This window comes from Streptomyces sp. NRRL S-1022, from assembly GCF_000720135.1.
Lineage (GTDB): Bacteria > Actinomycetota > Actinomycetes > Streptomycetales > Streptomycetaceae > Streptomyces.
In genome coordinates this window covers 230,687-288,357 of sequence record NZ_JOIU01000019.1, presented here as the reverse complement: position 1 = coordinate 288,357, position 57,671 = coordinate 230,687, and the positions used below count along the sequence as shown (strand labels likewise).

The following is a 57,671-nucleotide window of genomic DNA, read 5'->3' as shown; positions in this document are numbered from 1 at the left end:
ATCGAGGAGCACCGCTTCCGGTACTACGTGAAGGACGCTCCCGTCATCAGCGACGCGGAATTCGACCAGCTCCTGAAGTCCCTGGAGGCACTGGAGGAGCGGTATCCGGAGCTGCGCTCCCCGGACTCGCCCACCCAGAAGGTCGCGGGGTCGTACGAGACGGAGTTCACCGCGGTCGAGCACCGCCAGCGGATGCTCTCGCTCGACAACACGTTCAACGACGACGAGCTGGCCGCCTGGGCCGAGCGCATCGCACGGGAACTGGGCGACCAGACGTACCACTTCCTGTGCGAGCTGAAGGTCGACGGTCTCGCCGTCAACCTCACGTACGAGAAGGGCCGGCTCACGCGCGCGGCCACCCGCGGCGACGGCCGCACCGGCGAGGACATCACGCCGAACGTCCGGACGATCACGGACATCCCGGACCGTCTCGGGGGCGACAAGGTGCCCGACCTGGTGGAGATCCGCGGTGAGGTCTACTTCCCGATGGAGAAGTTCCTCGAACTCAACGAACGCCTGGTCGCGGCCGGTGACAAGCCCTTCGCCAACCCCCGCAACGCCGCCGCCGGTTCGCTGCGCCAGAAGGACCCGCGCGTCACCGCCGGCCGGCCGCTGCACATGGTCGTCCACGGCATCGGCGCCCTGGAGGGCTACTCGGGGATGAACCGGCTCTCCCAGGCCTACGACCTGCTGAAGACCTGGGGCCTGCCCACCTCCCCGCACAACCGGGTGGTCGACGACCTCGACGGCGTACGGGAGTTCATCGCCCACTACGGCGAGAACCGCCACTCCGTCGCGCACGAGATCGACGGTGTCGTGGTCAAGCTGGACGAGATCCGCCTCCAGGGACGGCTCGGCTCCACCGCGCGTGCCCCGCGCTGGGCGATCGCGTACAAGTACGCGCCGGAGGAGGTCAACACCAAGCTGATCGACATCAAGGTGGGCGTCGGCCGCACCGGCCGTGTCACGCCGTACGCCCAGGTGGAGCCGGTCACGGTGGCCGGCAGCGAGGTCGAGTTCGCCACGCTGCACAACCAGGAGGTCGTCAAGGCCAAGGGCGTCCTCATCGGCGACACGGTCGTGCTCCGCAAGGCCGGTGACGTCATCCCGGAGATCCTCGGTCCGGTGGTCGACCTCAGGGACGGCACCGAGCGGGAGTTCGTGATGCCGGGCGAGTGCCCCGAGTGCGGCACGGCGCTGCGCCCCATGAAGGAGGGCGACATCGACCTCCGCTGCCCCAACGCCCGTACCTGCCCCGCGCAGTTGAGGGGCCGCGTCGGGTATCTGGCGGGCCGGGAGTGCCTGGACATCGAACACTTCGGTGACGTGGCCGCCGCCGCGCTCACCCAGCCGCTGGAGCCGGCCGACCCGCCGCTGGTGGACGAGGGCGACCTGTTCGACCTGACGGTGGAGAAGCTGCTGCCCATCAAGGCGTACGTGCTCGACCCGGACAGCGGTCTGCCCAGGCGGGACCCCAAGACGGGTGAGGAGAAGGTCGTCACGGTCTTCGCCAACCAGAAGGGCGAGCCGAAGAAGAACACCCTCGCCCTGCTGGCGAACATCGAGGCGGCCAAGTCCCGTCCGCTCGCCCGCTTCCTGAACGGGCTGTCGATCCGGCACGTCGGCCCGGTCGCCGCGCAGGCCCTCGCGCGCGAGTTCCGGTCCATCGACCGCATCGAACAGGCGACCGAGGAGGAGCTGGCCGCCGCCGACGGCGTCGGCCCCATCATCGCCGCCGCCCTCAAGCAGTGGTTCGCCGAGGACTGGCACCGCGAGATCGTCCGCAAGTGGAAGGCCGCGGGCGTCCCGCTGGAGGAGCAGTCCACCGGCGAGGACGAGGGACCGCGTCCGCTGGAGGGGCTCACGGTCGTCGTCACCGGCACGCTGGAGAACTTCACCCGGGACGGCGCCAAGGAGGCGCTCCAGGGCCAGGGCGCGAAGGTGACCGGTTCGGTGTCGAAGAAGACCTCGTTCGTCGTAGTGGGTGACAACCCCGGATCGAAGTACGACAAGGCGATGCAGTTGAAGGTTCCCGTCCTGAACGAGGACGGTTTCACCGTCCTCTTGGAACAGGGCCCCGAAGCGGCGGCCGAAGTCGCGCTTCCGACCGGGGAGTAGCGGTTGAAGGCCACCCGATCGGCGCATATCAGATGCATACGGGTGGCCCGGGCGCATTCGGGCAACCGTCGGAGACAGCTGCCCGTGGAAGCCTTCCGCGGCCTACTGTTGAGGTGTGCGCCGGCCGCGCCCGGCCTCGGCCGGGACGTCACCGTGCCCTCCAGGGGTGCGGGGAAGGTTTCTTCGGCGCGGAGCTGCTGATGGTTGTCGGGCATCGGGCCGCGTGGCGTGGGCACCGCCGGCTGTGAGAGGGACGGGAATGGAACCGACCGAGAGCGCCGCCCCGGACTCACGGCTGCGTCTGCGCCGCCGCGCGGTCGCATGGCGTGGGTACCGGTGGACCGGCCGGACCGACGGGCGTACCGGCGGACAGCCGCGCCCGGCCGGACCGGGTGCCGCCGCCGAAGCCCACGCGCCCCTGCCGGCCCTCGAACCCGCCCCGGGCCTGCCGGGCGCCGACACGGAACGGCACCCGTCCTGGCCCGCGCTGCCCGCGGCCCTCGTGGCCGCCGCGGGCTTCGCCCTGGGCGCCGGCTTCTACCGCGCCTACGTCGGCCACCGCGCCCTCTTCCCCTGCGGCACGGTCGGCTGGTCGCTGGCCCTGCTGACCGGCGTCATCGTCGGCCACCTCGTCATGCTGGGCCGCGCCCGCTGGTGGGGCGGCACCGGATCGGGCGCCGCCCTCACCCTCGCCGTGCTGCTGCTGTACGGCTGGGTGCCGGCCGGCCTGGTCAGCCTCACCGTCGTCATGCTGGTCGGCATCGCCCGGCGGCACCGCTGGCGGCAGGGCGTGCTGCACGGCGCGGTGGACGTCCTCGGCATCGGCGCCGGCGCCCTGGTGCTGGGCGCGTTCGGCCGGATCCCCAGCGTCGAGGCGCCCTGGCGGCCCGGCACCTGGAGCATCGCCACCGCCCCGCAGGTCGCCCTGGTCGCCGTCGCCTACCTCGCCGTCAGCCGCGGCCTGCTGTGGTACCTGAACGCCCCGCGCGGCGGCGGCGTGCCCACCGTCGCCCGTACCGCCCTGGTCAGACAGGGCCTGGTCGCCGTGGCGCTGCTCGGTATCGCGCCCCTGCTGTGCGTCGTCGCCGACGCCCAGCCGATCCTGCTCCCGCTCTTCGCGATCCCGCTCATCGCCCTGGACTCCACGCTGTGGATGGCCCGCGCCCGCGCCGAGGAGCAGCTGCGCGACCCGCTGACCGGGCTGCCCAACCGGCAGTGGCTGCTGGAGCGGATCTGGACGGCCCTGGACGACGCCGAGCGCATCGGCGCCCGCGCCGCGCTCATGCTGATCGACCTCGACCGTTTCCGCTCGGTCAACGACACGCTCGGTCATCTGGCCGGCGACCGGCTGCTGCTCCAGATCGCCGACCGGCTGCGGCTCGCCCTGCCGCGCGGCGCCGAGGCCGCCCGGCTCGGCGGTGACGAGTTCGCCGTCTTACTGCCCGTCGCCGACTCCACCACGTCGGCGACCCGGGTCGCCCGCGGTCTGGTCACCGCCCTCAGCTCCCCGCTCGACCTCGACGGCCTCACCCTCGTCCTGGAGGCCAGCGCCGGCGTCGCCGTCTTCCCCGACCACGCCCTGGACGCCGAGGGACTGCTGCGCCGCGCCGACGTCGCGATGTACCAGGCGAAACGGGACCGCACGGGCGTCGAGGTCTACGAGTCCAAGCGCGACTCCAACACCCCGGACCGCCTCGGCCTGCTGGGCGACCTGCGCCGGGCACTGGACGCACAGGAGGTACAGCTCCACTACCAGCCCAAGGTCCGCTTCGACGGACAGGTCGCCGGTCTGGAGGCACTGGTCCGCTGGGTGCACCCCGAGCGCGGCAAGGTGCCGCCGGACGAGTTCATAGCGATAGCCGAGTCCTCCGGGCTGATGCCCCACCTCACCGAGTACGTGCTGGAGACCGCGCTCGGCCAGGTCGCCCGGTGGCGCGCCCAGGGCCTGCGGGTGCCCGTCGCCGTCAACGTCTCCCCGCGCGACGTGCACACCCCGGGATTCGCCGGATCGGTCGCCGCGCGCCTCGCCCGGCACGGGGTTCCCGCCGGAGCGCTCCAGCTGGAGATAACGGAGCACGTCCTGCTGGAGGACCCGCAGCGGGCCGCCGACACCCTCGCCGGACTCACCGGACACGGCGTGAAGATGTCCCTGGACGACTTCGGCACCGGCTACTCCTCCCTGGTGCACCTGCGGCGGCTCCCGGTCAGCGAGCTGAAGATCGACCGCTCCTTCGTCGCCCGGCTGGCCGTCGACGCCCAGGACGCCGAGATCGTGCGCTGCACCGTCGACCTCGCCCACTCGCTGGGCCTCCTCGTGGTCGCCGAGGGCGTGGAGGACGACGAGACCTGGGAGCGGCTGCGCGATCTGGGGTGCGACGCGGTGCAGGGCTGGCTGGTCGCCGCCGCGATGCCTCCGGAGGAGGCGACCGCGTGGCTGCTGGCCCGCGGCTCCCGGGGCTGGCAGCGGCCGCCCGCCGCGCTGCCGGCCGCCGAGTAGTCTCCTGCCGCCGGCAGCGCACGCGGAAGGCGCCGGCGGCGGTGGCGCAGCCGTGCACGGGGGCACTCGTCCCGTTCCCGGACACGCGGACGGGCCTGCGCCGCGGCGGCGCGCAGCCGTCGCCCTCGGGATCCGCTCCGCCGCCGCGAGGGTCGTACCGACCGGTGCCGGACCGCTGGTCGCGGTCCGACCGCCCCGTCGCGGGCGTCACACAAGGGGGAAACCGCCATGTCGCTGTTCGTGCCCAGGTTCGACGAGACCGTGCTGGTCCGGGACGCCGAGGCCGAGGTCCTCGGCGGTGCCCCCGTCGGCGTGCGGCTGCTGGCCGACAGCAGCGCCAGCGGCGGCGCGCTGTCCACCGTGCGCGTCACCCTCGCCGAGGGTGCCGACGGCGCCCGCCCGCATGTGCACCACAACTCGGCCGAGATGTTCTACCTGCTCGGCGGCGAGGCCGAGGTCCTCTCCGGCGACGACGTGGTGACCGCCGGGCGCGGCGATCTGATCATCGTCCCGCCGGACCGCCCCCACGCCTTCGCCGCCGCCCCCGGCAGCACCGCCGACCTGCTCATCGTCATCACCCCCGGCGTCGAGCGCTTCGAGTACTTCCGCCACCTCCAGCGCATCCGCCTCGGCGAGGCCACCCCGCAGAGCCTGCTGGAGGTCCAGGAGCTGTACGACAACCACTTCCTGAGGAGCCCCGCATGGGACGGCCGGCACCGGTGAGGCCGCCGCCGGGCCAAACCGTTTCACGGGCACCCGCCCCCGCCCCCTAGGATTGGGCCAAACCACACACACTCACCCCAGAGGATCGCTGCATGCCTGGCATCACGCGCGAGGAGGTCGCCCACCTCGCCCGGCTGGCGCGTCTGGAGCTGAAGCCCGAAGAGCTTGAACACTTCGCCGGCCAGCTGGACGACATCATCGGCGCGGTGGCCCGCGTCAGCGAGGTCGCCGACCAAGACGTACCGCCGACCTCGCACCCGCTCCCGCTGACGAACGTCATGCGGCCGGACGAGGTCCGTCCCTCGCTCACCCCCGAGCAGGCGCTCTCCGGCGCCCCGGCCCAGGAGCAGCAGCGTTTCAAGGTGCCGCAGATCCTGGGGGAGGAGTGACCACCATGACGGAGCACGCCATCATCAAGCTCACCGCGGCCGAGACCGCCGCGAAGATCGCCTCCGGCGAACTGACGGCGGTCGAGGTCACCGAGGCCCATCTCGCGCGGATCGAGGCGGTGGACGAGAAGGTGCACGCCTTCCTCCACGTCGACCGCGAGGGCGCCCTCGCCCAGGCCCGTGCCGTGGACGAGAAGCGGGCGCGCGGCGAGAAGCTCGGCCCGCTGGCCGGCGTCCCGCTCGCGCTCAAGGACATCTTCACCACCGAGGGCGTGCCCACGACCGTCGGCTCGAAGATCCTGGAGGGCTGGATCCCGCCGTACGACGCGACGCTCACCAAGCGACTGAAGGCCGCCGACGTGGTCATCCTCGGCAAGACCAACATGGACGAGTTCGCCATGGGGTCCTCCACCGAGAACAGCGCCTACGGCCCGACCGGCAACCCCTGGGACCTCACCAGGATCCCCGGCGGCTCCGGCGGCGGCTCCTCCGCCGCGCTCGCCTCCTTCCAGGCGCCCCTCGCCATCGGTACCGACACCGGCGGCTCCATCCGCCAGCCCGCCGCCGTCACCGGCACGGTCGGGGTGAAGCCGACGTACGGCGCGGTCTCCCGCTACGGCATGGTCGCCTTCTCCAGCTCCCTCGACCAGGGCGGCCCCTGCGCCCGCACGGTCCTGGACGCGGCCCTGCTGCACGAGGTCATCGCCGGGCACGACCCGCTCGACTCCACGTCCATCGACGCCCCGGTCCCGCCGGTCGTCGAGGCCGCCCGCAACGGCAGCGTCGAGGGCATGCGCGTCGGCGTGGTCAAGCAGTTCCGCGGCGAGGGCTACCAGGCCGGCGTCATCCAGCGCTTCGACGAGTCCGTCGAGCTGCTGAAGGGGCTGGGCGCCGAGATCGTCGAGCTGGACTGCCCGTCCTTCGACCTCGCCCTGTCGGCGTACTACCTGATCGCCCCGTCCGAGTGCTCCTCCAACCTCGCCCGCTTCGACGGCCTGCGCTACGGCCTGCGGACCGGCGACGACGGCACGCACTCCGCCGAGGAGGTCACCTCCCTCACCCGCGAGGCCGGCTTCGGCCCCGAGGTCAAGCGCCGCATCATGCTCGGCACGTACGCCCTGTCGAGCGGCTACTACGACGCCTACTACGGCAGCGCCCAGAAGGTCCGCACGCTGATCAAGCAGGACTTCGACAAGGCCTTCGCGCAGGTCGACGTGATCGTCTCCCCGACGACCCCGACCACCGCCTTCGCGATCGGCGAGCGCGCCGACGACCCGATGGCGATGTACCTCGCGGACCTGTGCACCATCCCGACCAACCTGGCGGGCAACGCGGCCATGTCCCTGCCCTGCGGTCTCGCCCCGGAGGACAACCTCCCGGTGGGCCTGCAGATCATCGCCCCGGTGATGAAGGACGACCGGCTGTACAAGGTGGGCGCCGCCGTCGAGGCCGCCTTCGTGGAAAAGTGGGGTCACCCGCTGCTGGAGGAGGCACCGTCGCTGTGAGCGCACTGACCAAGGCCAAGGGCTTCAAGAAGTCCAGGTCCGGTACGTACCTGTCCATGGCCGCCACCGCGTTCGGCGCGGTCGGCGCCGCCAAGCAGATCAAGAAGGCGCGGGCCGAGAACGACACGCTGCGGCTCGTCGACGCCGTCGTCACCGCGGCCGGCATCGTCACCGGCCTCGCCATCCTCTACCGCGAGCTGAAGCGGCTGGGCGACGACGACGTCCTGCTGGGCTGAGAGGGAAGTTTCACCGTGACCACCACGACCGACCTGGTGTCGTACGAGGACGCGCTGGCGTCGTACGACCCCGTCATGGGCCTTGAGGTCCATGTCGAACTCGGCACCAAGACGAAGATGTTCTGCGGCTGCTCGACAGCCCTCGGTGCCGACCCGAACAGCCAGACCTGCCCGGTCTGCCTCGGCCTGCCCGGCGCGCTCCCGGTCGTCAACGCGACCGGCGTCGAGTCCGCGATCAAGATCGGCCTCTCGCTGAACTGCGAGATCGCCGAGTGGTGCCGCTTCGCCCGGAAGAACTACTTCTATCCGGACATGCCGAAGAACTTCCAGACCTCCCAGTACGACGAGCCGATCGCCTTCAACGGCTACCTCGACGTGCAGCTGGAGGACGGCGAGGTCTTCCGCGTGGAGATCGAGCGCGCCCACATGGAGGAGGACACCGGCAAGTCGACGCACGTCGGCGGTGCCACCGGCCGTATCCACGGCGCGTCCCACTCCCTGCTGGACTACAACCGCGCCGGCATCCCGCTGATCGAGATCGTCACCAAGCCGATCGTGGGCGCCGGCGAGCGCGCCCCCGAGGTGGCGAAGGCGTACGTCCGTGAGCTGCGCGAGCTGATCCGTGCGCTCGGCGTGTCCGAGGCCCGCATGGAGATGGGCCAGATGCGCTGTGACGTGAACCTGTCGCTGATGCCCAAGGGCGCCGACAAGTTCGGTACGCGCTCGGAGACGAAGAACGTCAACTCCCTGCGCTCGGTGGAGCGTGCGGCCCGCTTCGAGATCCAGCGGCACGCGGCCGTCCTCTCCGGCGGCGGCACGATCGTCCAGGAGACCCGCCACTTCCACGAGGACACCGGGTCCACGACCTCGGGCCGCGTGAAGGAGGAGGCCGAGGACTACCGGTACTTCCCGGAGCCCGACCTGGTGCCGGTCGCGCCCGCGCGCGAGTGGGTCGAGGAGATCCGCGCGGCGCTGCCCGAGCTGCCGCTGGCCCGCCGCACCCGGCTGCTGGCCGAGTGGGGCATCTCCGCCACCGACATGCAGGCGATCCTCAACGCCGGTGCCCTGGAGCCGATCGTCGCCACGATCGACGCCGGTGCCGACGCGGCCTCCGCCCGCAAGTGGTGGATGGGCGAACTGGCCCGCAGCGCCAACGAGTCCGGCAAGACGCTGGACGAGCTGGCGATCACCCCGCAGCAGGTGGCCCGGGTCACCGAGCTGGTCGCCAAGGGTGACCTGAACGACAAGCTGGCCCGTCAGGTCATCGAGGGCGTCCTCGCGGGCGAGGGCACCCCGGACGAGGTCGTCGACAAGCGCGGCCTGAAGGTCGTCTCCGACGAGGGCGCGCTGACCGCCGCCGTCGAGGAGGCCATCGCCGGCAACCCGGGTGTCGCGGACAAGATCCGCGGTGGCAAGGTGGCCGCGGCCGGTGCCCTGGTCGGCGCGGTCATGAAGGCCACCCGCGGCCAGGCCGACGCGGCCCGCGTCAAGGAGCTGATCCTGGAGAAGCTGGGCGTCAGCGAGGGCTGAGCCCCGAGCACGGCCGTACGGCCCCGGAGGGTATCCCTCCGGGGCCGTACCGCTATCTGCGGCCCACCACCCGGGTGAACCCGAGCAGCCGCCCGCGGTCGGCGTTCAGCAGGTCCACCGAGTCGCGGGCCAGCCCGGCCATGAACTCGCTCGGGCTCTCCTCGGCGCACACCTCGCTCCACAGCAGCCAGTCCCGCCAGCCGTCCGGGAGCCAGTCGGCGGCCTCGACGGTCACGGCACCCGTGCGGGTCCAGTTCCGGTGCCACCAGCCGGGGGAGTGGAACGCCCAGAACCCCGGATCCCAGTGGTCCGCGAGGTGCGCCGGCGGTTCGGCCCCCTCGATCTCCTCCCGCACCGACGGCACCACCACCCCGATCCGGCCGCCGGGCTTCAGCAGCCGGGTCAGCGTGGGCAGGTAGAGGTCGGTGGTGCCGAAGTACTGGTAGGCGTCGACGGACACGATGGCGTCGAACGAGCCTTCGGCGAACGGCAGCTCGTGCGCCTCCGCGAGGACGGGCAGCACCCGGTCGGCCACGCCCGCCTCGGCGATGCGCACGGCGTTCTCCCCGGGCTTCACCCACAGGTCGGCGGCAACGACCTGGGCGCCGTACTCCCTGGCCAGGAAGACGGAGGTCATCGCGCGTCCGCAGCCGAGGTCGAGCACCCGCGCCCCGGGCGGCAGCCGGTCCAGGCCGAGCGCGGGCGCCAGCCATTCCAGCAGCCACAGCGCGTGCGGGCCCATCTGGTTCTCGATGGTCCAGCGGACGTCATAGGTGTTGCTGCGCGGGTAGCGCGGGTGGGTGAGGCGGCGGGCGAGGGCCTCGGAAGTGGCGGAGTCGGTCACGAAGGCCCTGCCTAGCAGGCGAAGGCACCGCCCCGCACCAGGTTTTCCCTCCCGGGGGCGGTACGCTCGCCCGCCATGAGTGGACGCACCGATTCCGACACCGAGCCCGTGATAGCCGAGGACACCCACGACACCGAAGGCACCGAGGGCGCTGAAGACACCGAGGCCGGCGAGGCTGCCGAGGAGTACGCCGGGGACGCCCGGCGGGCCCGGTGGGTCGCCGGCGGCACCGGAGCGCTCCTGTGCCTCGCGGGGCTCGCCGCCGCCCTGCTGCGGCTCACCGGTTCCGCGCCGGCCGGCGTCCCCGCCGCCTACGCCCTCGGTGCCGTCGTCTGCGCCCTCGCGGCGGTGCTCGGCTCCCGGGGCCGCACCCGCAGGGCCCTGTGGCTGCTGATCGCCGGGACGATGGTCATGGCGCTCGGAGACCAGTTCGACTGACGTCCCGCCCGCCCCCCGGGTCCCGGGCCGCGCGTGAGAGGCTCGGCCGGGTCCCGGAGGACGAACCGGACGGACTGCGGAAGGAAGAACGGCACGATGTACGCGACATCGCTCGGTGAGGACGGAGCCGAACTGCGGCCCCTGGAGGTCTGGCACGCCGCCGAACTGCTGGCGAACATAGACCGGGGCCGGGAGTTCATCGGCCGGCACATCGGCCTGGCGGACGTGGTCCGCGACCTCGACGGCGCCCGCGGCTGGCTGAGGTCGTACGCCGACAAGCGCGGTGCCGACGCCGGCAGCGTGCACGGCATCTGGCTGGACGGCCGGCTCGTCGGCGGACTGCTGTTCCGCGTCTGGGACACCCCGAGCGGGGTCTGCGAGGCCGGCTGCTGGCTGGAGCCGGCCGCGGCCGGGCGCGGACTGGTCACGCGCGGCATGCGGGTGCTGCTCGACTGGGCCTTCGAGGAGCGCGGCATGCACCGGGTGGAGTGGTACGCCTCCGCGGCCAACGAGCCGAGCCTCAATGTGGCCCGGCGGCTCGGCATGACCCGCGAGGGCGTCCTCCGGGAGAACTACCCGCACCGGGGGGTGCGCGCCAGCACCGAGATCTGGGCCCTGCTGCGGCCCGAGTGGCGCGCGGACCGCGCGCGGACCGCGCACGACGATCATTAAGAGACCTCTCAGACAGCGTCCGTACGGTGCCGGGCATGGCAACGAAGACAACGGAAGGCGCCGGCACCGAGGCGCGCGAGGACGACGAGACGACGGCGGCGGTCGACGCCCGGGACGGCCGTGCCGGGCGGGAGACCGCCGAGGAGCAGGCCCCGGACCTCGACGAGGCCCCCGCGGCGCACGGCGAGGCCCCCGCGGAAGCCGCGGGCGACGGGCACGGCGAGGACGGCGATGCGACGGAAGCCGCCGGCGGGAAGGTGTCCTCCGGGGTCGGCCAGGGTGCCGGTGCCGTCGTCTCCGCCGCGCTGGGCCTGGTCTCGCTCAGCGGCGGCTGGATCGGCACCGTCGCCTCCGCGCGCGAGCAGCTCGTCGGCCAGCTCCGGACGTCCTCCACGGCGAGCGTCGCCCGGCAGATCAAGGAGGTGTACGGCGACGCCTGGCACACCACCGCCCTGTGGGCCGGCCTGTTCGCGCTGGCCGCGCTGGTCACCGGCGTGGTCGTGCTGGCCAGGCCCGCGTTCGGCGCCCCGGGCCGCCCGCAGGCCCCCTGGATCAGGTCGGTGGCCTGGGCGGGTGTCTCGCTCGGTGTCATCGGGCTGCTCCTGGCCGTCCTGAAGTACTCCGACGCCCTGCTCGGCCTGCCCTCGGCCGGCTGAGAAACCCGCAGGCCGGCAGGGGCCTTAGGGAGTCCGCACGCACCTTACGGACCTCCTGAGGCCCCTTACGCGCGCGTGCGGCCCGCCGGCCGCGCGAAGATGCGGAACTCTCCCGATGTGGCGGACCCCCCTGGGAGACGAAGGTGGAGGCATCGCAGAAAGCGAGCACCACCCCGACTCTCCGAAGGATCCGCCGTGTACCAGCTCGAACTCCACCAGATCCGCTCCGCCGAACTGCGCCGCACGGCCCAGCAGGAGCGCCTGGCCCGCGAGGCCGTCCGCGTCCGTCGCGCCGCCCGCCGGGCCGCGTCCGCCGGCCACGGGACACCGGCCGCCGAGTCGCATACCGACCGGCCCCGCCGGCACCGGCTGCCGCGCACCGCGTGACGGCGGGGGCGCGCAGCGGCCGGACGGGGGTCGGCCGCTCGCGGTCCCAGGGTCGTACGGCTCTCCCGAGGAGCCGTACGGCCCTTCCGGCCGAGGGCACCTCGCTCCCGGTGCCCCTCCCGGCCACCGGTACGACCATCACACGGGGACTGTGGAAAACCGGTGCCGGGCCGTCCCGGCCTCGTGCGATGCTCGGGCCCGTGGAGACCAGGTCCGTCAGTCCCGTGTTCGTCGGCCGCACCGACGAGCTGGACACGCTGAACGACGCGCTCGCCCGTGCCGCCGCGGCCGAGCCGCAGGCGCTGCTGCTCGGCGGCGAGGCGGGCGTCGGCAAGACCCGCCTCGTGGAGGAGTTCGCCACGGCCGCGACCGGGCGCACGGCCGTCGTCGCCGTCGGCGGCTGCGTGGAGATCGGCGCCGACGGCCTGCCGTTCGCCCCCTTCTCCACCGCGCTGCGCGCCCTGCGTGACGCCCTGCCCGAGGAGTTCGCCGCCGCCGCGGCCGGCCAGGAGGAGGAACTCGCCCGGCTGCTGCCCGACCTCGGCGAGGCCGGCGCCGGCCGCCACGACGAACAGGGCATGGCCCGCCTGTTCGAACTCACCGCCCGGCTGCTGGAGCGGGTCGCCGCCGAACACACCGTCGTGCTCGTCCTGGAGGACCTGCACTGGTCCGACGCCTCCACCCGCCACCTCCTCGCCTACCTCTTCCGCACCCTGCGCGCCGGCCGTCTCCTGGTCCTGGCCACCTACCGCTCCGACGACATCCACCGCCGCCACCCGCTGCGTCCCCTGCTCGCCGAACTGGACCGGCTGCGCACCGTCCGCCGCCTCGAACTCGCCCGCTTCACCCGCGACGAGGCCTGCCGCCAGATCGCGGGCATCCTCGCGGCCGAACCGGACCCCGCCCAGGTGGACGAGATCTACGAACGCTCGGACGGCAACGCCTTCTTCATCGAGGAACTCGCCGTCGCCGCCGCCGAGGGCAACCACACCGGGCTCACCGACTCCCTGCGCGACCTGCTGCTGGTCCGGGTCGAGGCACTGCCCGAGAGCGCCCAGCGGGTCGCCCGCATCGTCGCCGAGGGCGGCTCCACCGTGGAGTACCGGCTCATCGCCGCCGTGGCCCGGTTCACCGAGGACGACCTCATCGAGGCGCTGCGGGCCGCCGTCGGCGCCAACCTCCTCACCGTCACCCGGGCCGGCGACGGCTACCGGTTCCGGCACTCCCTGGTCCGCGAGGCCGTCGCCGACGACCTGCTGCCCGGCGAACGCTCCCGGCTCAACCGCCGCTACGCCGAGGCCCTGGAGGCCGACCCGGCCCTCGTCCCCGCCGACGCCCGCGTGATGCGCCTGGCCAGCTACTGGTACCACGCCCACGACGCCGCCAAGGCTCTGCCCGCCGTCCTGGCCGCCGCGGTCGCCGCCCGCCGCCGGCACGCCTACACCGAGCAACTCGGCCTGCTGGAGCGGGCGATGGAGCTGTGGGACGACGCCCCGCACGAGGTGCGCTCCGCGCTGCGCCCGGTCGACTACACCGAGGTCTACCCGCCGTGCGGCTGCGACCCGGCCACCACCCCGCTGCGCTACCTCGACCTGATGGCCGAGGCCGCCGTGGCCGGCCGCTTCGGCGGCGAACGCGAACGCGCCCTGAAGATCACCAAGCGCGCCCTGCGCCTCCTGGAGGAGGATCCGGACCCCCTGCGCGCCGCCTGGTTCTGGGTGCAGCGCTCCCGGCTCGTCCAGGCCCTGGCCCGCGGCGACGGCTGGCCGGAGCTGAGCACCGCCCAGGACCTGGTGCGCGGCCTGCCGCCGTCCGAGGTGCACGCCGAGGTGCTGGCGGTCGCCGCCAACTGGTCCATGCAGCGCCGGCCGGGACCCGAGGCGCTCGCCGCCGCCGAGCGGGCGGTGGAGTACGCGCGGATGGTGGGCGCCCGCGAGACCGAACAGCACGCCCGCCTCACGCTGGGCGGCCTGATCGTGGAGTCCGGCGACCCGGAGGCCGGACTCGCGCAGATGCACCAGGTGCTGCGGGAGACCCGCGCCGAGGGCATCCACCATGTCGAGGGCCGCGCCTACGTGAACCTGCCGTCCGCGCTGCAGAGCGTCGGCCGGGACCGGGAGGCCCTCCCGCTGCTGCGCGAGGGCATCGAGGCCTGCCGCGGGTACGGGCTGCTGGACTCCGGCGCCTGGGCGTGGGGCAACCTCTCCGAGGCGCTGTACTCGCTCGGCCAGTGGGAGGAGGCCGCCGAGGCCGCCGCGCAGGCCATCCGGATCGGCCACAGCGCCAAGCCCCGCGGCGCCGGCGCCGTGCGCATGGCCCACCTCGCGCTGGCCCGCGGCGACCTCGCCGAGGCCGGCCGGCAACTCGCCGCCGCCCGCACCTGGTACGGCACGCACGACCCGATGCCCCAGCAGCTGCTGCCCCTGGCCCGCATCACCCTCGGGGTCGCCGCCGCCGACGGCCGGATCGCCGACGCCCGCGCCGCACTGCTCCCGGCCCTGGACGCAGGCTTCCCGCCCGGCACCCACCGCTACGGCTGGCCGCTGCTGCTGGCCGCCGCCACCGCCGAGGCCGACGCCCGCACCCTGCCCGCCGCCCGGCCCGGCCGCGCCGAGATCCTCGACCGTCTCTCGGCCGCCGTACGGACCCTCACCACCGGCGTCCCGCTCTGGCACGCCTACGGCCAGTGGACCCGCGCCGAACTGCTGCGCGCGGAGGGCCGGGACACCGCCGGCACCTGGTCCCCGGTCGTCACCGCCTTCGAGTGCCTGGACCGGCCCTACGACCTCGCCCGGGTCCGTCACCGGCTGGCCGGTGCGCTGCTGGCCGAGGGCGGCGACGACGAGCGCGACCGCGCGGCGGAGCTGCTCCGGCTGGCCGCGGCGGTCGCCGCCCACCTGGGCGCCCGCCCCCTCGCCGACGCCGTCGCCCGGCTCGCCCAGCGCGCCCGCCTCACCCTGAACCGCGCGGCCCGGCAGGCCCCCGCCGACCCGGCCGCGGCGCTCGGCCTCACCAGCCGGGAACGGGACGTCCTCGGCCTGGTCTCGGCCGGCCGCACCAACCGCCAGATAGCCGAGGAGCTGTTCATCTCCCCGAAGACCGCGAGCGTCCACGTCTCCAACATCCTGAGCAAGCTCGGCGTCTCGGGCCGGGGCGAGGCGGCGGCGGTGGCCCACCGGCTGGGACTGTTCACGGCCGGGACGCTCGCTGCCGAAACACCGGGCTGAGACCTACGCTGAAGAAAACCGGCAGTGAGGGGGAGCCGTGTTCAACGCGTTCGAGGAACTGTTCGCACCCGGCCGCAAACACACCAGGGACGAACAGAAACGACAGGAACTGACCCGCGAGGACGTGGGCGACAACGACCCCGGCCGCGGCCCGATAGACCTCGCCTCCGGCAAGGCGGTGATACGCCTGGCGGCCCCGGCCGGCCCGGAAGACGGCCGGACCGGCCCGGAGGAACGGCCCGCCGACCCGGAACCGGAGTGAGCCGGAGCGGCCGGGGCTACCGCACCCGCAGCTCCAGCACCCGGTCGTCCCCCTTCCGCGGGTGGCCCCGGCCGTCCGTGTTGCTCGTCACCAGCCAGAGCCTGTCGCCGCCCGCCGCGACGACCGTACGCAGGCGGCCGTAGGCGCCGGTGAGGAACGCCTGCGGGGCGGCCGAGGCCGACGTGCCGTTCAACGGGACGCGCCACAGCCGCTCGCCCTTCAGGCCGGCCATCCAGATCACGCCGCGCACGCAGGCGATGCCGCTGGGGGAGGCGTCGTCGGTGGGCCACTGGGCCACCGGGTTCTGGAACGAGGGGTCGGAGGACCTGCCCTCGGCCCGCGGCCAGCCGTAGTTCCCGCCCGGCTTGATCGCGTTCAGCTCGTCCCAGGTGTCCTGGCCGAACTCCGAGGCGAACAGCCGCTGCCGGCCGTCCCAGGCCAGGCCCTGCACGTTCCGGTGGCCGTAGGAGTACACCGGCGAGCCGGGGAACGGGTTGCCCGGCGCCGGTTCGCCGTCCGGGGTCAGCCGCAGGATCTTGCCGCCCAGCGACTTCCTGTCCTGCGCCAGCCCCTTCCGCCCGCTCTCGCCGGTGCCGGCGTACAGCATGCCGTCCGGACCGAACGCGATCCGGCCGCCGTTGTGGATGAGGCCTTTCGGGATGCCCTTGAACACCGTGTCCGGAGCGCTCAGTTGCTCACCGGCCGGCTTCCGCTCGTCGTAGCGCATGCGCACGATGCGGTTGTCCGAGGCCGAGGTGAAGTAGGCGTAGACCATGTGGTCCGAGGCATAGCCGGGGGAGAGGGCGATGCCCAGCAGGCCGCCCTCGCCGGCCGGGGAGACCCCGGAGACCGTGCCCAGTACGGTGGTCCGGCCGGTCCTGGTGTCGATCCGGCTGATCGTGCCCTCGTTTCGGGACGACACCAGCAGCCCGCCGCCGGGCAGTGCGGCCAGTCCCCACGGCGTCCTCAGGCCCCCGGCCACCGTGCGCAGCACCCGCACCGAGCCCTCGGCCGGTGGTACGGACTCGGTGGCCCGCGGGGAGGAGGCGCCCGGAGCCGTCCCCTCCGCCGTGCGCCCGGCCCACTCCGGCCGGCCCTGCCCGCCGGAGGAGCAGCCGGCCGTCAGCATCAGGGCGGCCGCGGCCAGCACGGCCGTCACGGCTCCACGTTGCACGATCCTGGTCCCTTCGACGCGGCGGTCCGAACGGCACGCTCTCGCTGTCGCTCTCCTTGTCCAACACCGCCCGGGCCCTCCCGGGTTCCCGGTCCCCGGCAACCGATCGGGGGAACCTCAGTCCCACGACCCCTGCGCGGCCGGCAGCCGGGACACCTCCGCCAGGTCCTGCGCGGTCAGCCGCAGCCCGGCGGCCGCCGCGTTCTGCGCCGCCCAGCGCTCCCGTTTGGTGCCCGGCAGCGCGACCACATGACGGCCCTGCGCCAGCACCCAGGCCAGCGCCACCTGGGCCGGGGTGACCTCCTCGCCGTGCCGGCGGGCGATGCGCCGCAGGCCCGCGACGATCGGCTGGTTGGCCGCCATCATCTCCGCGGTGAACCGGGGATGCCGGGCGCGCACGTCGTCCGGTTCGAAGCCTTCGCCCGGCGTCAGCGTGCCGGTCAGGAAACCGTTGCCCAGCGGCATCGCCGCCAGGAAGCCCACCCCGCGCGCCTCGCACCACGGCAGCAGCGCCCGCAGCGCCTCCGGCGACCACACCGACAGCTCCGCCTGCACCGCGCTCACCGGGAACACCTGCTGGACCCGCTGCAACTGGCGCAGCGTCGCGTCGTACAGGCCGGTGCCGGTGCGGCGCCCGCCGCGCGCCCCCACCGCGCACAGACCCAGCGCCCGCACCTTCCCGGCCCGCACCAGGTCCGCCATCGCGCCCCAGGTCTCCTCGACGGGCACCTCCGGGTCGGCCCGGTGCAGCTGGTACAGGTCGATCACGTCCGTCTGCAGCCGCCGCAGCGAGGCGTCGCACGCCCGCCGCACATAGCCGGGGCGGCCGTTGGCCACGATGTGCTGCTCGCCCACCAGCAGCCCCACCTTCGTGGACACGAAGGCGTCCCGGCGCCGCTCCTTCAGTACCCGGCCCAGCAGCAGCTCGTTGGTGAACGGGCCGTACATGTCGGCGGTGTCCAGGAGGTCGGAGCCCAGGTCCAGCGCCCGGTGCACGGTTCTGAGCGACTCGTCACCCCGCTGCCGCGATCCGCTGTACGCCCAGCTCATCGGCATGCACCCGAGTCCGACGGCCCCCACCGCGAGTCCCCCCGCGCCGATCGTCCTGCGCTCCACCTGCTCGTGAACCTCCCTCTGCCCGGCCCCCAACCTAACCTCTGCACGGGCGCGTACCTGACATAGCCTCCCGGCATGACTTCACAGGTGTGGCTTCCCATTCCGCCCGAGGAGATCGAGGGGCTGCCCGCGGGGCCCCGGTACCTGTTCTGGGACGGCGGCGACGACGGTGACCAGCCGTTTCCCGGCGACCCCGCGGAGTGCGCCGTGTACGTCGTGCCGTACATGAAGCGGCTGTCGGTCAGGGTCGGTCCGCTGGAGCACCTGACGAACGTCCGGGTGATCCAGACGCTCACCGCGGGCGTCGACGACATCACCGACCGGCTGTCGGTGATCCCGCCGGGCGTGCGGCTGTGCAACGCGCGCGGGGTGCACGAGACGAGCACGGCCGAGCTGGCGCTCACGCTGACCCTCGCCGCGCTGCGCGGCATCCCCGAGTTCGTCCGTGCCCAGCAGGAGGAGCGCTGGGTGGGCGGTTTCCAACCGGCCCTCGCCGACAAGAACGTGCTGATCGTCGGTTACGGCGCGATCGGTGCCGCCATCGAGGACCGGCTCGCACCCTTCGAGGTGGCGCGGGTGGCGCGCATCGCGCGCTCCCAGCGCACCACGGCGCGCGGTCTTGTGCACCCGATCACCGATGTGCTCTCACTGCTCCCCGAGGCGGACGTCGTGATCCTCTGCACCCCGCTCACGGACACCACCAGGGGCCTCGTCGACGCCGGCTTCCTGGGCCGGATGAAGGACGGCGCGCTGCTCGTGAACGTCGCGCGCGGAGCCGTCGTGGACACCGAGGCGCTCCTCGCCGAGCTGGAGCGGGGGCGGATCAAGGCCGCCCTGGACGTCACGGATCCCGAGCCGCTGCCCCCCGGCCATCCCCTGTGGCAGGCGCCGGGAGTGCTGATCAGCCCGCATGTCGGCGGCCCGTCGTCGGCCTTCCTGCCCCGTGCCAAACGACTCGTCGTGGACCAGTTGACCCGGTACGTGAACCAGGAGCCGCTGCGCAACGTGATCCTTACGACCGGGCAAGGAACGGCGGGAGATACCGGGCGCTGACCCCGCTTCCGGCACCCTCCGCAACCTTCCGGACGCGGCCCGTGCCCGCGCTCCCGGTGATCGTCACGGAGCGTAGAGACGCTATGTCCCTGAGTGACGATCCTGGTGTATCGTCCCGACAGGGGCTGCGCCGCTGACCGTTCGGCGCCGGGGATGGACATTTCAGATTTGTGAGGGGGGCGACGGGCGATGCACGGCCTATGGACGAACGATCCGACGCGGCGGAGCCGCCGGCGGCGACCCTGGCGCACGGCCGCGCGCAGACGCGGTCATCACACCAGTCACCACAGCCATCACCAGCGCAGGCACAGCGGCCGCCGCAGGCATGCGCACCCAGCGCACCGGGACCGTCGGGCCCCGGGAGCGGCGCAGACCGGGAGGCCCCGGTGAGCGCCCCGCCCTCCGCGACGACCACCCTCGACGGTGCGGTGCGCGCACCGCACCCGCACGAGGCGCCACCGCCTCGCCGCCGGATCGGCACCGACGGCAACCGGCTGCTGGAGCAGCTCGTCCTCGCCCTGATCTGCGCGGCCTACGCCGGCGGAGCCGCGTTCGACTGGGGCACGAACGAAGTCGCGCTCATCATGGGCGACTTCGGCCTGAGCGCCGCGGCCGGCACCGCCGCCGTCTCCTGCTTCCTGTACGCCCGCAGCCGGCGCGTGCGCTTCCGCTCGGCCTGGCTGCTGTTCGCCCTCTCCTCGACCATGGCCGCGCTGGGCAACGCGGTCTGGGGATGGTACGAGGTGGTGCTGGGCCAGGCCGTGCCCAGCCCCAGCTACGCCGACCTGTTCTTCCTGTGCTTCGCGCCGCCCGCCATCGTGGGCCTGCTGGTGCTGGCCAAGCGGCCGGTGACGCGGGCCGGCTGGATCTGCCTGGGCCTGGACGCCTGGCTGATCGGCGGCTCGCTGCTCACCCTGTCCTGGAGCCTGGCGCTCGCCCAGGCGGCCCGGATCGACGGCTCCAACGTGGCGCACGCCGCGCTGTCGCTGGCGTACCCGCTGCTCGACATCGCGCTCGTCAGCATGGTCCTCGCGCTGCACTTCCGCCGCGCCCCGGGCAACCGCACCGCGGTGAACACCGCGATCGGCGCGCTCGCGCTGACCGTGATGTGCGACGCGCTGTTCACCTCGCCGCTGCTGCACAGCAGCTACCGCTCCGGGCAGCTGCTGGACGCGGGCTGGTTCGCCGGCTCGCTGCTGCTCGCCTACGCCCCCTGGGCCGCCCCCCGGCGCGGGAGCGCGCGGCAGGCCCGCGCGGCGGACGGGCACACGCGCGTGGTCCACGAGCACGTGCCGGGCCACCGCGGCGTGGGCCACCACCCGCCGCTGCCGCCCGCACCCGGCGGCGAGCACAGCCGGTACCCGGCCGGCCGGCCGCTCACCGGCTCGCTCGCCGCCCTCACCCCGTACCTCGCCGCGGCCGTGTGCACCCTGGGCATCCTGTACAACGTCCTCAACGGGCGCAGGCCCGACCACGTGGTGCTGATCACCGCGGGCGCCGTGGTGCTGGCGCTCGTCATGCGGCAGGGCATCATGCTGCTGGACAACATCACCCTCACCCAGGAACTGGCCCAGGCGGAGAACCACTTCCGGTCCCTGGTGCAGGGCTCCAGCGACGTCATCATGATCGCCGCGCCGAACGGCATCCTGCGGTACGTCTCCCCGGCCGCCGCCGGGGTGTACGGCCGGCCCGCCGAGGACCTGGTGGGCACCGAGCTGGCCGGGCTCATCCACCCGGAGGACCTGGGCTGCGTGGTGCACGAGGTGCGCCGCTTCCTCGCCGCCAGCCCGCTGGAGGAGCCCACCACCCGCATCGAGTGCAGGTTCCGCTCCGGCGACGGCGGCTGGCTCAACGTCGAGTCGACCGTCAACCGGCACCACGGCGGGCTGATCTTCAACAGCCGGGACGTCACCGAGAGAGTGCGCCTCCAGGCGCAGTTGCAGCACAACGCCGAGCACGACCCGCTGACCGACCTGCCCAACCGCGCGCTGTTCACCAAGCGCGTGCAGCAGGCCCTGTCCGGCCGCCGGGCCACCGACCGGGGCGCCGCCCTGCGCGGTACGGCGGTGCTCTTCATCGACCTCGACGGCTTCAAGGCCGTCAACGACACCATCGGCCACCAGGCCGGGGACGAGCTGCTCATCCAGGCCGCCCGCAGACTCCAGGACGCGGTCCGGCAGGGCGACACCGCGTCCCGGCTGGGCGGCGACGAGTTCGCGGCCCTGATCGTCGGGGACGGCACCCGCGACCGTGCCGCCCGGGAGCGGAACATCGTGGAGCTCGCCGACCGGCTCAGGGTGACCCTCTCCCAGCCCTACGCCATCGACGGCAACGATGTCCGGGTCAACGCCTCCATCGGCGTCGCCTTCGCCGAACCCGGGCTCGGCGCGGGCGAGTTGCTGCGCAACGCCGACCTGGCGATGTACCGCGCGAAGTCGGCGGGAAAGGGCCGGGTCGAGCTGTACAAGCCGCAGATGCAGCAGGACGTCGTCCGCAAGGCGGAACTGGCCACGCGCCTGCGTTCCGCACTGCACGACGGCGAGTTCGCGCTGCTGCACCAGCCCGTGGTGTGCCTGGAGAACGGCCGGATCACGGCGGTCAGCGCGCAGGCGCGCTGGCGCTCCTCGCAGGGGGTGCTGTTCACGCCCGCCGAGTTCCTGCGGGTGGCCGAGGACGGAGACAAGACCGCCGAGCTGGACCGCTGGATCCTCCAGGAGGCCGTGCAGCAGGCGGCCGAGCGGGCCGCGACCGGGGTCGCCGTACCGGTGGCGGTGCGGATGAGCGCGCGCCGGCTGCTGGACCGCTCGACGCCGCTGGGCTCGGTGGAGGGGCTGCTGACCCGGCACGGGCTGCCGCCCGGGGCGCTGGTCGTCGAGCTGTCCGACACCGATCCGCGGGTCCCGCTGGACGAGCTGGAACGGCGGCTGACCGCACTCAGCCGGCTCGGGGTGCGGATCGCGCTGGACGGCTTCGGCAGCGGCTACGCGGCCATCACGGCGCTCAGGCGGCTGCCCGTGGACATCCTCAAGCTCGACCGCAACCTGGTCGAGGGCGTGGTCGAGTCCGCGCGGCTGCACAAGATCACCAGTGGTCTGCTGCGGATCGCCGGGGACCTCGGGCTCCAGTCGGTCGCCGAGGGCGTGGACCTGCCCGAGCAGGTGGTGGCGCTGCGCGCGATGGGCTGCACCCATGGCCAGGGCATGGCGTTCGCCGGTCCGCTGGACGAGTACCGGCTGCGCCGGGCGCTCGGATCCGGCCACTATCCGGTGCCGCACGCCCCGGCCGAACCGGCCTTCGCGGGGAAGGCGGCGGGGGTGTACACAGGGGGTGTCCCCGCTGTCTTCGGAGGCGGCAGTGCCCTTCGCTCACATTCTGAGACGCCCGTCCCACCCACTTGACACGTGGTGCGTGCCGGGGGGAGGGTCAGTCCCATGCGCACCCGAATTCTCGTACTTGGACAGCGCGTCGGCTGAGCTGGGACCCACCGGAGGGCGATCCGGAATCCCCAGCGACCTCACCGGCGCGCTCCCCTCGCTTGCCTTCCGGCACGAGGGGTTTTTTGTTGCACGAGTGACTTTCGTGCAGTGCTCCCACTCCGCCCGAACCTCGCAAAAACCCTCAGCATCGAGAAGAGAATGCCGATGACCGAGCAGGCCACCGGGGCCCACCATCCGCAGCCGCGGCCCCGTTCCGGAGGACAGCAGTCCGCCCCCGTCGAGCACGTCACGGGTGCGCAGTCCCTCATCCGCTCCCTTGAGGAGGTCGGCGCGGACACGGTATTCGGCATTCCGGGCGGTGCGATCCTGCCGGCCTACGACCCGCTGATGGACTCCACCCGGGTGCGGCACGTCCTGGTCCGGCACGAGCAGGGCGCCGGCCACGCGGCCACCGGCTACGCGCAGGCCACCGGCAAGGTCGGCGTCTGCATGGCGACGAGCGGCCCGGGCGCCACCAACCTGGTGACGCCGATCGCCGACGCGCACATGGACTCGGTGCCGCTGGTCGCGATCACCGGCCAGGTCGCCTCCAAGGCGATCGGCACGGACGCCTTCCAGGAGGCGGACATCGTCGGCATCACCATGCCGATCACCAAGCACAACTTCCTCGTCACCAAGGCCGAGGACATCCCGCGGGTCATCGCGCAGGCGTTCCACATCGCCTCCACCGGCCGCCCCGGCCCGGTCCTGGTGGACATCGCCAAGGACGCCCTCCAGGCGAAGACCACCTTCTCCTGGCCCCCGGTGATGGACCTGCCGGGCTACCGCCCGGTGACCAAGCCGCACGCCAAGCAGATCCGCGAGGCCGCCAAGCTCGTCACCGCCGCCCGGCGGCCCGTCCTCTACGTGGGCGGCGGCGTCCTCAAGGCGCAGGCCACGGCCGAGCTGAAGGTCCTCGCCGAGCTGACCGGCGCGCCGGTCACCACCACCCTGATGGCGCTCGGCGCGTTCCCCGACAGCCACCCGCAGCACCTGGGCATGCCCGGCATGCACGGCAGCGTCGCCGCGGTCACCGCGCTGCAGAAGGCCGACCTGATCGTCGCCCTCGGCGCCCGCTTCGACGACCGCGTCACCGGCAAGCTGGACAGCTTCGCCCCCTACGCCAAGATCGTCCACGCGGACATCGACCCGGCCGAGATCGGCAAGAACCGCGCCGCGGACGTGCCGATCGTCGGCGACGCCCGCGAGGTCATCGCCGACCTGGTGCAGGCCGTGCAGAAGGAGCACAGCGAGGGTCACCAGGGCGACTACAGCGCCTGGTGGAGCGACCTGAACCGGTGGCGCCAGACCTACCCGCTCGGCTACGACCTGCCGAGCGACGGCTCGCTCTCCCCGCAGCAGGTCATCGAGCGCATCGGGCAGCTCGCCCCCGAGGGCACGGTCTTCGCGGCGGGCGTCGGCCAGCACCAGATGTGGGCCGCGCACTTCATCCAGTACGACAAGCCCGCCACCTGGCTCAACTCCGGCGGCGCCGGGACCATGGGCTACGCGGTCCCGGCCGCGATGGGCGCCAAGGCCGGTCAGCCGGGCCGGACGGTCTGGGCGATCGACGGCGACGGCTGCTTCCAGATGACCAATCAGGAACTGACCACCTGCGCCCTGAACAACATCCCGATCAAGGTCGCCGTCATCAACAACGGCGCCCTCGGGATGGTCCGCCAGTGGCAGACCCTGTTCTACAACCAGCGCTACTCCAACACCGTGCTGCACAGCGGCCCGGACGACATCAACCCGCAGGCCAAGGGCACGCGCGTGCCGGACTTCGTGAAGCTGTCCGAGGCGATGGGCTGCGTGGGCCTGCGCTGCGAGCGCCCGGAGGACCTGGACAAGGTCATCGAGGAGGCCAACTCCATCAACGACCGCCCGGTCGTCATCGACTTCATCGTCCACGAGGACGCGATGGTCTGGCCGATGGTCGCCGCCGGGACCTCCAACGACGAGATCATGGCCGCCCGGGACGTCCGCCCCGACTTCGGCGACAACGAAGACGACTGACTTTCAACAGGCAAGGAAGAGCACAAAGACCATGTCCAAGCACACGCTCTCCGTCCTGGTGGAGAACACGCCGGGCATCCTGGCCCGCATCGCCGCCCTGTTCTCCCGGCGCGGCTTCAACATCGACTCGCTCGCGGTCGGCGTCACCGAGCACCCCGACATCTCCCGCATCACCATCGTGGTGGGCGTCGAGGAACTGCCGCTGGAGCAGGTCACCAAGCAGCTCAACAAGCTCGTCAACGTGCTGAAGATCGTCGAGCTGGAGCCCGGCCAGGCCGTACAGCGCGAACTCGTCCTGGTGAAGGTCCGCGCCGACAACGAGACGCGCTCCCAGATCGTGGAGATCGTCCAGCTGTTCCGCGCCAAGACCGTCGACGTCTCCCCGGAGGCCGTGACCATCGAGGCCACCGGTTCCAGCGAGAAGCTGTCCGCCATGCTCAAGATGCTGGAGCCGTACGGCATCAAGGAGCTGGTCCAGTCCGGCACGATCGCGATCGGCCGCGGCGCCCGTTCGATCACGGACCGCTCGCTGCGCGCCCTCGACCGGACAGCGTAAGACTGAGAACGGGCGGCCGGCGACCAACGGCCGCCCGTATGCCGAGACCCCCGAACTTCCTTCCCGCCCGCCGTCATACGGTGGGACGCACCACCTGCACACAAGGAGAGAACCCAAAGTGGCCGAGCTGTTCTACGACGCCGACGCCGACCTGTCCATCATCCAGGGCCGCAAGGTCGCGGTCATCGGCTACGGCAGCCAGGGCCACGCCCACGCCCTGTCGCTGCGTGACTCCGGTGTGGACGTGCGTGTCGGTCTGCACGAGGGCTCGAAGTCCAAGGCGAAGGCCGAGGAGCAGGGCCTGCGCGTGGTGACCCCGGCCGAGGCCGCCGCCGAGGCCGACGTCATCATGATCCTGGTGCCGGACCCGATCCAGGGGCAGGTCTACGAGGAGTCCATCGCCCCGCACCTGAAGGACGGCGACGCGCTGTTCTTCGGCCACGGCTTCAACATCCGCTTCGGCTTCATCAAGCCCCCGGCCGGCGTCGACGTCGCCATGGTCGCCCCGAAGGGCCCGGGCCACCTGGTCCGCCGTCAGTACGAGGAGGGCCGCGGCGTCCCGTGCATCGCCGCCGTCGAGCAGGACGCCTCCGGCAACGCCTTCGCGCTGGCCCTGTCGTACGCCAAGGGCATCGGCGGCACCCGCGCCGGCGTCATCAAGACGACCTTCACCGAGGAGACCGAGACCGACCTCTTCGGCGAGCAGGCCGTGCTGTGCGGTGGTACCGCGGCCCTGGTCAAGGCGGGCTTCGAGACCCTGACCGAGGCCGGCTACCAGCCGGAGATCGCCTACTTCGAGTGCCTGCACGAGCTGAAGCTGATCGTGGACCTCATGTACGAGGGCGGCCTGGAGAAGATGCGCTGGTCGGTCTCCGAGACCGCCGAGTGGGGCGACTACGTCACCGGCCCGCGGATCATCACGGACGCCACCAAGGCCGAGATGAAGAAGGTCCTCGCCGAGATCCAGGACGGCACCTTCGCCCGGAACTGGATGGACGAGTACCACGGCGGTCTGAAGAAGTACAACGAGTACAAGCAGCAGGACTCCGAGCACCTGCTGGAGACCACCGGCAAGCAGCTGCGCAAGCTGATGTCGTGGGTCGACGAGGAGGCGTAAGCCTGTCGACAGGGGCCGGGGCGGACCGCTCCGGCCTCTGTTGTCCACCCCGTCCAGCCCCGGACGAGTGATCCTTCCGCGGTGGCGTAATACGGCGCCCGCCGCACCACTAGACTGCTGCACAACACGCGTCAGGCCCACAGCGTCGTGCGTCTTCCGCGGCTAGCCCCCCTCCTCCGCCTGCGGCCGTCGGGACGGCCGTCCGCATCGCACATGTGAGGACTCACGTGAGCTCGAAACCTGTCGTACTCATCGCTGAAGAGCTGTCGCCTGCCACCGTCGACGCACTCGGTCCGGACTTCGAGATCCGGCACTGCAACGGCGCGGACCGCGCCGAACTGCTGCCGGCCATCGCCGACGTGGACGCGATCCTGATCCGCTCGGCCACCAAGGTCGACGCCGAGGCCATCGCCGCCGCGAAGAAGCTCAAGGTCGTCGCCCGGGCCGGTGTCGGCCTGGACAACGTCGACGTCTCCGCCGCCACCAAGGCCGGCGTGATGGTCGTCAACGCCCCCACCTCCAACATCGTGACCGCCGCCGAGCTGGCCTGCGGTCTCATCCTCGCCACGGCCCGCAACATCCCGCAGGCCAACGCCGCGCTGAAGAACGGCGAGTGGAAGCGCAGCAAGTACACCGGCGTGGAGCTGGCCGAGAAGACACTGGGCGTGGTGGGCCTGGGCCGCATCGGCGCCCTCGTCGCGCAGCGCATGTCCGCCTTCGGCATGAAGGTCGTCGCCTACGACCCCTACGTGCAGCCCGCGCGGGCTGCGCAGATGGGCGTCAAGGTGCTGTCGCTGGACGAGCTGCTGGAGGTCTCCGACTTCATCACCGTCCACCTGCCCAAGACCCCCGAGACGCTCGGCCTGATCGGCGACGAGGCGCTGCGCAAGGTCAAGCCGACCGTGCGCGTCGTCAACGCCGCCCGTGGCGGCATCGTGGACGAGGCGGCGCTGTACGCGGCGCTGAAGGAGGGCCGGGTCGCCGGCGCGGGCCTCGACGTGTACGCCAAGGAGCCGTGCACCGACTCCCCGCTCTTCGAGCTGGACCAGGTCGTCTGCACCCCGCACCTCGGCGCCTCCACCGACGAGGCGCAGGAGAAGGCCGGTATCGCCGTCGCCAAGTCGGTCCGTCTCGCCCTCGCCGGTGAGCTGGTGCCGGACGCGGTGAACGTGCAGGGCGGTGTCATCGCCGAGGACGTCAAGCCGGGCCTGCCGCTCGCCGAGCGCCTCGGCCGCATCTTCACCGCGCTCGCCGGTGAGGTCGCGGTCCGCCTCGACGTCGAGGTCTACGGCGAGATCACCCAGCACGACGTGAAGGTGCTGGAGCTGTCCGCGCTCAAGGGTGTCTTCGAGGACGTCGTCGACGAGACGGTGTCGTACGTCAACGCCCCGCTGTTCGCGCAGGAGCGTGGGGTCGAGGTGCGGCTGACCACCAGCTCCGAGTCGGCCGAGCACCGCAACGTGGTGACCGTGCGCGGCACGCTGGGCACCGGCGAGGAGGTGTCGGTCTCCGGCACGCTGGCCGGCCCGAAGCACGTCCAGAAGATCGTCGCGGTCGGCGACTACGACGTCGACCTCGCGCTCGCCGACCACATGGTCGTCCTGCGCTACGAGGACCGCCCGGGTGTCGTCGGCACCGTCGGCCGCATCCTCGGCGAGGCGGGCCTCAACATCGCCGGCATGCAGGTCGCCCGCGCGACGGTGGGCGGTGAGGCGCTCGCCGTCCTCACCGTGGACGACACGGTGGGCTCCGGCGTGCTGGCCGAGGTCGCCGAGGAGATCGGTGCGCGCTCCGCCCGCTCGGTGAACCTGGTCTGATCCGTCCGTGCCGGAACGCCGGACGGGCTGAGGTCTTCCCTCAGCCCGTCCGGCGTTTTCCGTTCCCCCTTACTTCCGCCCGGCCCCGATCCCGCGCAGCGTCACCGCCGCGCCCACCGCCGCCAGCAGCAGGATCACCGCCCCGGCCAGCGCGGCGCCCCGCATGCCGCTGGTGAACGCCTCCCGGGCCGTGGCGAGGAGGGTGTCGCCGGCCCCGCCGGGCAGGCGGGCGGCCGTCGCGAGGGCGCCGCCCAGGGTCTCGCGGGCCTGGTCCGGCGCGCCGGCCGGCATCTCGTGGCGGTAGAGCGCCGTACCGATGGAGCCAAGGACCGCCATGCCGAGCGCGCCGCCGAACTCGGCGCCGGTCTCCAGCAGCGAGGAGGCCGTGCCCGCTCGCTCCACCGCCGTGCTGGTCATGGCGAGGTCGGTCAGCTGGGACATGATCGCGACCATTCCGCAGGCCAGGACGCCGGCCCCGGTGAGCACCGGCCACAGCGAGTCGGTGCCGACGAGGGCGAGCACCACGTAACCCGCCGCCATGGCCGCGAAGCCGCCGGCGACGACGTACCCCCGGTCGACGCCCCGCTGGACGAGCGCCGTCGTGACCGGACCGGCGACTCCGATGAACACCGAGGGCAGCAGGCTCCACAGGGCCGCCTCCAGGGGGCTCTTGCCGAGGACGGACTGGAGGTACTGCGTGGTGAAGATCGCCGAGCCCATCATGCCGAGGCTGGCGACGAGGTTCAGGACCAGCGCCGGGGTGAAGCCGCGGCCCTTGAGCAGGGCCGGCGGGATCAGCGGCGAGCCGGCGGTGCGCTGGCGCCGGACGAACAGGGCCGCGAAGAGCAGGCCGACGGTGATCGAGACGACGTACAGCGGGTGCCAGCCCTCGGAGGGGATCTCCTTGAGGCCGTAGATCACGGGGAGCACGGCGGCCATGGACAGCGGGACGCTCGGCCAGTCGAAGCGGCCGGGCGCGGGGTGCCTGGACTCGGGCAGCAGCACCGGGCCGAGGACGAGCAGCAGCGCCATCGCGGGCAGGTTGACCAGGAAGACCGAGCCCCACCAGAAGTGCTCGACGAGGATGCCGCTCATCACCGAGCCGAGGGCGATGCCGCCGGTCATCACGCCGGACCACGCTCCGATCGCCTTCGCCCGCTGGACCGGGTCGGTGAACATCGTGCGCAGCAGGGCCATGGTGGACGGCATCAGGGTCGCGCCGCCGATGCCGAGGATCGCGCGGGCCGCGATCAGGGTCCCGGCGCTGTTCGCGTAGGCCGCGAGGAGCGAGGCGGCGCCGAAGGCCGCGGCTCCCACGAGGAGGAGCCTGCGGCGGCCGATGTGGTCGCCGAGCGAGCCCATCGTCATCAGCAGGCCGGCCAGGACGAAGCCGTAGATGTCGAAGATCCACAGCTGCTGGGTGCCCCTCGGGTGCAGGTCGGCGCTGATCGCGGGGGTCGCGAAGTACAGGACGGAGACGTCCATCGAGACCAGCAGCAGCGGCAGCATCAGCACACCGAGCGCGGTCCACTCACGGCGTCCGGCTCGGACGGGGGCGGTGGTGCTCGTCGCGTTCGTCGTCATGCCGGAGACTGTACGGGCGTATTAAACGCTTGTCTAGAACAAATGTATAAGTCATTCGTCTAGGACGGTTGTATGGGTCGCGGGTAGGGTGGGCCGCATGGGACACCGTGAGGATCTGCTCGAAGGCGCCAAGCGCTGCCTGCTGGAGAAGGGGTTCCTGCGCACCACCGCGCGGGACGTCGTCCGGGAGTCGGGCACCAACCTGGCATCGATCGGCTACCACTACGGCTCGAAGGACGCCCTGCTGGTGCAGGCCTACATCTCGCTGATCGAGGGCGTGGGCGAGCGCTTCGACCCCGGCGCAGGCGTGGAGACCACCCAGCCCCCGGGTTCTCTGGAGCGCTTCCGGGAGGTGATGGCCGCCATCATCGCCACGGTGCCCGAGGCCCGGGCGATCTGGCTGCTCAGCTTCGAGCTGATGTTCCAGGACGAGCGGCTGGAGGGGGTGCGGGGGCGCCTGGCCGAGGCCCAGCGGGAGGGCCGGGCGGGACTGGCGTCCATGTTCACCGGCATTCCGGAGGCGGACCTCGACCGGGAGACGGTCGAGGCCGAGGGCCGGCTCTACCAGACCCTCCTCAACGGCCTCATGGTCCAGTGGCTCTTCGACCCGGACACGGCGACCACCGCCGAGCAGCTCACGGAGGGGCTGCGGCGGGTCATCGCCGGAGTCGGCAGGAACGGCTGACCCGGCCGGCCGGGCGGGTGCCGCCGGGGACTGACCCGCCCAGGGTCGCACCGGTGCCCGGTGACCGGCGCCCGGTGCCCGGTGACCGGCGCCCGCCCGCCGGTCGCGCACCGCCGGGCCAGGGCGCCCGGCCTCGGCAGCCCGGTCGGCGCGCCCGCGTACCCGGTGTGCGCCGCGAGGAGGCCGAAGCCGGCCGCGCCCACCCCCATGCCCCCGTCGCAGGCGAGGTTCCACCGGGCGCTGTGCCGTGCAGGCCGGCACGGCGGGCGCGCGCCGCGTCGATCACCGTCTGTTCGGCGGGCATCGCGGCGGCGGGCCCGGTACCGAGGGGCTCGGCCTGACGGGACGGTCGCAGCCCGGACGGTCACAGCCGGGCGCGCTTCAGCGCCATGTGCAGCAGCAGCCGGTCCTCGCCGTCGTCCAGGTCCAGGCCGGTCAGCTGCTCCACACGGGACAGGCGGTAGTACAGCGTCTGGCGGTGGATGCCCAGCTCGGAGGCCGTGCGGCCGGCCTGGCCCGCGCAGTCGAGGAAGACCTCGGCGGTGCGGGCCAGCTCCCGGTGGACGGGGGAGAGCAGCGGGCCGACCACGCGGTCGTGCGCGGCCTGGGGCGGCAGCGCGGTCAGCAGCCGGTACGGCCCGATCCGCGACCACTGCGCGACCGGCCCGAACCGCGGCTCGGCCAGCGCGGCCCGCGCCGCGGCGGTGGCCTCCTGCCAGACCGTGCCGAGCTCGGCGAGGCCGGTGCGGGTCTCGCCGATCCCGGCCGCGACGGCGGCGCCCCCGGCCCCCGCGGGGAGTCCCGCGGCGACCGCCGCCGCCACCCGCGCCCCGGCCCCGCGGGCCGCGCCGCCCGCCGCCTGGCGCGCCCCCTCGGCCTCCTTCAGCAGCCGGGTGGCCGCCGCCAGTGCGGGCGCGCTCGTCTCCGTGGTCCGCAGCCGCACCAGCAGCGCCAGGCTCTGCCCGGCCGCCCCCCACGGCAGTGTGCACAGCGCGGTGGCGTGCGGGATCGTCCGGGCGGCCGGGGCGTCGTCCGGGTCGGCCGACGGCCAGGGCGCGACACAGACCAGGGTGTGCGGGCCGTCCGCGCGGGGGCCCAGGGCGGTGCGCAGGTCGGCCACCGCCATGTCCCGCTGCCAGCCGCTCTCCGCGGTGAGCACCGCCCGCAGTTCCCGGCTGAGCCCGGCCCCGGCCTCCGCCTCGTCGGCGAGCAGCGCGCCGATCCGGCCCGCGACGGCCATCGCGGCGGCCAGCTGGGCGTCGGTGGGCCCGGGGTCGCCCTCCAGCAGCCAGACGTAGCCGAGGACGACGCCCCGGTGCCGCACGGGCAGGCAGATCCGGCCGCGGTAGACGCCGGCCCCGGGGCTCGGCGGGATGCGGACCGGTCCGGTCGCGCGGGTGATGCCGAAGCCCTCGAACCAGGACCGGACCGTGGCCGTGGAGCGCCGGGTCAGGATCGAGCGGGTGCGCACCGGGTCCAGCGCGGACGGATCCAGCTCGTCCTCGCTGTCGTAGGCACCGAAGGCGATCAGCTCGAAGTCGCGGTTCTCCAGGGTCGCGGGCACCCCGAGCAGCTCGGAGATCTCGTCCACCAGCTCCTGGTAGTCCGCCCTGAACGCCTTGAAATCCGCCGCCACCCGGGCATTCTCCCTCATTCTCCGGCCGCCTTCATACATCTGTCTGAGATCCCGGGCACGGATGCGTGACAGCTGTCGATGGCCGAGGATCGGAGGGATCCATAGATTTCACGGTGGTTCTCCGTGCCGTACCCGAATCGTCGGGTGATGGCCCGTTTCGGTGCTTGTCTGTGGAGGTGCCCCGTGCTGGGTCCCGTGATTCTCGCCGCGTCGCGCAGCGACCGGATGCGTCGCCTGATCTCGGCGGCCCCGGTGACCAAGCAGGTCGTCGACCGCTTCATCCCCGGCGAGACCGTGGCCGACGTCGTCCCGATCATCGAGGACATGACGGCGAAGGGCCTGGAGCTGACGATGGACGTCGTCGGCGAGGACATCACCACGCCCGAGCAGGCCGCCCACGCCCGCGACGCCTACCTCGCGCTGATCGGCCACCTCAGGGAGCTGGAGCTGGGCGAGCGGGTCGAGATGTCGGTCAAGCTGTCCATGTTCGGGCAGGCGCTGGAGGGCGGCCACGAGCTGGCCCTCGCCAACGTCCGCCCGGTGGTCGAGGCGGCCGCCGCCATCGGTACGACGGTGACGCTGGACGCCGAGGACCACACCACCCTCGACTCGATGTTCGCCATCCACGAGGAGCTGCGGAAGGACTTCCCGCAGACCGGCTGCGTCATCCAGGCCTACCTCTTCCGCACCGAGGCCGACGCCCGCCGCCTCGCGGCCTCCGGCAGCCGCGTCCGCCTGGTCAAGGGCGCCTACAAGGAGCCCGCCGAGGTCGCCTACCAGCAGAAGCACGAGATAGACAAGGCGTACGTCCGGATCCTGCGGATCCTCATGGACGGCGAGGGCTACCCGATGATCGGGTCGCACGACCCGCGCCTGATCGCCATCGCCCAGGAACTGGCCCACAAGGCCGGCCGTAAGCTCGACGAGTACGAGTTCCAGATGCTCTACGGCATCCGCGGCGACGAACACCTGCGGCTGGCCGCCGAGGGCCACCGCATGCGCGTCTACACCGCCTACGGCACCGACTGGTACGGCTACTTCATGCGCCGTCTCGCGGAGAAGCCGGCCAACCTCCGGTTCTTCCTCCGTTCCATGGTCAGCAAGGGCTGAGCCCGCACACCCGCTCACGTACAAGGAGTTACGGATCTCATGGACGCTGTGACCCAGGTCCCCACCCCCGTCAACGAGCCGGTGCACGGCTACGCCCCCGGCTCGCCCGAGCGCGCCCGGCTGGAGGTCAAGCTCAAGGAGCTGGCCGAGAACCCGATCGACCTGCCGATGACCATCGGCGGGGAGAAGCGGATGGGCGGCGGCGAGACCATCCAGGTGGTCCAGCCGCACAACCACAAGTCCGCCATCGGCACCCTGCGCAACGCCACCCAGCAGGACGCGCGGGACGCCATCGACGCGGCGCTGGCCGCCGCGCCGGCCTGGCGTGCGATGTCCTTCGACGACCGCGCCGCGATCATCCTGCGCGCCGCCGAGCTGCTGGCCGGCCCCTGGCGCGAGACCCTGGCCGCCTCCACGATGCTGGGCCAGTCCAAGACCGCGCAGCAGGCCGAGATCGACACGCCCTGTGAGCTGGTCGACTTCTGGCGCTTCAACGTCCACTACGCCCGCCAGATCCTCGCCGAGCAGCCCCCGGCGAACTCCCCGGGTGTGTGGAACCGCCTGGACCACCGCCCGCTGGAGGGCTTCGTCTACGCGATCACGCCGTTCAACTTCACGGCGATCGCCGGCAACCTGCCCACCGCCCCCGCCCTGATGGGCAACGTGGTGGTCTGGAAGCCGTCCCCGACGCAGACCCACGCGGCCGTCCTCCTCATGCAGCTGCTGGAGGAGGCGGGCCTGCCCAAGGGCGTCATCAACCTCGTCACCGGCGACGGCATCGAGGTCTCCAAGGTCGCCCTGGAGCACCGGGACCTCGCCGGCATCCACTTCACCGGTTCGACCAAGACCTTCCAGTACCTGTGGAAGACGGTCGGCGCCAACATCGAGAAGTACCGTTCCTACCCGCGCCTGGTCGGCGAGACCGGCGGCAAGGACTTCCTCGTCGCGCATCCGTCGGCCGACCGCGCGGTGCTGAAGACCGCCCTCACCCGGGGCGCCTTCGAGTACCAGGGCCAGAAGTGCAGCGCCACCTCCCGCGCGTACATCCCGGCCTCCATCTGGAACTCCGGCTTCAAGGAGGAGTTCGCGGCCGAGGTCGACTACCTGACCATGGGTGACGTCACCGACCTGTCGAACTTCATCGGCGCCGTCATCGACGAGCGCGCGTTCGCCAAGAACAAGGCCGCGATCGACCGTGCCAAGGCGGACCCGGCGTGCACGATCGTCGCGGGCGGCAGCTACGACGACTCGGTGGGCTACTTCGTCCGCCCGACCGTCATCGAGTGCACCGACCCGGAGAACGAGGTCTTCACGACCGAGTACTTCGGCCCGATCCTCGCCGTGCACGTCTACGAGGACGACGCGTACGACGAGATGCTGGCCCAGATGGAGTCGGTCTCGGACTACGCCCTCACCGGCTCGGTCATCGCGGGCGACCGCGCCGCCGCCGCCCACACGATGGCGAAGCTCCGCTACGCGGCGGGCAACTTCTACATCAACGACAAGTCGACCGGCGCCGTCGTCGGCCAGCAGCCCTTCGGCGGCGGCCGCGCGTCCGGTACCAACGACAAGGCCGGTGCCCCGCAGAACCTCCAGCGCTGGACGCTGACCCGCGCCATCAAGGAGACCCTGGTCCCGCCGACCGACTACGCCTACCCGCACATGGGCTGATCCTCAGCGCCCTGGACACGGGCCGGCGGGCCGACCTTCGAAAGGCAGGCCGCCGGCCCGTTCCCGTCGCGGGGTGCTCCTCCCGGCCGTCAGGCCCTCACGGGAGGTTCAGCCTGATGTCGTCGTCGTCGCTCAGATCGTGCTGGTTGATCTTCAGGTGGAACTGGCGGCTCTTGCCGCCCGGGACCGTGCAGGTCACGGTGATGGCGAGCTTGAAGTTCGCGTTCACCGGCACGACGAGGTCGACCGGGCCGTAGGGCGCGTTCGGCTGGCTCTGGCTGTCGACCTCGTCCGAGACGGACGAGCCCAGGGCCTGCAGCGTGACTCTCGTGGGGACGGTGTTCGGGAACTTGCCCGCGCAGCTCACCGAGCCGGAGTAGGTCACCGTTCCCGGCTCCAGCCCCGTGGGGTGCCCGAGCCCCGCGGAGTGCGCCGGACCGGCGAACAGCAGGCCGCCGGCGGCCGCCACGGCGCCGACCGCCAGGGTGCGGTACCTACGGCTCGAAGTGTTGGTAGGCATGTCACCACCTGCCTCAGGGGAGTGTGGGAGTCGACGGGGCCCACGGGCGCCTCGGGCGCGGTGGCCGCTCCGGTCACGTCACGGCAGTACCACTGGCCCCATCCGTCCCACCACCGTCCTACAGGCCCACCCGGACTGCAACCGCGGGCCCTGCCGACCAGCCGGTTTCCCGGCGGACGGCCGGGCGGGCCGAGAATGACGCCATGGCCATCCGCATGCGCACCGCCCACACCGCCGCCCTCGAAGCCGCCGAACTCCGTGACGCACGAGCCCTGTTGGACGCCGCCTTCGACGGGGACTTCTCCGCCGAGGACTGGGACCACGGGCTCGGCGGGATGCATGTGCTGATCCGGGACGCCGGCGGGCTCGCCGCGCACGGGGCGCTCGTGATGCGCCGGGTGCGGCACCGGGGGCGCTGGCTGCGGACCGGGTACGTGGAGGCCGTGGCCGTGCGGGCCGACGTGCGGCGCACCGGGCTGGGCGGGCGGGTGATGGCCGAGCTGGAGCGGCTGGCCGACCGGGCCTACGACCTCGGCGCGCTCGCCGCGAGCGAGGACGGGGCCGCGCTCTACTCCGCCCGGGGCTGGCAGCTGTGGCCCGGGCAGGTGCACGCCCTCTCCCCGGACGGGATCGTCCGGCTGCGGGAGGAGGAGGGCGGTGTGTACGTACGGCCCGCGCTCGCCGGCCCGCTCGACCCCGACGGCGAGCTGGTCTTCGACTGGCGCGACGGCGACATCACCTGACCCCCTCACCCGAACACACGAAAGCCCAGCTCAGGGCGGTGCGCCGCGGTCCGCCGTCTCAGATAGTAGGAAGTCCGAGTAATTGGGCAGACAGACGCGGGCGGCTCCCTTAGTTTGAAAGGAGCCGAACGTCTCGCTCGATCCAGCGAATGGCGGTCGTGAGCCAGGCCCCGTGCAGGCAACCCCTGCGGCCGGTGCTCCCCGCCTCTTCCGGCGACTCGCAACCCTCACTTCCGTGCTTCCCGTATGCCGAAGGAGTCGATCGCCATGGCCGAGACGACCGTCCGCCGAGTCCGCCACACGTCCCGCACGAGCGAGTCCGACCGCCAGAACGCCGCCGCCGCCCTCCAGCGTGCCCTGGACCGCCGGGACAACGGCGGCTCGACCGGCCACTGAGCCGCCGGGCCCACGGGAGCGGCGCGGCCTCAGCCGCCGCGCCGCACCTCGAAGTGGTCGATCCGCCGTCCGTCCAGCGCCAGCGCCGACACCGCCAGCCGCGGCGACGCGCCCGCCCGCACCTCCACCGACAGCAGCGAGAACCCGGTGTAGCGCACCCGCGACCAGTCCGCCGTCTCCGGCAGACGGTCCTTCCCCTTCGTCCACACGAAGGTCTTCACGGTCTCGTGCCGGGTGACCTGCCCCTCGTAGCTGTCCGCGACGCCCGGGGGAAAGGCGTACAGGTCGCGGCCGCCGCCGCCCGCCGTCACGTACACCGTGCCGTCCCGGGCGGGATCGGTGGAGCCGCCGACCGGCACCGCCCGGCCGACTCCGCCGGCCCGGATCGCGTCCGTGCGCTCGTACGCATGGTTGTGACCGTTGATCACCAGGTCCACCCGGTGCCGCGCGAACAGCGGCAGCCACTCACGCCGGACGCCCCCGTCCGAGGCGTGCCGGGAGGTGGAGTAGGCGCAGTGGTGGAAGAACACCACCACGAAGTCGAGGCCGTCGCTCGCGCGCAGCCGGCGCAGCGTCCGGTCCAGCCAGGCCGTCTGCCGGCCGCCGCTGCGCCCGAGGTTGGCGGGGATCTCGTACGAGACGTCGTTGGCGTCCAGCGCGACGAAGCCGGCGTTGCCGTACACGAAGGAGTAGGCGCCCGGGGTGCCATGCGGGTCGAAGCCGGTCTCCGGCAGGGAGAACCGGGCCAGCTGGCCGCCGTAGCCGTCCGGCGAGTACCAGGCCTCCATGTCGTGGTTGCCGGTCGTCACCATCCACGGCACGGACCGCGCCACCGGCTCGTTCTGCCTCAGGAACAGGTCCCACTGGGCGGGGTCGTAGCCGTCCGCGCGCTGCCCGGTGCCGTTGACGTCCGCGTAGCAGATGTCGCCCGCGTGCAGGTGGAAGGCGGGCTTCTGGCGCAGCACCAGTCCGTCGCCGGCGCTCGCCGCCCGGCTCACCCCCTGGTCGCCGAAGGCCGTGAACACGAAGCGCTCCGGACGGGCGGGCGCCGTGCGGAAGGAGGCGATGGCCGCGCGGTGGGCGGTGGCGGCCGGGTCCCAGCCGTCGTGGCCGACGCCGTAGTAGTACGTCGTCCCGGGCGTGAGGCCGTCCGCGACCGCGTGCACGTAGTACTGCTCCAGCGCGGGCCGGACCCCGGACACCCCGGGTGTGTGCAGCGGCCGTACCTCGGCCGCGATCCGGCGCCCGAGGTCGTCGGGGCGCAGCCCGAGGCGTACGTACGGCCGGTGCACGGCGAACGGCACCTGCCAGGAGACGCGCATCCCGGTGCGGGGGTCGGGGCCGAAGGCGAGGTGGCGGCCGAAGGGGCGCACCACCGAGCCCGGCGCCCGCGAACCGGCCGGGCCGGCCCGGCCCGGCGCGCCGTGGCAGCCGGTGAGCAGACCGCCCGCCACCGCGCCCGCCGTCACCAGCGTGCGGCGCGGGAGCACCCGGGTGCGCAGGTACGCGTACTGCTCGGCCATGCTCAGCCGTCCGGCGAGCGCGCGGGGGATGCCGACGTCAGGGGTGTCCATGGACGGGAACCTTCCCCCACGGCCCGACGCCCGTGCCGCGCCGGGGTGAACGCCAGCCGACGGGAGCACCCCGGCCACCCGTCCGGGCGTCCGCATGCCGGACAGGGCATGTCATCCCATGGGACGAGGAGTAGGGTGCCGACATGTCTCGCAGCATCAATCTCGCAGTGATCCCCGGTGACGGCATCGGCCAGGAGGTCGTGGCCGAGGGTCTCAAGGTCCTCTCCGCCGTCCTGCCGCAGGATGTGAAGCTGGAGACCGAGGACTACGACTTCGGCGCCCGGCGCTACCACGCCACCGGTGAGACCCTCACCGACGCCGACCTCGACTCCCTCAAGCAGCACGACGCGATCCTGCTCGGCGCCATCGGCGACCCGAGCGTCCCGTCCGGCGTCCTGGAGCGCGGCTTCCTGCTCAAGCTCCGCTTCGCCTTCGACCACCACGTCAACCTGCGCCCCTCGAAGCTGCTCCCCGGCGTCGCCACCCCGCTCGCCGGCCAGCCGGAGATCGACTTCGTCGTCGTCCGCGAGGGCACCGAGGGCCCGTACACCGGCAACGGCGGCACCATCCGCAAGGGCACCGAGCACGAGGTCGCCACCGAGGTGTCCGTCAACACCGCCTACGGTGTCGAGCGCGTGGTCCGCGACGCCTTCGCGCGTGCCCAGGCCCGCCCGCGCAAGAAGCTCACGCTGGTCCACAAGAACAACGTGCTGACCTTCGCCGGGCACCTGTGGACGAACACCTTCCACAAGGTGGCCCGGGAGTACCCCGAGGTCACCACCGACTACATCCACGTCGACGCGGCGACGATCTACCTCGTCACCGACCCCGCCCGCTTCGACGTCATCGTCACCGACAACCTCTTCGGCGACATCATCACCGACCTCGCCGCGGCCGTCTCCGGCGGCATCGGCGTGGCCGCCTCCGGGAACATCAACCCCAGCCGCGAGTTCCCGTCCATGTTCGAGCCGGTGCACGGCTCGGCCCCGGACATCGCCGGCCAGGGCAAGGCCGACCCCACCGCCACCGTCCTGTCCGTCGCCCTGCTGCTGCGCCACCTCGGTTACGACACGGAGGCCGACCGCATCGACGCGGCGGTCGCCGCCGACCTCACCGAGCGCGCCGGGCAGCCCGCCCGGAGCACCTCCGAGATCGGCGACGCGCTCGCCGTACGCGTAGCCGGCTGACCCGCCGCGCTACACCGAGCCGCCGGGTCGCAACCGCACCCGGCGGCTTTTCCTGTGCCTCGCCGGGTGCCACCATCAACCCTGGGCCACTTCACCCCGATTCCGTCCACCGCCGCCTCCGCGCGATAATCGAACGCGGAGCCGCGATATGAGGGAATGCTCGGACGTCCTAGCACTGGCGACGGGCAGTGCGGGGGTGAGCGCGGCCCGTCACTACAACCGGTGAAGGACACCACATGACGACGCCCACGATCGAGCTCAAGCCCTCCGCCAGCCCGCTCGCCGCCGCAGAGCGCGAGGCGATCCTGGCCCACCCGGGCTTCGGCCGCCACTTCACCGACCACATGGTGACGATCAAGTGGACCGAGGGCCGCGGCTGGCACGACGGCCAGCTCGTTCCGTACGCGCCGATCCCGCTGGATCCGGCCACCCACGTCCTGCACTACGCGCAGGAGATCTTCGAGGGCCTGAAGGCGTACCGGCAGCCCGACGGCTCCGTCGCCCTCTTCCGGCCGGACCAGAACGCCAAGCGCTTCCAGCGTTCCGCCCGCCGCCTCGCCATGCCCGAGCTGCCGGTCGAGACGTTCATCGAGGCCTGTGACGCCCTGGTCCGGCAGGACGTCGACTGGGTGCCCGCGCACGGCGGCGAGGAGTCGCTGTACCTGCGCCCGTTCATGATCGCCACCGAGGTCGGGCTGGGCGTGAAGCCGGCCAACGAGTACCTGTTCATCGTCATCGCCTCCCCGGCCGGCGCGTACTTCCCGGGCGGGGTCAAGCCGGTGTCCATCTGGGTCTCCGAGGACCGTGTCCGTGCCGTCCCCGGCGGCATGGGCGACGCCAAGACCGGCGGCAACTACGCCGCGTCCCTGCTCGCCCAGGCGGAGGCCGCCGCCAAGGGCTGCGACCAGGTCTGCTACCTCGACGCGGTCGAGCACAAGTGGGTCGAGGAGCTGGGCGGGATGAACCTGTACTTCGTGTACGGCAACAAGATCGTCACGCCCACCCTGACCGGCTCCATCCTGGAGGGCGTCACCCGCGACTCCCTGCTGGCCGTGGCCCGTGACCTCGGGTACGAGTCCGAGGAGGCGCGCGTCTCGGTGGACCAGTGGCAGCGCGACTCCGAGAACGGCACCCTCACCGAGGTCTTCGCGTGCGGCACCGCCGCCGTGATCACCCCGGTCGGCACCATCAAGCGGGCCGGCGCTCAGTGGCAGCAGAGCGGCGGGGAGCCGGGCGAGGTCACCCTGCGGCTGCGCGAGGCCCTGCTCGACCTCCAGCGGGGCAGGACCGCGGACGAGCACGGCTGGATGCACACGATCGGCTAACGGTCGCCGGACATGCTCAGGGCCGCCCCGGACTCCGTGTCCGCGGCGGCCCCCGTGCGTTCCCAGCGGGGCGCCGGCAGCAGGTACACCGCCCCGCCGACCAGCCCCGACAGCAGGAAGCTGCAGTCCACCCCGCCGGTCAGGGACAGCAGCGGGCCCTCGTACGACGGCAGGGAGACCGCCAGCAGGCCGACGCCCGCGCCGAGCGCCCAGGACACGGTGGCGCGGACGTTCCAGCCCGCCCGGTACCAGTAGACCCCGCCCCGGGAGCGGCGGTTGAAGACCTGGAGGGCGTCGGCGTCGTACACACCGCGGCAGCGGACGAAGCCGATGAGGGTGATGACCGCCCACGGGGTGCCGATGGCGGTGAGCAGGAGGACGAAGGACGTCATCGCCGACTGCGCGTCCCAGGCGTAGTGGCCGGCGAAGACGCAGGCCGTGGCCACGATCGCCACGGTGCAGGTGGCGCGGGCGCGGGAGGCGCGGGGCAGGATCGCGTCCAGGTCCAGGCCCATGGAGTACAGCATCAGGCCCGCGTTGCCGGCCGAGCCCGCGGAGGCGGACAGCAGCAGCGGCACCAGGTACCAGCCGGGGGAGGCCGCGACCAGCGGGCCCGCGTATTCGGTGGCCGCACCGGCCGCGTACGCCGTGAAGGTGCCGAAGAGCTGGGGGACCAGCAGGCCGAGGACCAGCCCGAGCCAGGTGCCGTGCAGCACGCGGCGCGCGGAGTGGCGGGCCGGCGAGATGTAGCGGGTGTAGTCGCCGAGCAGGGTGATGAAGGCGATGGGGCCGGACAGGCCCGCCGCCACCGCCGCCAGGAACCAGGTCGGCCAGAAGGAGCCCAGCAGGTAGCCGCCCGTGCCCGGCAGCGCGCCGGTGCCGAAGTGCGGGGCGTAGGCGAGGACGCCGAGCAGCAGCAGGGCCGTCATGCCGATCGCGAGGACGCGGGACATGGCGAGCAGCACCCGGTAGCCGTAGACCGCGCCGGCGACGGTCGCGGCGGCGAGCACCGCGTAGACGAGGGCGTACGACACCCCGTTCGCCGGCACCCCGAGGAGCCGGCCGAGGACCATCAGCATCACGTCCCCGCCGATCCACACCGTCAGCGCGGTGTAGCCGAGTGCCAGCAGCAGCCCGACCACCGAGCCGACGAGCCGGCCGCGCACGCCGAACTGGGCGCCGGAGGAGGTGGACAGGTTGGTCGCGGTGCGCAGGGAGACCAGGGCGAGCGGGGCCGTGAACAGGGTGCCGACCACCGTGCCCGCCACGATCGCGGTCACCGACGCCCACCAGCCGAGCCCGAAGGACGGCGGCAGCCAGCCGAAGATGATCACGCCGAGACAGAGGTTGGAGCCGAGCAGGATCGACACCAGGTCCCGTGGCCCGCTGGTGCGTTCCTCGTCCGGGATGGTGTCGACACCGCGCTGTTCTATCGGCATGGCTGGTCTCCTTCGACGGCCGCCCCACTGGATTAGAGCGACGTTCAATGTGACGTGCGGCCAGGCTCCCGGTCAATGCTTCCGCGTCATGAAATCTGTGTTTAGAGTGGTGCTCTAATCTGGGGAAGGCAAGGAGGTGCCGAGTCGTGCGACTGACCCCCACGGAACGTGACCGGCTGCTGCTCTTCGGAGCCGCCGAACTGGCCCGCGCCCGCCGGGCGCGCGGCCTGCGGCTGAACGTGCCCGAGGCCACCGCGCTGATCGCGGACACCGTGTGCGAGGCGGCCCGGGACGGCAGGCGGCTCGCCGAGGCCGTCGAGGCGGCCCGCTCGGTCCTCGGTCCCGAGGACGTCCTGCCGGGCGTCGCCGACGTCGTCACCGAGGTGATGGTCGAGGCCGTCTTCGACGACGGCTCCCGGCTCGCGGTCGTCTCCGACCCCATCGGCTGGGGGTCCCCCCGCGAAGCAGGGGGAGGCCTCGGCGCGCACGCCCCGGGCGCCCTGCTCCCCGGCCCGCAGCACGCCGACCCCGCGCCGGTCGTCCGGCTGCGCGTGACCAACACCGCGACCGTGCCGGTCTCCGTCACCTCCCACTTCCACTTCTTCGAGGCCAACCCGCGGCTCGACTTCGACCGCGGACAGGCCTACGGCATGCGGCTCGCCGTACCCGCCGGCTCCTCCGTCCGCTTCGGACCGGGGGAGAGCGAGGAGGTCGGGCTGGTGCCGGTCGGCGGCGAGCGGATCGCGATCGGCTTCGCCGGCCTGGTCGACGGGCCGCTGGACGCGCCCGGTGCGAAGCAGGAGGCCCTCCGCAGGGCCGCCGCCTGCGGATACCTGGGCGTTCCCGAGGAGGAGGGCAACCGATGAGCCGACCCGGAGGGCACCCGGCACAAGCCCGCCGCCTCACGCCCCACGAGTACGCCGCCACCCACGGACCCCGCGCCGGCGACCGGATCCGCCTCGGCGACTCCGGGCTCACCGTGCGCGTCGAGTCCGACGCGCAGCGGTACGGCGACGAGTTCCTCGCCGGCTTCGGCAAGACCGCCCGCGACGGGCTGCACCTGAAGGCCGCCGCCGTCCGCGCGACCTGTGACGTGGTGATCAGCAACGTCGTCGTGATCGACGCGGTGCAGGGGATCAGGAAGGTCTCCATCGGCATCCGCGAGGGCCGGATCTGCGCGATCGGCCGCGCCGGCAACCCCGACACCCTCGACGGCGTCGACGTCGTCGTCGGCACCGGCACCTCGATCGTCTCCGGCGAGGGGCTGATCGCCACCGCCGGGGCCGTCGACACCCACGTCCACCTGCTGTCGCCGCGGATCATGGAGGCGTCCCTCGCCTCCGGTGTCACCACGGTCGTCGGGCAGGAGTTCGGCCCGGTGTGGGGCGTCGGCGTCAACTCGCCCTGGGCGCTGCGGCACGCCTTCAACGCCTTCGACGCCTGGCCGGTGAACATCGGCTTCCTGGGCCGGGGTTCCTCCTCCCACGAGGCACCGCTGATCGAGGCCCTGGCCGAGGGCGGGGCGAGCGGCTTCAAGGTGCACGAGGACATGGGCGCCCACACCCGCGCCCTGGACACCGCGCTGCGGGTCGCCGAGGAGCACGACGTCCAGGTGGCCCTGCACAGCGACGGCCTGAACGAGTGCCTGTCGGTCGAGGACACCCTCCGGGTGCTGGAGGGCCGCACGATCCACGCCTTCCACATCGAGGGCTGCGGCGGCGGACACGTGCCCAACGTGCTGAAGATGGCCGGCGTGCCGAACGTCATCGGCTCCTCCACCAACCCCACCCTGCCCTTCGGCCGGGACGCGGTCGCCGAGCACTACGGCATGATCGTCTCCGTCCACGACCTCAAGCCCGACCTGCCCGGCGACGCCGCCATGGCCCGCGACCGCATCCGGGCCGGCACGATGGGCGCCGAGGACGTGCTGCACGACCTGGGTGCGATCGGCATCACCTCCTCCGACGCCCAGGGCATGGGCCGCGCCGGTGAGACGGTCCGCCGTACGTTCGCCATGGCCGCGAAGATGAAGGCCGAGCTGGGCCCGCTGGAGGGCGACGGCGAGGGCGACGACAACGCCCGCGTGCTGCGCTACATGGCCAAGCTGACGATCAACCCGGCCATCGCGCACGGCCTTTCGCACGAAGTCGGCTCGATCGAGGCCGGCAAGCTCGCCGACATCGTGCTGTGGCGTCCGGAGTACTTCGGTGCCAAGCCGCAGCTCGTCCTCAAGTCCGGCTTCCCGGCGTACGGCGTGGTCGGCGACCCCAACGCGGCCACCGACACCTGCGAACCCCTCGTCCTGGGACCCCAGTTCGGGGCGTACGGCGCCACGGCCGCCGACCTCTCGGTGGCGTTCGTCGCCCGGGCGGCGCTCGACCAGGGCAACGACACCATGCCGACGCGCCGCAGAAGGGTCGCCGTGCGCGGCACCCGGGGCATCGGCCCCGCCGACCTGCGCCTGAACTCCCGTACCGGGGCGGTGGACGTCGACCAGCGCACCGGTCTGGTCACCCTCGACGGCGACCCGCTGCGCTCCGAGCCGGCCGACTCCGTCTCCCTCAACCGCCTCTACTTCCTCTAACCACCAGGGACCCGACATGACCACCCCCGCCGCCGACGGCTTCCGCATGCCCGCCGAGTGGACCCCGCACGAGCGCACCTGGATGGCCTGGCCCGGCCCCAATCCGACCTTCGACGACCCGGACGACCTGGCCGCCTCCCGGACCGCCTGGGCGTCCGTCGCCCGCGCGGTGCGCCGCTTCGAACCGGTGACGGTCGTGTGCGGCCCCGGCCAGGCCGCCGGGGCGCGGGCCCTGCTCGGCCCCGGCATCGACACCGTCGAGCGGGAGCTGGACGACGCCTGGATGCGGGACATCGGCCCCACCTTCCTCACCGACGGAAAGGGCCGGCTGGCCGCCGTCGACTGGACGTTCAACGGCTGGGGCGCCCAGGACTGGGCCCGCTGGGAGCACGACGCCGGGATCGGCGCGTACGTCTGCGACCTCGCGGGCGCGAAGGCGTACGCCTCGAAGCTGGTCAACGAGGGCGGGGCGATCCACGTCGACGGCGAGGGCACCGTGCTGCTCACCGAGACCGTGCAGCTCGGCCCCGAGCGCAACCCGCACTGGTCGAAGGAGGAGGTCGAGGCGGAGATCCACGCCCACCTCGGCACCAGCAAGGCGATCTGGCTGCCGCGCGGCCTGACCGGCGACTATCCTCCCTATGGCTTCGGCACCCTGGGCCACGTCGACATCGTCGCCGCCTTCGCCCGGCCGGGTGTCGTGGTCGCGCACCATCAGCCGGACCCGGCGCACCCCGACCACGAGGTCACCAAGGAGGTCATCGGCCTGCTGAAGTCGGCGACCGACGCGCGGGGCCGCCGCCTGGAGGTCGTGGAGGTGCCCGCGCCGACCGCCCTGGAGGCCGACGGCCACTGGGCCGACTACTCCTACATCAACCACTACCTGTGCAACGGCGGCGTGGTGCTGTGCGCCTTCGACGACCCGCGCGACGAGATCGCCGCGGGCATCTTCCGCCGGCTGTTCCCCGAACGCACGGTGACGCTGGTGGACGCGCGTACGATCTTCGCGGGCGGAGGCGGTATCCACTGCATCACGCAACAGCAGCCGAAGGTCTGACACACACGGGAGCAGCAGATGGCCGGTGCGGGCCGGGCGCGCAGGAACGCGCCGCCGCGCGAGGAGGTCCTCGCTGCCGCCATGGACATGATCGCCGAGCGCGGTCTGGAGAAGCTCACCATGGCGGGGCTGGGCCGCGAGGTCGGCATGAGCAGCGGCCATCTCCTGTACTACTTCCGCTCCAAGGACGAGCTGCTGCTCCAGACCCTGGAGTGGAGCGAGGGCCGGCTGGGCGCGGAACGGGGGCGGCTGCTGACCGGCCCCGGGAGCGCGCGGGAGCGGCTTTCCGCGTACGTCGACCTGTACGTCCCCGACGGGCACCGCGATCCGCACTGGACGCTGTGGCTGGAGGTCTGGAACCGCTCGCAGAACGCCGACGAGGACGCGCGTGCCCGGCAGGCCGCGATCGAGGGCGCGTGGCACCGGGACCTGGTCGCGCTGATCGCCGAGGGGATCTCGCGGGGGGAGTTCCGGCGGGTGGACGCGGACCGGTTCGCCTCGCGGCTGCGTGCGCTGCTCGACGGATTCTCCATCCACGTGGCGATCGGACTGCGGGGCGCCGACCGGGAGCAAGTGCTCCGGCACGTGCGGGAGTTCGTCGAGGACGCGTTGCCGGCCGGATAGCTGCGGGTCCGTCGCGGCCGGCCGCCGGAGGAATCGTTCGCTCCGCCGACGGGCAGGTAACGGCCCATGGGACGACAACACTGGAAGAAGATCTGGGTCGGCTCGGCCGGGAACATGGTCGAGTGGTACGACTGGTTCGTGTACGCGAGCTTCGCCACGTACTTCGCCGGTGCCTTCTTCCCGAGCGGCAACCCCACCGCCCAGCTGATGAACACGGCCGGCATCTTCGCCGTGGGTTTCTTCATGCGTCCCGTCGGCGGCTGGCTGCTGGGCAGGGTCGGTGACCGCAAGGGCCGCAAGGCCGCGCTGACGCTGACCGTGACGCTGATGTCGGCCTCGGCGGTCCTCATCGCCGTCGCCCCCACCTACGGGGTCGCGGGCTACGGCGGCGCGCTCGTCCTGCTCGTCGCCCGCCTGCTCCAGGGCCTGTCCGTGGGCGGCGAGTACGCGGCCAGCGCCACCTACCTGACCGAGGCCTCGGACCCGGGGCGCCGCGGCTTCGCCTCCAGCTTCCAGTACGTGTCCATGACCGCCGGCCAGATCGTCGGCCTCGGCCTGCAGATCGTCCTCCAGCGCACGATGTCCGACGACGCCCTGCACAGCTACGGCTGGCGCATCCCGTTCGTCGTCGGCGCGCTCGGCGCGGCCGTCGTCTTCTACCTGCGCCGCAACATGCTGGAGACCGAGGTGTACGAGGAGGACACCTCGCAGGCCGGGGAGCGCGGCACCCTGCGCGCGCTGTGGCGGCACCGGCGGGAGGCGTTCCTGGTCGTCGCCCTCACCATGGGCGGCACGGTGGCCTACTACACGTACACCACCTACCTCACCAAGTACCTGTCCAACTCGGCGGGCCTGTCCAAGCAGACCGCGACCCTGGTCTCCTTCACCGCGCTGATCGTCTTCGCCTGCCTCCAGCCGCTCGCGGGCGCCCTCTCCGACCGCATCGGCCGCCGCCCGCTGCTGATCACCTTCGCCGTCGGCTCCACCTTCCTGACGGTCCCGATCATGACGCTGCTCCGGCACGCGGACGGCTACTGGTCCGCCCTCGGCCTCGCCCTGCTCGCGCTGGTCGTGGTCACCGGCTACACCTCCATCAACGCCTGCGTGAAGGCCGAGCTGTTCCCGACCGGTGTCCGCGCGCTCGGCGTCGCCCTGCCGTACGCCCTCGCCAACGCCCTCTTCGGCGGCACCGCCGAGTACGTGGCGCTGTGGTTCAAGAAGGGCGGCATCGAGTCCGGCTTCTCCTGGTACGTGGCCGCCTGCGCCGCCGTGTCCCTCGTGGTGTACGTCATGATGCGCGAGACCAAGGACCTGGACCTGGGCCGGGTGAAGGCCGCCCGGGAGGCCGGGGACGGATCCGCGGAGTCCACCGTGACGACCGCATCCTGAGACGGGCGGTGAGCCGGGGGCGGGGCTGTGCCAGACTGCCCCCGTGCTCTCGTTCGCCATGATTATTGGCAGCAGGCGCGCCGGTCCGCAGTGACCACCTCGTACGACCAGGTGCGGGTGGCCACCGTCGTCCTCGACCCGCGCGCAGACCTCTCGCACCCGCGAGGGGTTTTTTCGTTTTCCGGCCCACCTTCAGCCGGCGACGGAGCGCGAGGGAGCATGGAGGAACGGTGGAGCCGGTCCATCCGGTACAGACCGAAGATCCACAACAGGAGCCTTGAGACCATGACCGAGACGGCAACCAGCGAGCTCGACGACTCGTTCCACGTCTTCGACACCACGCTGCGCGACGGCGCGCAGCGCGAGGGCATCAACCTCACCGTCGCGGACAAGCTCGCCATCGCCCGGCACCTGGACGACTTCGGCGTGGGCTTCATCGAGGGCGGCTGGCCCGGCGCGAACCCCCGCGACACCGAGTTCTTCGCCCGCGCGCAGGCCGAGATCGACTTCCGGCACGCGCAGCTGGTCGCCTTCGGCGCCACCCGCCGCGCCGGCGCGAAGGCCGCTGAGGACCCGCAGGTCAACGCCCTGCTGGAGTCCGGCGCCCCGGTGATCACGCTGGTCGCCAAGTCGCACGACCGGCACGTGGAGCTGGCGCTGCGCACGACCCTGGACGAGAACCTGGAGATGGTCCGCGACACCGTGTCGTACCTGCGCGAGCAGGGCCGCCGGGTCTTCGTGGACTGCGAGCACTTCTTCGACGGCTACCGCGCCAACCCCGCGTACGCCAAGGCCGTCGTCCGCACGGCCGCGGAGGCCGGCGCCGACGTGGTCATCCTCTGCGACACCAACGGCGGCATGCTCCCCGCCCAGGTGCACGCGGTCGTCGCCACGGTCCTCGCCGACACCGGCGCCCGGCTCGGCATCCACGCCCAGGACGACACCGGCTGCGCGGTCGCCAACACCCTCGCCGCCGTCGACGCGGGCGCCACGCACGTGCAGTGCACGGCCAACGGCTACGGCGAGCGCGTCGGCAACGCCAACCTGTTCCCGGTGGTCGCGGCCCTGGAACTGAAGTACGGCAAGAAGGTGCTGCCCGACGGCAGGCTCCGCGAGACGACCCGGATCTCGCACGCCATCGCCGAGGTCGTCAACCTCACCCCCTCCACCCACCAGCCGTACGTCGGTGTCTCCGCCTTCGCCCACAAGGCCGGCCTGCACGCCTCCGCCATCAAGGTCGACCCGGACCTGTACCAGCACATCGACCCCGAACTGGTCGGCAACACCATGCGCATGCTGGTCTCCGACATGGCGGGCCGCGCCTCCGTCGAGCTGAAGGGCAAGGAGCTCGGCATCGACCTGGGCGGCGACCGCGAACTGGTCGGCCGGGTGGTCGAGCGCGTGAAGGAGCGCGAACTCCAGGGCTACACCTACGAGGCCGCCGACGCCTCCTTCGAGCTGCTGCTGCGCGCCGAGGTCGAGGGCCGCCCGCTGAAGTACTTCGACGTGGAGTCCTGGCGGGCCATCGTCGAGGACCGCCCCGACGGCACCCACGCCAACGAGGCCACGGTGAAGCTGTGGGCCAAGAGCGAGCGGATCGTCGCCACCGCCGAGGGCAACGGCCCGGTCAACGCCCTGGACCGCGCCCTGCGCGTGGCGCTGGAGAAGATCTACCCGCAGCTCGCCAAGCTGGACCTGGTCGACTACAAGGTCCGCATCCTGGAGGGCAAGCACGGCACCTCCTCCACCACCCGGGTGCTGATCTCCACCTCGGACGGCTCCGGCGAGTGGTCCACGGTCGGTGTCGCCGAGAACGTCATCGCCGCATCCTGGCAGGCCCTGGAGGACGCCTACACCTACGGCCTCCTGCGCGCGGGCGTGGAACCGGCCCGGTAGCCACAGTGGAGGTATGACCTCACACACCAGTGACGTGCTGTCCGGGGCCCGCGTCGCGACCCGGCTGCCCGCGCGGGACCTGGACCGGGCCCGGCGCTTCTACGCCGAGAAGCTCGGCCTGCACCCGGTGGACGAGCGGCCCGGCGGGCTGCTGTACCGGTGCGCGGGCGTGGACTTCGTCGTGTTCCGCTCGACGGGGGCCTCGCCCGGCACCTTCACCCAGATGGCCTTCGAGGTGGACGACATCGAGGGTGTCGTCGCGGAGTTGCGCCGCCGGGGCGTGGTCTTCGAGGAGGTCGACGCCCCCGGGTTCCGCACTCGGGAGGGCATCGCCGAGATCGACGGCAACTACCCGAGCAAGGGCGCGAGCGGGGAGCGCGGCGCGTGGTTCCGCGACAGCGAGGGCAACCTGCTGGGCATCGGCCAGCTGGTCCCGTGAGGCGGCCGGTCCTTCGCGGCCGGTGGCGGCCGGTGGCGGCCGGGAGGCTCAGGGCGCCCGCCAGATGTTGTCGAAGGCGATGTTCTCGATGCGGCGGCGTTCGCGGACGGCCTCCAGTTCGGTCACCGCGTCGCCGACCGCGAGCAGGACGGTGACGACGGCCTCGTCCTCGGGCTCCGGGCCGGCCGGCCGGTCGTCCTGGATGCCGAGGGTGGCGGCGAGGCCGGTGAGGACGGGGTCGCGGGACTCCCAGCGGTCGGTCGCGTGGCGCCGGGCGGCGGTGTCGGCCGGTACGTCGTCCCGGCCGCGGCCCGGCAGCCGGCGCCGGTGCCTGCCGGTGACCTGCCCGTCGGCCTCCAGGGTGTCCCGGTAGGCCACGGTCAGCCCCTCGCCCCGCCGCCACAGCCAGTCCGCGACGGTCTCGTACGGCTCCCGCCGTACCAGCGCCGCCCCCGCCTCGTCCAGCATCCGGTCACCCGTGGTCAGCACCGGTCCGGGCACGATGCGCTCGCCGTCCAGGGTGAGGGCCCGGGCGGCGAGCAGGTCGACCAGCTCGGCGCCGGCGAGTGCCAGCGCCAGGTCGCCCTGCTCGACGGGGCGGTCACCGGGCACGTCCAGGCTGACGAGGAACAGATCCTGCGGTGTGGTCATACCCCCACCATGGTCCGGCGGCGGCCGATCCGCACCACGCCACACCGCTCCCGCTCAGCAGGCGTCCGCGGCGACCCGCTCGAACGCGCGCAGGCTCATCACCCGGTCGTCGGCCCACACCTGCCCGGGCCGCAGCCGGCCGATCTGCTCGGTGGTGAACCTCGCGACCCCGTTGTAGGAGTCGCCACCGACGTAGTGCCCGAACCCGAGGACGTACTCGTGCCGGGGCAGCGGCTCCCGCTTCCCCCGGTGCCTGGCCCGCCACTTCGCCGGCGGGTCGAACAGGGGGAACTCGGCGTCGCCGCGCAGCCCCTCCTTCTTCGACTCCCACCCGGTGGTGATCGGACCGTCGCCCTCGCCACGGGTCCGCCCGTCCAGGTACGGGCCCCGGTAGCCGTCGTCACCGCACGGCCGGAACACCGCGTACGGCGTCCCGTCCGCGCCGGCCCGCACCCCCGCGAGCGGCAGGTCGACGGCGGCGCAGCCGCTCAGCAGCAGCATCCCGCCGGCGATCCCCACCGCCACGGCCCCCGTGTGTCGCATGTCCCGCCCTACCGCCTCACCGCAGCGTCCACTTCTGGTTGGCGGCCCCCGTGCACGTCCAGATCTGGGCCCGGGCCCCGTTCGCCGACGAGTTGTCCGTGACGTCGAGGCACTTGTCCGCCGCCGTGTTCACCACATCACCCGTGGCCGCGTTGTACGACCACCGCTGGGCACCGGTTCCGTTGCAGTCGTACAACTGCACCTTGGCCCCGTCCGCGGCCGAACCGGAGGACACGTCCAGGCACTTGCCGAGCGCCTGCACCGACCCGTCGGACTGCACGGTCCACTGCTGGGCCGTGCTGCCGTTGCAGTCGTAGAGCTGCACCGCCGTGCCGTCGGCGCTCGAACCGCCCGCCACGTCCAGGCACTTGCCGGCCAGCCCCACGAAGGCGCCGGTCCTGCCGCCGCCGGACTGCGTGCCGGACCAGGTGAAGGTGGCCGAGGTCCGCCCGGGCAGTGAGTAAGTGGCGTGCTGGGCACCCCAGTTCAGGGTGACCGTCTTCGCCGAGGAGGAGCCGTTGTACGCGATCAGGGCCTTGCTGCCGTCCGGGTTGCGCCAGGCCACGTTCGGTACCGCGGTGGAGGCCGTGGAGGCTATGCGCTGGGCGCCGGGGCGGACGAACTTGGTCAGGTGGCCCATGTCGTAGTACTCGACGGTGTAGTCCACGGTCCCGCTCGCACCGTCGCCGTTGTGCACGGTGATCAGGCCGGTGCAGGTGCCGCAGCCGCCGTTGTGCGGGCCCATGTTCTGGTCCACGGCCAGCGACCACTTGGTCACCGACTTCGCCCAGTTGCGCGTGTAGTCGATGATGTTCGACATGTCCTCGCGCTGCTGGTCGGTGATCCAGGTGCCGCCGGAGTGCTCGGTGCCGAAGGCGTCCAGCGCCGGGTACCGGTCGTGCACGGACGTCTGCTCGGTGACGTCACCGCCGTAGCCGTGCCAGGCGATCCCGCCGAAATTGGGGTGGTTGCGCACGGCCGGGTCGTCCACGGTCTGGGCGGCGTAGGAGTCGTACACGTCCCAGTTCCAGTCGTGCGCCAGCACCTTGGTGGCCAGGCCGGCCGCCTGGAGCCTGGGCAGCAGCTCGCTCTTGGTGAAGTAGGCGAGGCCGCTCGCGTTCCAGCTCATCGACGGGTAGCCGGAACAGCAGGTGGGCTCGTTCTGCGCGGTGACGTACGAGACGTCGACCCCCTGGTCCTTGTAGGCCTGGAGGTACTTCACGAAGTAGGAGGCGTACGCCCCGTAGTCCTCCGCCTTCAGCCAGCCGCCGCCCAGCGAGCCGCTGTCCTTCATCCACGCCGGTGCCGTCCACGGCGACGCCATCACCGTCAGCGCCGGGTTCAGCCGGAGCGCCTGCCTGGTCAGCGGGACGACGTCGGCGAGGTCGTGCGCGATGGAGAACTTCGCCAGGGACGGGTCGGTCTGCCCGGCCGGCACGTCGTCGTAGGTGTAGCCGTAGCGGGCGAGGTCGGAGGCGCCCATCGGATTGCGCAGGAACGACAGGCCGATGCCGTCCGTGGGCGAGAACAGCTTGCGCAGGGTCGCGTCCCGGGTCGTCTGGGACAGCGCCCCGCTGCTGTTCATCAGCCAGGCCGCGGTGTCCGTGAAGGACGCGCCGCCGCCGGTGAACGTCTGGTAGCGGGTGTTCTCGTCCACGGTGATGTTCTCGCCGCCACCGCCCGCCCCGGACTGGAAGGCGAACGGGGCCTGCGGCTGGAGGCCGCGTACGACGTGCCGGCCGGCGGAGTCGTCGGTGGTGGTGAGCCAGGCGGTGACCTGCTCACCGGCCGCGTGCGCGGGGGGTACGGCGGCACTGACGCCGACTGCGGAGAGCAGTCCGGCGAGCAGCAGCCGGACCGCGCGGGGGGTTCTCCTCATGGTGCGTCGCCCTTCCTTCTCGGATCGGCGGAGCTGACGGGCCGTCTTGACGGGGGTGTGTGGCCCTAGTTAACTCACGGCGTGAGCTAAGTCCTGAGTGAACCACGAGAGCCGAGGGAAGGTCCATGCGCAGAACCGCCCTGCTCGCCTCCGCCGCACTCCTCGCCGGTCTGCTGCCCTGGGCGGCGACCGCGCGAGCCGCCGACGAGCCCGCTCCTGTCCGGGTCGACCGCTTCGAGGGCGAGGTGCCCTTCGCCTCCCAGCCCGCCGAGGGCATCTTCACCTGGGGCGGCGACTCCGACGACCCGCCCACGCTCCGCCTCGCCGACCGCGCCGACGCCCCCGAGGGCGGCAAGGTCCTGGCCGGCACCTACGACATCAGCGGGTACGGCGGCTTCACCCACGACTTCGCCGCCACCGCGCCCGCCCACGACTGGTCCGGCCACCAGGGCATCCGCTTGTGGTGGGACGGCCGGAACAACGGCCGGAAGATCGCCTTCGAGATCAAGGACGGCGGGGCGAACGGGGAGGCGTCCGAACTCTGGACCACCTCCTTCACCGACGACTTCACCGGCTGGAAGCGGATCGAGCTCCCCTTCACCGACTTCGCCTACCGCACCGACTACCAGCCCGTCGGCGGCATCGACCACGTCCTCGGCCTCAAGGAGATGTGGGGCTACGCCCTCACCCTCCCGGCCGGCACCAAGGGCGACTTCGCCCTGGACGACGTGGAGCTGTACGGCAGGGCCGACCAGGCGCTGCGGGCCTCCGTCACCACCGACGCCCCCGTCCACCCCGTGGAGCAGGGGCGGACGGCCAGGGTGAAGGTCACCGTGGCCACCACCGGCGACCAGCCCCTCACCGACCCGGTCACCGTCACCTACGCCACGGCGGACGGCACCGCGACCCCCGGCACGGACTACACCCCCGTCTCCGGCACCCTCACCTTCCCGGCCGGCACCGCCTCCGGCACCGCACGGACCGTCGAGGTGCCCACCCGCCGGGACCGGGCGGCCGAACCCGCCGAGACGATCCCCCTCAAGCTCACGGTCACCGGAGCGAAGGCCCCCGCCGAGACCCCGCAGATCGTGATCGACGCGCACGGACTGCCGTACCTGAACGCCAAGTTGCCGGTGCGCAAGCGGGTCGCCGACCTGCTGAGCCGGATGTCCCTGGCCGAGAAGGCCGGCCAGATGACCCAGGCCGAGCGCGGAGCCGTCGGCCAGGGAGCCGACATCGCCGCCTACGGCCTCGGCTCCCTGCTCTCCGGCGGCGGCTCGACACCCACGCCCAACACCCCCGGGGCCTGGGCGAAGATGATCGACGCCTTCCAGCTGCGCACCCGGGCCACGCGCTTCCAGATCCCGCTCGTCTACGGCGTCGACGCCGTCCACGGCCACAACAACCTCTCCGGCGCCACCGTCATGCCGCACAACGTGGGCATCGGCGCGACCCGCGATCCCCGACTCGCCCATGAGACAGGCGCGGTGACGGCCGCCGAGGTCCGCGCGACCGGCGTCCCCTGGGACTTCGCGCCCTGCCTGTGCGTGAGCCGTGACGAACGCTGGGGCCGCTCCTACGAGTCCTTCGGCGAGGACCCGGCACTCGTGGAGTCCATGGAGACCGTGATCCAGGGCCTCCAGGGCCGCGCGAACGGCGAGGACCTGGCGCGCGGCGACAAGGTGCTCGCCACGGCCAAGCACTTCGTGGGCGACGGCGGCACCGCGTACGGCTCCTCGACCACCGGCACGTACACCACCGACCAGGGCGTCACCACCGTCACCCGCGAGCAGCTTCAGGACATCCACCTGGCGCCGTACCGCGAGGCCGTCGACCGGGGCATCGCCACGGTCATGCCGTCGTACTCCTCCCTGGACATCACCGGCGACGGCAAGGGCGCGGTGAAGATGCACGCCCGCGGCGACATGATCAACGGCGTGCTCAAGGGCCGCATGGGCTTCGACGGGTTCGTCATCAGCGACTGGAACGCCATCGACCAGCTCCCCGGCGACTACGCGTCCCACGTCCGCACCTCCGTCGAGGCGGGCGTCGACATGATGATGGTGCCGTACACCTACAAGGAGTTCAGCACCGCGCTCGCCGACGAGGTGAAGGCCGGCCGGATCAGCGGGAAGCGGATCGACGACGCTGTCTCCCGCATCCTCACCCAGAAGTTCCGGCTCGGCCTCTTCGAGCACCCGTACGCCGACACCGGCGGTGCCGCCGCCATCGGCTCCCGCGCCCACCGGGAGGTCGCCCGCCGGGCCGCCGCCGAGTCGCAGGTGCTGCTGAAGAACGCGGGCGGGCTGCTGCCGCTGAAGAAGAGCGAGAAGGTGTACGTCGCCGGGTCCAACGCCGACGACATCGGCAACCAGACCGGCGGCTGGACCCTCACCTGGCAGGGCGCCTCCGGCAACACCGTCCCCGGCACGACGATCCTGGACGGCCTGCGGAAGGCGGGCGGGGACGTCACCTACTCGAAGGACGCCTCTGCTCCCACCGGCGGCTACGACGCCGGCGTGGTCGTGGTCGGCGAGACCCCGTACGCCGAGGGCGTCGGCGACGTCGGCAACGGCCACTCGCTGTCGCTGTCCGCAGCCGACCAGGCCGCCGTCGACAAGGTCTGCGCGGCCATGAAGTGCGCGGTCCTGATCGTCTCGGGCCGCCCGCAGCTGGTCGGCGACCGGCTGGACGGGATCGACGCCCTCGTCGCCTCCTGGCTGCCCGGCACCGAGGGCGAGGGCGTCGCCGACGTTCTCTACGGCAAGCGCCCCTTCACCGGACAGCTCCCGGTCACCTGGCCCCGCTCGCAGGCCCAGCTGCCGATCAACGTGGGCGACGCGTCGTACGACCCGCAGTTCCCCTACGGCTGGGGCCTGACCACCCTCGCCCCGGCCCCGAAGGGCGGTACGGCCACCCTGCGCGACCTCGCCGCCCGGGCCGCGGCGGCCGAGCGGCACCGCGACGACCGCACCGGACGCGCGCTGGTCACCCGGGCACGGCTGCTCGTCCAGCAGCAGACGGGCGGCCACCTCACCCAGGCGGTGTCGGGGCCCTTCGCCGACGCCGACCACCTGCTGCTGACCGGCCGGTACGCGAAGGCGGTGGAGAAGCTGGCGCAGGCGTACCGGGCGGCCTGACCCCGGCGCCGGATGAACGACCGGTTTGGGGAGGTTTCGGGTAGTTTCAAGGTATGAAGGCCGTGCCGCGGACCCGAAGCCTCCCCGCCCTGCTCCTGGCCGTCCTGGCCCTGGTGCTGGCCACCCTGTGCCCGACCGGGGCGAGCGCCGACACCAGCGTCTCCGCGGTCGCCCGCGCCCTGCGCCAGAGCCCCGTCTACGTCGACCCGGCGGCCCGGGACCAGCTGTCCGCCGCGGACGCCGACACGCTCGCCACCCGGATCAAGGACGCCGGCAAACCCCTGTTCATCGCCGTCCTCCCGGCCGGATACCCCACCACGAACCTCTTCGCCGACCTGCGCTCGGCGACCGGCGTCACCGGCCTGTACGGCATCCGCCTCGGCGACCGCTTCGACGCCCGCGCCGACTCCTCCGTCATGCCGGCCACGGCCCGGCAGAACCTGGTCCGCAGCGTCCAGGGCGAGGACGCCAAGTCCCAGCTGGCCGACTTCACCGACCGCGCCCTCGTCAACATGGGCGGCCACGCCCCGCGCAGCTGGGGCGGCTCGGTCGGCGACGGCGGCATGTCCGGCACGGCGCTGATCACGACGGCCGCCGTCCTGGTGGCCGCCGGAGCGGGCGCCTACGCGCTGGTCCGCCGCACCCGCAAGCGCCGCGAGCAGGAACAGCGGGCGGCCCTGGAGCGGCTGCGGGTGGTCGTCGACGAGGACATCACCGCGTTCGGCGAGGAACTCGACCGCCTCGACTTCCACCCCTCGGAAGCGGGCGCCGACGACGCGATGCGCGCCGACTACGAGCGGGCCCTGGACGCCTACGAGACCGCCAAGCAGCGGATGGGCGCGGCGCACAGACCGGAGGACGTGCGGACGGTCACCGAGGCACTGGAGGACGGCCGCTTCTCCCTCGCCCAGCTCGCCGCCCGCCGCGAACACCGCCCGCTCCCGGAACGCCGGCCACCGTGCTTCTTCGACCCGCGCCACGGCCCCTCGGTCTCCGACGCCACCTGGACCCCGCCCGGCGGCGCCCCGCGCCAGGTCCCCGTCTGCGCCGCCGACGCCACCCGCCTGGCCGACGGCCGCGACCCCGTCGTCCGCGAGGTCGACACCGACTACGGCCGCCGCCCCTACTGGGACGCGGGCCCCGCCTACGGCCCCTGGGCCGGCGGCTACTTCGGCGGCGGCCTCCTCCCCGGCCTCCTCGTCGGCACCATGCTGGGCGGCCTGATGGCCACTCCTGCGTACGGCGCCGACTACGGGACCGGGTACGGCGACTTCGGCGGCGGCGGATACGAGGGCGGCGACGTCTCCGGCACCGACTTCGACCCCGGCGACTTCGGCGGCGGCTTCGGCGACGGCGGCGGCTTCGACGGCGGGGGCGACGGCGGAGGGGACTTCGGCGGCGGCTTCTGAGCGGTCACTTCCCGTGCCGCCGGACGATCTTCCGCCGGGAGGCGTACCGCTCCCCGGCGGCATGCCACCAGCCCGGCGGCGAGGGCCCGGCCACGAGCGAGGCCGGCTGCCCGGGATGCAGCCCGAGCCGCCACAGCGCGACGGCGCCGACGTTCACCACGATCGTGCCGTGCCAGTGCCCGTCGTCGCCCCTGCGGCACATCAGGTCGAACCGCAGCTCCGTCTCCGCGAACGGCATCCAGTCGATGCCGCGCTCACGCAGTCAACCGAGCAGTTCCCGCATGGGGTTCGGCCGCCCCGGCACGTTCTCGTACGAGGCGATGGGGACCCATTCCGTTTCAGCGGGCGATGCCGTCAAGGAACTCGCTCCAGGTGACGGGG

48 protein-coding genes (2 of these 48 running past the window's edge) are annotated in these 57,671 nt (G+C 72.6%); 35 read left to right on the top strand and 13 right to left on the bottom strand.

Going from position 1 to position 57,671, the window contains the following annotated elements; translation table 11 throughout:
* The 7 genes from ligA to gatB form a co-directional block, all read left to right on the top strand.
* Nucleotides 1-2,118, top strand: the 3' portion of a protein-coding gene (ligA, locus tag IG05_RS0127165) for an NAD-dependent DNA ligase LigA (RefSeq protein ID WP_030346636.1). The gene continues 78 nt to the left of window position 1, outside the view; 2,118 of the gene's 2,196 nt are visible here — the last part of the coding sequence; its start codon lies beyond the left edge, outside the window; it ends in the stop codon at nt 2,116-2,118.
* Nucleotides 2,119-2,377: 259 nt separating this feature from the next.
* The gene (locus tag IG05_RS0127160; protein WP_030346635.1) at nt 2,378-4,615 is read left to right on the top strand and encodes a putative bifunctional diguanylate cyclase/phosphodiesterase; all 2,238 of its coding nucleotides are present in this window, start codon (nt 2,378-2,380) and stop codon (nt 4,613-4,615) included.
* A gap of 228 nt (nt 4,616-4,843) precedes the next feature.
* Nucleotides 4,844-5,338 (top strand): cupin domain-containing protein, encoded by a 495-nt coding sequence (locus IG05_RS0127155; RefSeq protein WP_030346633.1) that lies wholly within the window; start codon nt 4,844-4,846, stop codon nt 5,336-5,338.
* Nucleotides 5,339-5,430: 92 nt separating this feature from the next.
* On the top strand, nt 5,431-5,727 hold the full coding sequence (gene gatC / locus IG05_RS0127150; protein ID WP_003973500.1) for an Asp-tRNA(Asn)/Glu-tRNA(Gln) amidotransferase subunit GatC: 297 nt from the start codon (nt 5,431-5,433) through the stop codon (nt 5,725-5,727).
* A gap of 5 nt (nt 5,728-5,732) precedes the next feature.
* Entirely contained in the window at nt 5,733-7,232 is a 1,500-nt protein-coding gene (gene gatA, locus IG05_RS0127145) for an Asp-tRNA(Asn)/Glu-tRNA(Gln) amidotransferase subunit GatA (protein ID WP_030346632.1), read from the top strand.
* A complete protein-coding gene (locus tag IG05_RS0127140; RefSeq protein ID WP_030346630.1) occupies nt 7,229-7,468 on the top strand; it encodes a hypothetical protein in 240 nt (79 codons plus the stop codon). The genes gatA and IG05_RS0127140 overlap by 4 nt, the downstream gene beginning before the upstream one ends.
* 15 nt (nt 7,469-7,483) lie before the next feature.
* Nucleotides 7,484-8,998, top strand: coding sequence for an Asp-tRNA(Asn)/Glu-tRNA(Gln) amidotransferase subunit GatB (gene gatB / locus IG05_RS0127135; RefSeq protein WP_030346629.1), 1,515 nt, complete (start codon nt 7,484-7,486; stop codon nt 8,996-8,998).
* A gap of 52 nt (nt 8,999-9,050) precedes the next feature.
* Here the strand turns inward: gatB and IG05_RS0127130 are convergent, their stop codons facing one another.
* Nucleotides 9,051-9,842, bottom strand: a complete 792-nt coding sequence (locus IG05_RS0127130; RefSeq protein ID WP_030346628.1) for an SAM-dependent methyltransferase — start codon at nt 9,840-9,842, stop codon at nt 9,051-9,053.
* A gap of 75 nt (nt 9,843-9,917) precedes the next feature.
* Between IG05_RS0127130 and IG05_RS0127125 the strand changes: the two genes are divergently transcribed.
* From IG05_RS0127125 to IG05_RS0127100, 6 genes are all read left to right on the top strand, one after another.
* A complete protein-coding gene (locus IG05_RS0127125; protein ID WP_030346627.1) occupies nt 9,918-10,280 on the top strand; it encodes a hypothetical protein in 363 nt (120 codons plus the stop codon).
* 96 nt (nt 10,281-10,376) lie between these two features.
* Nucleotides 10,377-10,952 (top strand): GNAT family N-acetyltransferase, encoded by a 576-nt coding sequence (locus IG05_RS0127120; RefSeq protein WP_030346625.1) that lies wholly within the window; start codon nt 10,377-10,379, stop codon nt 10,950-10,952.
* Between the two features lie 35 nt (nt 10,953-10,987).
* Nucleotides 10,988-11,608, top strand: coding sequence for a hypothetical protein (locus tag IG05_RS0127115; RefSeq protein ID WP_030346624.1), 621 nt, complete (start codon nt 10,988-10,990; stop codon nt 11,606-11,608).
* A gap of 195 nt (nt 11,609-11,803) precedes the next feature.
* Nucleotides 11,804-11,995, top strand: coding sequence for a hypothetical protein (locus IG05_RS0127110; RefSeq protein ID WP_030346623.1), 192 nt, complete (start codon nt 11,804-11,806; stop codon nt 11,993-11,995).
* A 188-nt stretch (nt 11,996-12,183) separates the two neighbouring features.
* On the top strand, nt 12,184-15,222 hold the full coding sequence (locus IG05_RS0127105) for a helix-turn-helix transcriptional regulator (RefSeq protein ID WP_107051427.1): 3,039 nt from the start codon (nt 12,184-12,186) through the stop codon (nt 15,220-15,222).
* 37 nt (nt 15,223-15,259) lie between these two features.
* Nucleotides 15,260-15,484, top strand: a complete 225-nt coding sequence (locus IG05_RS0127100; protein WP_030346620.1) for a DUF6191 domain-containing protein — start codon at nt 15,260-15,262, stop codon at nt 15,482-15,484.
* Between the two features lie 16 nt (nt 15,485-15,500).
* Here IG05_RS0127100 and IG05_RS0127095 read toward each other — a convergent pair whose 3' ends face one another.
* Nucleotides 15,501-16,643: a PQQ-dependent sugar dehydrogenase gene (locus IG05_RS0127095; protein ID WP_030346619.1), complete on the bottom strand. Its 1,143-nt coding sequence runs from the start codon at nt 16,641-16,643 to the stop codon at nt 15,501-15,503.
* Nucleotides 16,644-16,775: 132 nt separating this feature from the next.
* Nucleotides 16,776-17,774, bottom strand: coding sequence for an aldo/keto reductase (locus tag IG05_RS0127090; protein ID WP_030346617.1), 999 nt, complete (start codon nt 17,772-17,774; stop codon nt 16,776-16,778).
* Nucleotides 17,775-17,849: 75 nt separating this feature from the next.
* Between IG05_RS0127090 and IG05_RS0127085 the strand changes: the two genes are divergently transcribed.
* From IG05_RS0127085 to serA, 6 genes are all read left to right on the top strand, one after another.
* The gene (locus tag IG05_RS0127085; protein ID WP_199808390.1) at nt 17,850-18,827 is read left to right on the top strand and encodes a 2-hydroxyacid dehydrogenase; all 978 of its coding nucleotides are present in this window, start codon (nt 17,850-17,852) and stop codon (nt 18,825-18,827) included.
* A 386-nt stretch (nt 18,828-19,213) separates the two neighbouring features.
* A complete protein-coding gene (locus tag IG05_RS0127080; RefSeq protein ID WP_030346615.1) occupies nt 19,214-22,225 on the top strand; it encodes a putative bifunctional diguanylate cyclase/phosphodiesterase in 3,012 nt (1,003 codons plus the stop codon).
* Between the two features lie 243 nt (nt 22,226-22,468).
* Nucleotides 22,469-24,319 carry an acetolactate synthase large subunit gene (locus tag IG05_RS0127075; RefSeq protein WP_030346613.1) on the top strand — a complete coding sequence of 617 codons (1,851 nt, stop codon included), beginning with the start codon at nt 22,469-22,471 and terminating at the stop codon, nt 24,317-24,319.
* A 31-nt stretch (nt 24,320-24,350) separates the two neighbouring features.
* Nucleotides 24,351-24,875, top strand: coding sequence for an acetolactate synthase small subunit (gene ilvN, locus IG05_RS0127070; RefSeq protein WP_030346612.1), 525 nt, complete (start codon nt 24,351-24,353; stop codon nt 24,873-24,875).
* Nucleotides 24,876-24,993: 118 nt separating this feature from the next.
* On the top strand, nt 24,994-25,992 hold the full coding sequence (gene ilvC / locus IG05_RS0127065) for a ketol-acid reductoisomerase (RefSeq protein ID WP_030346611.1): 999 nt from the start codon (nt 24,994-24,996) through the stop codon (nt 25,990-25,992).
* Between the two features lie 227 nt (nt 25,993-26,219).
* Nucleotides 26,220-27,809: a phosphoglycerate dehydrogenase gene (serA, locus tag IG05_RS0127060; RefSeq protein WP_030346610.1), complete on the top strand. Its 1,590-nt coding sequence runs from the start codon at nt 26,220-26,222 to the stop codon at nt 27,807-27,809.
* A gap of 69 nt (nt 27,810-27,878) precedes the next feature.
* Here serA and IG05_RS0127055 read toward each other — a convergent pair whose 3' ends face one another.
* Nucleotides 27,879-29,393, bottom strand: a complete 1,515-nt coding sequence (locus IG05_RS0127055; RefSeq protein WP_030346609.1) for an MFS transporter — start codon at nt 29,391-29,393, stop codon at nt 27,879-27,881.
* A 97-nt stretch (nt 29,394-29,490) separates the two neighbouring features.
* Here IG05_RS0127055 and IG05_RS0127050 point away from each other — a divergent pair, with 97 nt between their 5' ends.
* Nucleotides 29,491-30,078, top strand: a complete 588-nt coding sequence (locus IG05_RS0127050; protein WP_030346608.1) for a TetR/AcrR family transcriptional regulator — start codon at nt 29,491-29,493, stop codon at nt 30,076-30,078.
* A gap of 364 nt (nt 30,079-30,442) precedes the next feature.
* Here IG05_RS0127050 and IG05_RS0127045 read toward each other — a convergent pair whose 3' ends face one another.
* Entirely contained in the window at nt 30,443-31,732 is a 1,290-nt protein-coding gene (locus IG05_RS0127045) for a PucR family transcriptional regulator (protein ID WP_199808389.1), read from the bottom strand.
* 165 nt (nt 31,733-31,897) lie between these two features.
* Between IG05_RS0127045 and IG05_RS0127040 the strand changes: the two genes are divergently transcribed.
* Both IG05_RS0127040 and pruA read left to right on the top strand, forming a co-directional pair.
* A complete protein-coding gene (locus IG05_RS0127040) occupies nt 31,898-32,824 on the top strand; it encodes a proline dehydrogenase family protein (RefSeq protein ID WP_030346606.1) in 927 nt (308 codons plus the stop codon).
* A gap of 39 nt (nt 32,825-32,863) precedes the next feature.
* Complete coding sequence (gene pruA, locus IG05_RS0127035) at nt 32,864-34,495, top strand: L-glutamate gamma-semialdehyde dehydrogenase (protein WP_030346605.1); 1,632 nt, start codon at nt 32,864-32,866, stop codon at nt 34,493-34,495.
* 97 nt (nt 34,496-34,592) lie between these two features.
* Here pruA and IG05_RS0127030 read toward each other — a convergent pair whose 3' ends face one another.
* Nucleotides 34,593-35,015, bottom strand: a complete 423-nt coding sequence (locus tag IG05_RS0127030; protein WP_030346603.1) for a hypothetical protein — start codon at nt 35,013-35,015, stop codon at nt 34,593-34,595.
* Nucleotides 35,016-35,218: 203 nt separating this feature from the next.
* Here IG05_RS0127030 and IG05_RS0127025 point away from each other — a divergent pair, with 203 nt between their 5' ends.
* Nucleotides 35,219-35,758: a GNAT family N-acetyltransferase gene (locus tag IG05_RS0127025; RefSeq protein ID WP_030346602.1), complete on the top strand. Its 540-nt coding sequence runs from the start codon at nt 35,219-35,221 to the stop codon at nt 35,756-35,758.
* A 267-nt stretch (nt 35,759-36,025) separates the two neighbouring features.
* The gene (locus tag IG05_RS50040) at nt 36,026-36,154 is read left to right on the top strand and encodes a hypothetical protein (RefSeq protein WP_267883326.1); all 129 of its coding nucleotides are present in this window, start codon (nt 36,026-36,028) and stop codon (nt 36,152-36,154) included.
* 29 nt (nt 36,155-36,183) lie between these two features.
* Here IG05_RS50040 and IG05_RS0127015 read toward each other — a convergent pair whose 3' ends face one another.
* Nucleotides 36,184-37,728, bottom strand: a complete 1,545-nt coding sequence (locus tag IG05_RS0127015; protein WP_030346601.1) for a purple acid phosphatase family protein — start codon at nt 37,726-37,728, stop codon at nt 36,184-36,186.
* A gap of 143 nt (nt 37,729-37,871) precedes the next feature.
* Between IG05_RS0127015 and IG05_RS0127010 the strand changes: the two genes are divergently transcribed.
* Nucleotides 37,872-38,915, top strand: a complete 1,044-nt coding sequence (locus tag IG05_RS0127010) for a 3-isopropylmalate dehydrogenase (RefSeq protein WP_030346600.1) — start codon at nt 37,872-37,874, stop codon at nt 38,913-38,915.
* A gap of 236 nt (nt 38,916-39,151) precedes the next feature.
* Nucleotides 39,152-40,240: a branched-chain amino acid aminotransferase gene (locus IG05_RS0127005; protein ID WP_030346598.1), complete on the top strand. Its 1,089-nt coding sequence runs from the start codon at nt 39,152-39,154 to the stop codon at nt 40,238-40,240.
* On the opposite strand, the gene IG05_RS0127000 is transcribed toward IG05_RS0127005, so the two are convergent.
* Complete coding sequence (locus IG05_RS0127000) at nt 40,237-41,679, bottom strand: cytosine permease (RefSeq protein WP_030346597.1); 1,443 nt, start codon at nt 41,677-41,679, stop codon at nt 40,237-40,239. The genes IG05_RS0127005 and IG05_RS0127000 overlap by 4 nt on opposite strands.
* A 146-nt stretch (nt 41,680-41,825) precedes the next feature.
* On the opposite strand from IG05_RS0127000, the gene ureA reads away from it, so the two are divergent.
* The 7 genes from ureA (at nt 41,826) to IG05_RS0126965 (ending at nt 49,668) form a co-directional block, all read left to right on the top strand.
* Nucleotides 41,826-42,545 (top strand): urease subunit gamma, encoded by a 720-nt coding sequence (gene ureA, locus IG05_RS0126995; RefSeq protein ID WP_030346596.1) that lies wholly within the window; start codon nt 41,826-41,828, stop codon nt 42,543-42,545.
* The gene (locus IG05_RS0126990; RefSeq protein ID WP_030346595.1) at nt 42,542-44,263 is read left to right on the top strand and encodes an urease subunit alpha; all 1,722 of its coding nucleotides are present in this window, start codon (nt 42,542-42,544) and stop codon (nt 44,261-44,263) included. The genes ureA and IG05_RS0126990 overlap by 4 nt, the downstream gene beginning before the upstream one ends.
* Nucleotides 44,264-44,279: 16 nt before the next feature.
* Nucleotides 44,280-45,320 (top strand): agmatine deiminase family protein, encoded by a 1,041-nt coding sequence (locus tag IG05_RS0126985; protein ID WP_030346594.1) that lies wholly within the window; start codon nt 44,280-44,282, stop codon nt 45,318-45,320.
* Between the two features lie 18 nt (nt 45,321-45,338).
* A complete protein-coding gene (locus IG05_RS0126980) occupies nt 45,339-45,944 on the top strand; it encodes a TetR/AcrR family transcriptional regulator (RefSeq protein ID WP_030346593.1) in 606 nt (201 codons plus the stop codon).
* 66 nt (nt 45,945-46,010) lie between these two features.
* On the top strand, nt 46,011-47,333 hold the full coding sequence (locus IG05_RS0126975; RefSeq protein WP_030346591.1) for an MFS transporter: 1,323 nt from the start codon (nt 46,011-46,013) through the stop codon (nt 47,331-47,333).
* A 285-nt stretch (nt 47,334-47,618) separates the two neighbouring features.
* On the top strand, nt 47,619-49,229 hold the full coding sequence (gene cimA, locus IG05_RS0126970) for a citramalate synthase (RefSeq protein WP_030346590.1): 1,611 nt from the start codon (nt 47,619-47,621) through the stop codon (nt 49,227-49,229).
* A 13-nt stretch (nt 49,230-49,242) separates the two neighbouring features.
* The gene (locus IG05_RS0126965; protein WP_030346589.1) at nt 49,243-49,668 is read left to right on the top strand and encodes a VOC family protein; all 426 of its coding nucleotides are present in this window, start codon (nt 49,243-49,245) and stop codon (nt 49,666-49,668) included.
* Nucleotides 49,669-49,716: 48 nt separating this feature from the next.
* Here the strand turns inward: IG05_RS0126965 and IG05_RS0126960 are convergent, their stop codons facing one another.
* Genes IG05_RS0126960 through IG05_RS0126950 form a run of 3 tightly spaced genes read right to left on the bottom strand, consistent with a single transcriptional unit; the run spans nt 49,717 to nt 52,741 of the window.
* Nucleotides 49,717-50,319 carry a GPP34 family phosphoprotein gene (locus IG05_RS0126960; RefSeq protein ID WP_030346588.1) on the bottom strand — a complete coding sequence of 201 codons (603 nt, stop codon included), beginning with the start codon at nt 50,317-50,319 and terminating at the stop codon, nt 49,717-49,719.
* Between the two features lie 54 nt (nt 50,320-50,373).
* The gene (locus IG05_RS0126955) at nt 50,374-50,862 is read right to left on the bottom strand and encodes a hypothetical protein (protein ID WP_234336041.1); all 489 of its coding nucleotides are present in this window, start codon (nt 50,860-50,862) and stop codon (nt 50,374-50,376) included.
* Between the two features lie 16 nt (nt 50,863-50,878).
* Entirely contained in the window at nt 50,879-52,741 is a 1,863-nt protein-coding gene (locus IG05_RS0126950) for a ricin-type beta-trefoil lectin domain protein (RefSeq protein ID WP_030346585.1), read from the bottom strand.
* A 125-nt stretch (nt 52,742-52,866) separates the two neighbouring features.
* On the opposite strand from IG05_RS0126950, the gene IG05_RS0126945 reads away from it, so the two are divergent.
* A complete protein-coding gene (locus tag IG05_RS0126945) occupies nt 52,867-55,881 on the top strand; it encodes a glycoside hydrolase family 3 protein (protein WP_030346584.1) in 3,015 nt (1,004 codons plus the stop codon).
* Nucleotides 55,882-55,934: 53 nt separating this feature from the next.
* Nucleotides 55,935-57,290 carry a hypothetical protein gene (locus IG05_RS0126940; RefSeq protein WP_030346583.1) on the top strand — a complete coding sequence of 452 codons (1,356 nt, stop codon included), beginning with the start codon at nt 55,935-55,937 and terminating at the stop codon, nt 57,288-57,290.
* A gap of 4 nt (nt 57,291-57,294) precedes the next feature.
* Here the strand turns inward: IG05_RS0126940 and IG05_RS0126935 are convergent, their stop codons facing one another.
* Together IG05_RS0126935 and IG05_RS0126930 are read right to left on the bottom strand one after the other, a co-directional pair.
* Complete coding sequence (locus tag IG05_RS0126935) at nt 57,295-57,528, bottom strand: hypothetical protein (RefSeq protein WP_030346582.1); 234 nt, start codon at nt 57,526-57,528, stop codon at nt 57,295-57,297.
* Between the two features lie 100 nt (nt 57,529-57,628).
* A protein-coding gene (locus IG05_RS0126930; protein WP_030346581.1) for a DUF397 domain-containing protein crosses the window boundary here: on the bottom strand, nt 57,629-57,671 show its 3' end. It continues 200 nt past the right edge of the window; the window shows 43 of its 243 coding nt (coding positions 201-243); its start codon lies off the right edge, out of view — the gene reads right to left on this strand; its stop codon occupies nt 57,629-57,631.

Bases quoted from the DNA above. Each gene is read 5' to 3' on its own strand.
- IG05_RS0127160 (WP_030346635.1), top strand. From the start codon at position 2,378: ATGGAACCGACCGAGAGCGCCGCCCCGGACTCACGGCTGCGTCTGCGC.
- IG05_RS0127155 (WP_030346633.1), top strand. From the start codon at position 4,844: ATGTCGCTGTTCGTGCCCAGGTTCGACGAGACCGTGCTGGTCCGGGAC.
- gatC (WP_003973500.1), top strand. From the start codon at position 5,431: ATGCCTGGCATCACGCGCGAGGAGGTCGCCCACCTCGCCCGGCTGGCG.
- gatA (WP_030346632.1), top strand. From the start codon at position 5,733: ATGACGGAGCACGCCATCATCAAGCTCACCGCGGCCGAGACCGCCGCG.
- IG05_RS0127125 (WP_030346627.1), top strand. From the start codon at position 9,918: ATGAGTGGACGCACCGATTCCGACACCGAGCCCGTGATAGCCGAGGAC.
- IG05_RS0127120 (WP_030346625.1), top strand. From the start codon at position 10,377: ATGTACGCGACATCGCTCGGTGAGGACGGAGCCGAACTGCGGCCCCTG.
- IG05_RS0127115 (WP_030346624.1), top strand. From the start codon at position 10,988: ATGGCAACGAAGACAACGGAAGGCGCCGGCACCGAGGCGCGCGAGGAC.
- IG05_RS0127105 (WP_107051427.1), top strand. From the start codon at position 12,184: ATGCTCGGGCCCGTGGAGACCAGGTCCGTCAGTCCCGTGTTCGTCGGC.
- IG05_RS0127085 (WP_199808390.1), top strand. From the start codon at position 17,850: ATGACTTCACAGGTGTGGCTTCCCATTCCGCCCGAGGAGATCGAGGGG.
- IG05_RS0127075 (WP_030346613.1), top strand. From the start codon at position 22,469: ATGACCGAGCAGGCCACCGGGGCCCACCATCCGCAGCCGCGGCCCCGT.
- ilvN (WP_030346612.1), top strand. From the start codon at position 24,351: ATGTCCAAGCACACGCTCTCCGTCCTGGTGGAGAACACGCCGGGCATC.
- IG05_RS0127055 (WP_030346609.1), bottom strand. From the start codon at position 29,393: ATGACGACGAACGCGACGAGCACCACCGCCCCCGTCCGAGCCGGACGC.
- IG05_RS0127050 (WP_030346608.1), top strand. From the start codon at position 29,491: ATGGGACACCGTGAGGATCTGCTCGAAGGCGCCAAGCGCTGCCTGCTG.
- IG05_RS0127045 (WP_199808389.1), bottom strand. From the start codon at position 31,732: ATGAGGGAGAATGCCCGGGTGGCGGCGGATTTCAAGGCGTTCAGGGCG.
- pruA (WP_030346605.1), top strand. From the start codon at position 32,864: ATGGACGCTGTGACCCAGGTCCCCACCCCCGTCAACGAGCCGGTGCAC.
- IG05_RS0127030 (WP_030346603.1), bottom strand. From the start codon at position 35,015: ATGCCTACCAACACTTCGAGCCGTAGGTACCGCACCCTGGCGGTCGGC.
- IG05_RS0127025 (WP_030346602.1), top strand. From the start codon at position 35,219: ATGGCCATCCGCATGCGCACCGCCCACACCGCCGCCCTCGAAGCCGCC.
- IG05_RS50040 (WP_267883326.1), top strand. From the start codon at position 36,026: ATGGCCGAGACGACCGTCCGCCGAGTCCGCCACACGTCCCGCACGAGC.
- IG05_RS0127015 (WP_030346601.1), bottom strand. From the start codon at position 37,728: ATGGACACCCCTGACGTCGGCATCCCCCGCGCGCTCGCCGGACGGCTG.
- IG05_RS0127010 (WP_030346600.1), top strand. From the start codon at position 37,872: ATGTCTCGCAGCATCAATCTCGCAGTGATCCCCGGTGACGGCATCGGC.
- IG05_RS0127005 (WP_030346598.1), top strand. From the start codon at position 39,152: ATGACGACGCCCACGATCGAGCTCAAGCCCTCCGCCAGCCCGCTCGCC.
- IG05_RS0127000 (WP_030346597.1), bottom strand. From the start codon at position 41,679: ATGCCGATAGAACAGCGCGGTGTCGACACCATCCCGGACGAGGAACGC.
- IG05_RS0126990 (WP_030346595.1), top strand. From the start codon at position 42,542: ATGAGCCGACCCGGAGGGCACCCGGCACAAGCCCGCCGCCTCACGCCC.
- IG05_RS0126985 (WP_030346594.1), top strand. From the start codon at position 44,280: ATGACCACCCCCGCCGCCGACGGCTTCCGCATGCCCGCCGAGTGGACC.
- IG05_RS0126980 (WP_030346593.1), top strand. From the start codon at position 45,339: ATGGCCGGTGCGGGCCGGGCGCGCAGGAACGCGCCGCCGCGCGAGGAG.
- IG05_RS0126975 (WP_030346591.1), top strand. From the start codon at position 46,011: ATGGGACGACAACACTGGAAGAAGATCTGGGTCGGCTCGGCCGGGAAC.
- cimA (WP_030346590.1), top strand. From the start codon at position 47,619: ATGACCGAGACGGCAACCAGCGAGCTCGACGACTCGTTCCACGTCTTC.
- IG05_RS0126965 (WP_030346589.1), top strand. From the start codon at position 49,243: ATGACCTCACACACCAGTGACGTGCTGTCCGGGGCCCGCGTCGCGACC.
- IG05_RS0126960 (WP_030346588.1), bottom strand. From the start codon at position 50,319: ATGACCACACCGCAGGATCTGTTCCTCGTCAGCCTGGACGTGCCCGGT.
- IG05_RS0126955 (WP_234336041.1), bottom strand. From the start codon at position 50,862: ATGCGACACACGGGGGCCGTGGCGGTGGGGATCGCCGGCGGGATGCTG.
- IG05_RS0126950 (WP_030346585.1), bottom strand. From the start codon at position 52,741: ATGAGGAGAACCCCCCGCGCGGTCCGGCTGCTGCTCGCCGGACTGCTC.
- IG05_RS0126945 (WP_030346584.1), top strand. From the start codon at position 52,867: ATGCGCAGAACCGCCCTGCTCGCCTCCGCCGCACTCCTCGCCGGTCTG.
- IG05_RS0126940 (WP_030346583.1), top strand. From the start codon at position 55,935: ATGAAGGCCGTGCCGCGGACCCGAAGCCTCCCCGCCCTGCTCCTGGCC.
- IG05_RS0126935 (WP_030346582.1), bottom strand. From the start codon at position 57,528: ATGCCGTTCGCGGAGACGGAGCTGCGGTTCGACCTGATGTGCCGCAGG.